This is a genomic window from Pseudomonas sp. FP2335 (assembly GCF_030687535.1).
Lineage (GTDB): Bacteria > Pseudomonadota > Gammaproteobacteria > Pseudomonadales > Pseudomonadaceae > Aquipseudomonas.
Genome location: NZ_CP117437.1, coordinates 5,918,121 through 5,975,791, shown reverse-complemented (window position 1 = coordinate 5,975,791; position 57,671 = coordinate 5,918,121). Strand labels below are relative to the sequence as shown.

46 protein-coding genes (2 of these 46 cut by a window edge) are annotated in these 57,671 nt (G+C 61.2%); 22 read left to right on the top strand and 24 right to left on the bottom strand.

Annotated features, from left to right (window positions below; genetic code table 11):
* Both PSH81_RS27020 and PSH81_RS27015 read right to left on the bottom strand, forming a co-directional pair.
* Window positions 1-664: the 5' portion of an amino acid ABC transporter permease gene (locus PSH81_RS27020; protein WP_305391765.1), read on the bottom strand. 167 nt of this gene lie to the left of the window's left edge; 664 of the gene's 831 nt are visible here — the first part of the coding sequence; the start codon lies at window positions 662-664; its stop codon lies off the left edge, out of view.
* Window positions 661-1,482 carry an ABC transporter substrate-binding protein gene (locus tag PSH81_RS27015; RefSeq protein ID WP_192298071.1) on the bottom strand — a complete coding sequence of 274 codons (822 nt, stop codon included), beginning with the start codon at window positions 1,480-1,482 and terminating at the stop codon, window positions 661-663. The genes PSH81_RS27020 and PSH81_RS27015 overlap by 4 nt, the downstream gene beginning before the upstream one ends.
* Window positions 1,483-1,594: 112 nt before the next feature.
* On the opposite strand from PSH81_RS27015, the gene PSH81_RS27010 reads away from it, so the two are divergent.
* A complete protein-coding gene (locus PSH81_RS27010) occupies window positions 1,595-2,491 on the top strand; it encodes a homocysteine S-methyltransferase family protein (RefSeq protein ID WP_305391764.1) in 897 nt (298 codons plus the stop codon).
* 826 nt (window positions 2,492-3,317) lie between these two features.
* Here the strand turns inward: PSH81_RS27010 and PSH81_RS27005 are convergent.
* Genes PSH81_RS27005 through PSH81_RS26995 form a run of 3 tightly spaced genes read right to left on the bottom strand, consistent with a single transcriptional unit; the run spans window position 3,318 to window position 5,093 of the window.
* Window positions 3,318-4,001, bottom strand: a complete 684-nt coding sequence (locus PSH81_RS27005) for a GNAT family N-acetyltransferase (RefSeq protein ID WP_226454718.1) — start codon at window positions 3,999-4,001, stop codon at window positions 3,318-3,320.
* Between the two features lie 10 nt (window positions 4,002-4,011).
* Window positions 4,012-4,458, bottom strand: coding sequence for a GNAT family N-acetyltransferase (locus PSH81_RS27000; RefSeq protein ID WP_226454717.1), 447 nt, complete (start codon window positions 4,456-4,458; stop codon window positions 4,012-4,014).
* Entirely contained in the window at window positions 4,455-5,093 is a 639-nt protein-coding gene (locus PSH81_RS26995) for an FMN-binding negative transcriptional regulator (protein WP_305391763.1), read from the bottom strand. The genes PSH81_RS27000 and PSH81_RS26995 overlap by 4 nt, the downstream gene beginning before the upstream one ends.
* Before the next feature lie 87 nt (window positions 5,094-5,180).
* Here PSH81_RS26995 and PSH81_RS26990 point away from each other — a divergent pair, with 87 nt between their 5' ends.
* Window positions 5,181-6,725 (top strand): PLP-dependent aminotransferase family protein, encoded by a 1,545-nt coding sequence (locus PSH81_RS26990; protein ID WP_226454715.1) that lies wholly within the window; start codon window positions 5,181-5,183, stop codon window positions 6,723-6,725.
* On the opposite strand, the gene PSH81_RS26985 is transcribed toward PSH81_RS26990, so the two are convergent.
* From PSH81_RS26985 to aspA, 8 genes are all read right to left on the bottom strand, one after another.
* A complete protein-coding gene (locus PSH81_RS26985) occupies window positions 6,705-11,339 on the bottom strand; it encodes a dermonecrotic toxin domain-containing protein (protein ID WP_305391762.1) in 4,635 nt (1,544 codons plus the stop codon). The genes PSH81_RS26990 and PSH81_RS26985 overlap by 21 nt on opposite strands.
* A gap of 123 nt (window positions 11,340-11,462) precedes the next feature.
* The gene (locus PSH81_RS26980) at window positions 11,463-12,554 is read right to left on the bottom strand and encodes a polyamine ABC transporter substrate-binding protein (protein WP_226454712.1); all 1,092 of its coding nucleotides are present in this window, start codon (window positions 12,552-12,554) and stop codon (window positions 11,463-11,465) included.
* Window positions 12,551-13,591: a histone deacetylase family protein gene (locus PSH81_RS26975; RefSeq protein WP_305391761.1), complete on the bottom strand. Its 1,041-nt coding sequence runs from the start codon at window positions 13,589-13,591 to the stop codon at window positions 12,551-12,553. The genes PSH81_RS26980 and PSH81_RS26975 overlap by 4 nt, the downstream gene beginning before the upstream one ends.
* Before the next feature lie 122 nt (window positions 13,592-13,713).
* Window positions 13,714-14,706 (bottom strand): AraC family transcriptional regulator, encoded by a 993-nt coding sequence (locus tag PSH81_RS26970; RefSeq protein WP_226454710.1) that lies wholly within the window; start codon window positions 14,704-14,706, stop codon window positions 13,714-13,716.
* Window positions 14,707-14,768: 62 nt separating this feature from the next.
* Complete coding sequence (locus PSH81_RS26965; protein WP_305391760.1) at window positions 14,769-19,391, bottom strand: dermonecrotic toxin domain-containing protein; 4,623 nt, start codon at window positions 19,389-19,391, stop codon at window positions 14,769-14,771.
* Window positions 19,392-19,500: 109 nt separating this feature from the next.
* Complete coding sequence (locus tag PSH81_RS26960; protein WP_305391759.1) at window positions 19,501-20,478, bottom strand: asparaginase; 978 nt, start codon at window positions 20,476-20,478, stop codon at window positions 19,501-19,503.
* Between the two features lie 77 nt (window positions 20,479-20,555).
* Window positions 20,556-22,001, bottom strand: a complete 1,446-nt coding sequence (locus PSH81_RS26955) for a sodium:alanine symporter family protein (protein ID WP_192298060.1) — start codon at window positions 21,999-22,001, stop codon at window positions 20,556-20,558.
* Window positions 22,002-22,393: 392 nt separating this feature from the next.
* Window positions 22,394-23,818 (bottom strand): aspartate ammonia-lyase, encoded by a 1,425-nt coding sequence (gene aspA / locus PSH81_RS26950; RefSeq protein ID WP_192298059.1) that lies wholly within the window; start codon window positions 23,816-23,818, stop codon window positions 22,394-22,396.
* A 182-nt stretch (window positions 23,819-24,000) separates the two neighbouring features.
* Here aspA and PSH81_RS26945 point away from each other — a divergent pair, with 182 nt between their 5' ends.
* The 5 genes from PSH81_RS26945 to PSH81_RS26925 all read left to right on the top strand — a co-directional run bounded on the left by PSH81_RS26945 (window position 24,001) and on the right by PSH81_RS26925 (window position 27,796).
* Window positions 24,001-24,909, top strand: a complete 909-nt coding sequence (locus PSH81_RS26945) for a LysR substrate-binding domain-containing protein (RefSeq protein WP_192298058.1) — start codon at window positions 24,001-24,003, stop codon at window positions 24,907-24,909.
* A 332-nt stretch (window positions 24,910-25,241) separates the two neighbouring features.
* Window positions 25,242-25,733 (top strand): 5-(carboxyamino)imidazole ribonucleotide mutase, encoded by a 492-nt coding sequence (gene purE / locus PSH81_RS26940; RefSeq protein ID WP_003176980.1) that lies wholly within the window; start codon window positions 25,242-25,244, stop codon window positions 25,731-25,733.
* An 11-nt stretch (window positions 25,734-25,744) separates the two neighbouring features.
* Window positions 25,745-26,830, top strand: coding sequence for a 5-(carboxyamino)imidazole ribonucleotide synthase (locus PSH81_RS26935; RefSeq protein ID WP_192298057.1), 1,086 nt, complete (start codon window positions 25,745-25,747; stop codon window positions 26,828-26,830).
* Window positions 26,831-26,935: 105 nt separating this feature from the next.
* The gene (locus PSH81_RS26930) at window positions 26,936-27,181 is read left to right on the top strand and encodes a GlsB/YeaQ/YmgE family stress response membrane protein (RefSeq protein ID WP_016978642.1); all 246 of its coding nucleotides are present in this window, start codon (window positions 26,936-26,938) and stop codon (window positions 27,179-27,181) included.
* A 78-nt stretch (window positions 27,182-27,259) separates the two neighbouring features.
* A complete protein-coding gene (locus PSH81_RS26925) occupies window positions 27,260-27,796 on the top strand; it encodes a DUF3299 domain-containing protein (RefSeq protein WP_050784921.1) in 537 nt (178 codons plus the stop codon).
* A 51-nt stretch (window positions 27,797-27,847) separates the two neighbouring features.
* On the opposite strand, the gene PSH81_RS26920 is transcribed toward PSH81_RS26925, so the two are convergent.
* Together PSH81_RS26920 and PSH81_RS26915 are read right to left on the bottom strand one after the other, a co-directional pair.
* Entirely contained in the window at window positions 27,848-28,747 is a 900-nt protein-coding gene (locus PSH81_RS26920; RefSeq protein ID WP_226454706.1) for a D-hexose-6-phosphate mutarotase, read from the bottom strand.
* Window positions 28,748-28,804: 57 nt separating this feature from the next.
* Entirely contained in the window at window positions 28,805-29,209 is a 405-nt protein-coding gene (locus PSH81_RS26915) for an acyl-CoA thioesterase (protein ID WP_003176975.1), read from the bottom strand.
* Between the two features lie 239 nt (window positions 29,210-29,448).
* Here PSH81_RS26915 and PSH81_RS26910 point away from each other — a divergent pair, with 239 nt between their 5' ends.
* From PSH81_RS26910 to PSH81_RS26875, 8 genes are all read left to right on the top strand, one after another.
* Complete coding sequence (locus tag PSH81_RS26910; RefSeq protein ID WP_192298055.1) at window positions 29,449-30,738, top strand: MFS transporter; 1,290 nt, start codon at window positions 29,449-29,451, stop codon at window positions 30,736-30,738.
* Between the two features lie 232 nt (window positions 30,739-30,970).
* On the top strand, window positions 30,971-31,957 hold the full coding sequence (locus PSH81_RS26905) for a phosphate ABC transporter substrate-binding protein PstS (RefSeq protein WP_192298054.1): 987 nt from the start codon (window positions 30,971-30,973) through the stop codon (window positions 31,955-31,957).
* A gap of 489 nt (window positions 31,958-32,446) precedes the next feature.
* Complete coding sequence (locus PSH81_RS26900) at window positions 32,447-34,480, top strand: ABC transporter permease subunit (RefSeq protein ID WP_192298247.1); 2,034 nt, start codon at window positions 32,447-32,449, stop codon at window positions 34,478-34,480.
* Window positions 34,481-34,495: 15 nt separating this feature from the next.
* A complete protein-coding gene (gene pstA / locus PSH81_RS26895; protein WP_192298053.1) occupies window positions 34,496-36,166 on the top strand; it encodes a phosphate ABC transporter permease PstA in 1,671 nt (556 codons plus the stop codon).
* 140 nt (window positions 36,167-36,306) lie between these two features.
* Window positions 36,307-37,140: a phosphate ABC transporter ATP-binding protein PstB gene (pstB, locus tag PSH81_RS26890; protein WP_192298052.1), complete on the top strand. Its 834-nt coding sequence runs from the start codon at window positions 36,307-36,309 to the stop codon at window positions 37,138-37,140.
* Between the two features lie 70 nt (window positions 37,141-37,210).
* Window positions 37,211-37,972, top strand: a complete 762-nt coding sequence (phoU, locus tag PSH81_RS26885; protein WP_192298051.1) for a phosphate signaling complex protein PhoU — start codon at window positions 37,211-37,213, stop codon at window positions 37,970-37,972.
* A gap of 168 nt (window positions 37,973-38,140) precedes the next feature.
* The gene (locus tag PSH81_RS26880; protein ID WP_226454704.1) at window positions 38,141-39,055 is read left to right on the top strand and encodes a response regulator; all 915 of its coding nucleotides are present in this window, start codon (window positions 38,141-38,143) and stop codon (window positions 39,053-39,055) included.
* 220 nt (window positions 39,056-39,275) lie between these two features.
* A complete protein-coding gene (locus PSH81_RS26875) occupies window positions 39,276-39,938 on the top strand; it encodes a M23 family metallopeptidase (protein WP_226454703.1) in 663 nt (220 codons plus the stop codon).
* 3 nt (window positions 39,939-39,941) lie between these two features.
* On the opposite strand, the gene PSH81_RS26870 is transcribed toward PSH81_RS26875, so the two are convergent.
* The 3 genes from PSH81_RS26870 to phoB all read right to left on the bottom strand — a co-directional run bounded on the left by PSH81_RS26870 (window position 39,942) and on the right by phoB (window position 43,609).
* A complete protein-coding gene (locus PSH81_RS26870) occupies window positions 39,942-41,282 on the bottom strand; it encodes a hemolysin family protein (RefSeq protein ID WP_305391758.1) in 1,341 nt (446 codons plus the stop codon).
* A gap of 268 nt (window positions 41,283-41,550) precedes the next feature.
* Window positions 41,551-42,837 carry a phosphate regulon sensor histidine kinase PhoR gene (gene phoR, locus PSH81_RS26865; RefSeq protein WP_230412680.1) on the bottom strand — a complete coding sequence of 429 codons (1,287 nt, stop codon included), beginning with the start codon at window positions 42,835-42,837 and terminating at the stop codon, window positions 41,551-41,553.
* 82 nt (window positions 42,838-42,919) lie between these two features.
* Window positions 42,920-43,609, bottom strand: a complete 690-nt coding sequence (phoB, locus tag PSH81_RS26860) for a phosphate regulon transcriptional regulator PhoB (RefSeq protein WP_003231714.1) — start codon at window positions 43,607-43,609, stop codon at window positions 42,920-42,922.
* Between the two features lie 153 nt (window positions 43,610-43,762).
* Here phoB and PSH81_RS26855 point away from each other — a divergent pair, with 153 nt between their 5' ends.
* Complete coding sequence (locus PSH81_RS26855) at window positions 43,763-44,140, top strand: hypothetical protein (RefSeq protein WP_192298046.1); 378 nt, start codon at window positions 43,763-43,765, stop codon at window positions 44,138-44,140.
* Window positions 44,141-44,266: 126 nt separating this feature from the next.
* On the opposite strand, the gene ubiA is transcribed toward PSH81_RS26855, so the two are convergent.
* Window positions 44,267-45,157, bottom strand: coding sequence for a 4-hydroxybenzoate octaprenyltransferase (gene ubiA, locus PSH81_RS26850; protein WP_305391757.1), 891 nt, complete (start codon window positions 45,155-45,157; stop codon window positions 44,267-44,269).
* Window positions 45,157-45,720, bottom strand: coding sequence for a chorismate lyase (locus tag PSH81_RS26845; RefSeq protein WP_305391756.1), 564 nt, complete (start codon window positions 45,718-45,720; stop codon window positions 45,157-45,159). The genes ubiA and PSH81_RS26845 overlap by 1 nt, the downstream gene beginning before the upstream one ends.
* A 196-nt stretch (window positions 45,721-45,916) precedes the next feature.
* Here PSH81_RS26845 and PSH81_RS26840 point away from each other — a divergent pair, with 196 nt between their 5' ends.
* From PSH81_RS26840 to PSH81_RS26815, 6 genes are all read left to right on the top strand, one after another.
* On the top strand, window positions 45,917-46,084 hold the full coding sequence (locus tag PSH81_RS26840) for a rubredoxin (RefSeq protein WP_003213373.1): 168 nt from the start codon (window positions 45,917-45,919) through the stop codon (window positions 46,082-46,084).
* 36 nt (window positions 46,085-46,120) lie between these two features.
* A complete protein-coding gene (locus PSH81_RS26835; protein WP_305391755.1) occupies window positions 46,121-47,269 on the top strand; it encodes an NAD(P)/FAD-dependent oxidoreductase in 1,149 nt (382 codons plus the stop codon).
* A 191-nt stretch (window positions 47,270-47,460) separates the two neighbouring features.
* On the top strand, window positions 47,461-47,736 hold the full coding sequence (locus PSH81_RS26830) for an HU family DNA-binding protein (protein ID WP_003213368.1): 276 nt from the start codon (window positions 47,461-47,463) through the stop codon (window positions 47,734-47,736).
* A 177-nt stretch (window positions 47,737-47,913) separates the two neighbouring features.
* Window positions 47,914-48,348, top strand: coding sequence for a DUF1795 domain-containing protein (locus PSH81_RS26825; RefSeq protein WP_192298042.1), 435 nt, complete (start codon window positions 47,914-47,916; stop codon window positions 48,346-48,348).
* Between the two features lie 43 nt (window positions 48,349-48,391).
* Complete coding sequence (locus PSH81_RS26820; protein ID WP_192298041.1) at window positions 48,392-49,678, top strand: PAAR domain-containing protein; 1,287 nt, start codon at window positions 48,392-48,394, stop codon at window positions 49,676-49,678.
* Window positions 49,675-50,208, top strand: a complete 534-nt coding sequence (locus tag PSH81_RS26815) for a hypothetical protein (RefSeq protein WP_305391754.1) — start codon at window positions 49,675-49,677, stop codon at window positions 50,206-50,208. The genes PSH81_RS26820 and PSH81_RS26815 overlap by 4 nt, the downstream gene beginning before the upstream one ends.
* A gap of 80 nt (window positions 50,209-50,288) precedes the next feature.
* Here PSH81_RS26815 and PSH81_RS26810 read toward each other — a convergent pair whose 3' ends face one another.
* The 4 genes in view from PSH81_RS26810 to PSH81_RS26795 are tightly spaced (at most 19 nt apart) and all read right to left on the bottom strand, a layout consistent with a single transcriptional unit that may run on beyond the window.
* Window positions 50,289-50,888, bottom strand: coding sequence for a hypothetical protein (locus tag PSH81_RS26810; RefSeq protein ID WP_226454699.1), 600 nt, complete (start codon window positions 50,886-50,888; stop codon window positions 50,289-50,291).
* Window positions 50,889-50,907: 19 nt separating this feature from the next.
* On the bottom strand, window positions 50,908-55,356 hold the full coding sequence (locus tag PSH81_RS26805) for an RHS repeat-associated core domain-containing protein (protein ID WP_305391753.1): 4,449 nt from the start codon (window positions 55,354-55,356) through the stop codon (window positions 50,908-50,910).
* A 12-nt stretch (window positions 55,357-55,368) separates the two neighbouring features.
* Entirely contained in the window at window positions 55,369-55,800 is a 432-nt protein-coding gene (locus PSH81_RS26800) for a DcrB-related protein (RefSeq protein WP_226454697.1), read from the bottom strand.
* 15 nt (window positions 55,801-55,815) lie between these two features.
* On the bottom strand, window positions 55,816-57,671 hold the 3' portion of the coding sequence (locus tag PSH81_RS26795) for a type VI secretion system Vgr family protein (protein WP_305391752.1). Its footprint extends 85 nt past the window's final position; only the last 1,856 of its 1,941 coding nucleotides appear in the window; its start codon lies off the right edge, out of view; it ends in the stop codon at window positions 55,816-55,818.

Here is a 57,671-nt window from a genome sequence, read left to right as displayed (position 1 = left end):
CGCCCATCACCGAGATCAGCGACGAGTCCTTGAGCATCGAGATGAACTGGTTGGTCGCCGGCGGGATGATGGTGCGCATGGCCTGGGGCAGGGTCACGTGCCAGAAGATCGCACTGTCGCGCATGCCCAGGGCCAGGGCGGCTTCGCGCTGGCCGTGGGCGACGCCGAGGATGCCGGCGCGGAAAATTTCGCTCAGGTAGGCGCCGTAGTTCAGCGACAACGCGATGATCCCGGCGACGATCGCGCCCGGCACCAAACCCAGCTGCGGCAGGCCGAGGTAGATCAGCAGGATCTGGATCAGCAGCGGCGTGCCGCGAAAAAACGAGGCGTAGAAGCTCGCGATACCGAAGGCCACGGCGCTTTTCGACAAGCGCCCCAGTGCGGTGACAAAGCCCAGCACCGACGAAATTGCGATCGAGCACAGGCATAAAAACAGCGTCAACGCCGCACCTTGCAGGAAGCCGTTGGGCGCCAGGTGCACACCGACAAGGTTGGGCAGCTTGTCGAGGATGATCGAGAACTTCAGGTCAAAGCTCAGGAAGAAGCTGGCAAACAGGCACAGCAGCGCAGCCCAGGTCAGGTACAGCCGCGTGCGAAAGCCAAACAGCCGCTGCACCCGCGATGCACTCACCGGTGGCTTGGGAGGTGTCGGGAACGCTGTCATTGGCTGATATCGGCGCCGATCCATTTTTGCGAGAGCTTGCTCAGGGTGCCGTCCTGTTTCAACTGGGCGAAGACCTCACGCACCTTGCTGTCCCACTGCGGGTCGCCTTTTTCGATGGCCACCGAGTTGGGCTCCGAATACAGCGGCTCGCCGGCCAGCTTGAAGCGCTTGTCTTCGGTCAGGCGCGGCTGGGCGGTGACCAGGTTGGTGAGGATCGCATCCAGGCGCTTGCCGGCACCCAGGCCGAGGTCCTGGAAGGCCACGTTGTCGGTGTCGTAGGGGGCGATTTCGACGTTGTCGAACGGGTACTGCAACTGGGTATCCTCGGCACCTTCGATCACCAGGTTCTTGTTCAGGTAGCTCTCGTAGCTGGAGGCGCTGGTGAGGCCGACTTTCTTGCCGCTCAAGTCCTTGGCGCTGTGGATGCGATTATCCGTGGCGTTGACCACGATCACCGCTGGCGACGCGTAGTACTCCACCGGGAAGTCGAACACTTCAGCGCGGGCCTTGCTCGGGGTCATGGAGCAGATGCAGATGTCGTAGCGCCCACTCCAGCGGCCGGCGGCGATCACGTCCCAGGACGGAGTTTCCAGGCGCAGCTTCACGCCGAGCTTTTGTGCCACGGCTTTGGCGACGTCGACGTCGAAGCCATCGAGCTGGTTTTGCTCGTTCAGAAACGAGAACGGCGGGTAGCTTTCCATCAGCACGCCGACCAGTTCTTTGTTTTTCTCGACCCGATCCAGCGTGACGCCGCCGAAGGCTTGAGTGGAAGCAGCCAGAATCGTCAGGCCCAAGGCCAGCAGCGGTTTTAGTTTCACGGAGGACACCTGAGTAAAAAAGAGTTGTTATGAGCGGAATTGAACGTATTAAATAGTTATAAGAACGACTCTCATAGTGAGTTATTTTCATAAGCTTATGAGTAAAAAGCATATGGCCACAACAACAGTAATACTCGATGGCGGCATGGGCCGTGAACTGCAACGCCGTGGCGCGCCGTTCCGGCAGCCGGAGTGGTCAGCCTTGGCCTTGAGCGAGGCGCCACAAGCGGTTGAGGCGGTGCATGCGGCTTATATCCAGAGCGGCGCCAACGTCATCACCAGCAACAGCTACGCGGTGGTGCCGTTCCATATCGGCGAGGCGCGCTTCGCCGCCGAGGGCCAGGCCCTGGCGGCGCTGGCGGGTGAATTGGCACGACGTGCCGTGGAGGCATCCGGCAAGGCTGTGCGTGTGGCCGGCTCGCTGCCGCCGCTGTTTGGTTCATATCGTCCCGACCTGTTCGAACCGCAGCGCGTGTCTGAATTGCTGACGCCACTGGTGCAGGGCCTCGCGCCCTTTGTCGACCTGTGGCTGGCGGAAACCCAAAGCTCGATCGCCGAAGCACGCGCCATCCGGGCCGGGCTGCCAAAGGACGGCAAACCGTTCTGGCTGTCGTTTACCTTGAAGGATGAAGACACCGACGACGTGCCGCGCCTGCGCTCCGGCGAGCCGGTGGCGCAAGCGGCAGAGGCCGCTGCGCAGTTGGGGGTTGAGGTGCTGCTGTTCAACTGCAGCCAGCCGGAAGTGATTGGCGACGCCATCGACGCCGCTCGCCAGACTTTCGCACGCCTGGGCGTGCAGATTCAGGTGGGGGCCTACGCCAACGCCTTTCCTCCGCAGCCGAAAGAAGCCACGGCCAACGATGGCCTGGACCCGCTGCGCGAAGACCTTGATCCACCGGGTTACTTGCACTGGGCGGCCGATTGGCAGGCCCGCGGTGCCAGCCACCTGGGTGGTTGCTGCGGGATTGGGCCGGAGCATATCGCGGTGTTGGCGCAGAAGCTGGGGTAATAGAACCCACACACGTCAACAGGTGGGAGCAGGCTTGTGTGGGAGCGATGTTGATGGGCAGTAGGCGCTCGGCTGGAGATCGCCCAGGCATTGCCAATCTCCTGTGGGAGCTGCCGAGCTTTAGCGAGGCTGCGAAGGCGGCGGCACTGCTGGCATAGAGGTTGCCTTAACCACCGCTTTCGCGGGCAAGCCCGCTCCCACAGTTGATTGGGGTTGCTGGGCGGTCAGCGTTCGACTGGAGATCGCCCAGGCACTGCCAGTTCCCTGTGGGAGCTGCCGAGCTTTAGCGAGGCTGCGAAGGCGGCGGTGCTGCTGGCATAGAGGTTGCCTTAACCACCGCTTTCGCGGGCAAGCCCGCCCCCGCTTCAGATTGTTTGGGCTGGAGATTGCCCAGGCACTGCCAATCCCTTGTGGGAGTTGTCGAGCTTTAGCGAGGCTGCGAAGGCGGTGGAACTGCTGGCAGAGAGGTTGCCTGAACCACCGCTTTCGCGGGCAAGCCCGCTCCCACAGTTGATTGGGGTTGCTGGGCGGTCAGTGTTTGGCTGGAGATTGCCCAGGCACTGCCAATCCCTTGTGGGAGTTGTCGAGCTTTAGCGAGGCTGCGAAGGCGGCGGTACTGCTGGCAGAGAGGTTGCCTGAACCACCGCTTTCGCGGGCAAGCCCGCTCCCACAGTTGATTGGGGTTGCCGGGCTGTCAGTGTTTGGCTGGAGATCGCCCAGGCACTGCCAATCCCTTGTGGGAGCTGTCGAGCTTTAGCGAGGCTGCGAAGGCGGTGGCACTGCTGGCGGATATGCTGCCCCTCAACCATAGATCCTCCCACAGGGGTTATGCGCTGCCTGGGCTTCGGCATTCAGCCAGGGACTTCAGTTGGCCCGAGCCTGACTGGTTTTCTTCCGACAACCACTGCTCGAACCCCGCCCCGATCTGCGGCCATTGCGAGTCAATGATCGAATACCACGCCGTATCCCGGTTCTGCCCCTTGACCACCATATGCTGGCGGAACACCCCCTCAAAGCTGAAGCCCAAGCGCTCAGCCGCATATTTGGAGCGGGCATTGCCGTTGTTGCACTTCCACTCCAAGCGACGATAACCCTGCTCGAACGCATATTTGGCCAGCAAATACACCGCCTCGGTGCTTTTTGGCGAGCGCTGCATCGGCGCGCCAAAGGTGACGTGGCCGATCTCGATGCGGCCCTGGGCCGGCACGATGGACATCAGGCTGAGAATGCCTTGCACCTGGCCGGTCGCGCGGTCGACCACGCTGAAAAAGTACGGGTCGCTGTGGGTCGCGTGGTTGTTGAGCCAGTCGTTGAACGCGCTGCGCTCCGGGAAAGGGCCGTAAGGCAGGTAGTCCCACAGCTTGGGATCGGCGCCGGGGCCTTCGAGGGCTTGCCACAACTGCTCGGCATGGCGCGCCGGGTCGAGTTTTTCCAGGCGGATAAAGCGCCCTTCAAGCAGTTGCACGGTGGGGGCGGGTGCGCCTTTCCAGTCGGCGAGGGAAGTGGACATGCTGCGCTCCTTAAAGACCTTTGCGAAATTGGATGAAACCGGGGCGTTCGGCGATGCGTTCGTACAACTGGATCGCCGTGGCGTTGGTCTCGTGAGTCAGCCAGTGCACCTTGCAACAGCCATCGGCCCTGGCGGTGGTGTAGACGAATTCGATCAGCTTGCGGCCGACACCGGTGCCGCGTTGGGCCGGGTCCACCAGCAGGTCTTGCAGGTAGCAGGCATTCTCGATGCTCCAGTTGGAACGGTGGTAGATGAAATTGACCATGCCCACCGCCTTGCCATCCTGCCAGGCCAGCGCCGAATGGGTCGGCTCGCTTGGGTCGATCAGGCGTTGCCAGGTACTTTGGCTGACGGCGTCCGGCAGTTCGGTGTTGTAGAACTTCAGGTACGTCTGCCACAGCGGCAGCCAGGCGGTGTGGTCGGCGGCGGTCACCTGGCGGATCTCGATCGAACTCATTCTGCAACTCCTTGGGGAATATAGCGGGCGAGGCTCTGGTCGCGCACATCGGTGCTGGCAGCCAGGCCTTCGCGGACCCCGGCGACGTCGGCCGGGCTGCGGTTCTGGCTGAGTTTGCGCTTGCCGATCAGGCGCTCGATGGGCAGGGCGAAGCCGACGATAGCCTTGAGCATGCCGTCAATGTAGTCGGCCGGGGCATCGCTGACTTTCCACGGCTGGGTGCGACCGGTTTCATGGCGATCGGTCAGCGCACTGACCACCCCAAGCAGCCGCTCGGCATCGCTGAACACGTCGGCAGTACCGTAGGCGTGCACGGCGATGTAGTTCCAGGTGGGCACGACTTTGCCGTGCTCAGCCTTGGACGGGTAAAACGCCGGGCTGACATAGGCCTCGGCGCCGGCAAAGATCAGCAAAGCTTCGCGGCCGTTCTGCAAGTCCCGCCACTGTGGATTGGCCTTGGCCAAGTGCCCGTAGAGCGTGCCGTTCGGGCCTTCATCGGGGTTGAGCAGCAGCGGTAAATGGCTGGCCAGCAGGCCTTGTTCGCCAAACGTCACCAACTGCGCCAGGCGTGTGTGCTGGATCAACTGATGCAGTTCGGGCAAATCGTCGAGGGCAAAGGCGCGGGGTGTGTACATGGAAAATTTCCTTGGCGAATGCGCCCATCCTAGGCAGGCTAATGGTTCGTTGTAAGAGCCATCTAAGGCCAATTTCATAGGTCCAATATGCCGCCAATGTCGTTCAATCCCGCCGGTATCGAACTGGATCGTCGCCAGGGGCTGGCCCGCCAACTCTACGAAGCCCTGCGCCAACGGGTGTTGGACGGGCGTCTGGTCAGTGGCACGCGCTTGCCCGCCAGTCGTGATTTGGCGGCGGCGCTGTCGATCTCGCGCAACAGCGTGGTGCGTGCCTACGATCAGCTGTACGCCGAAGGGTTTATCGAAAGCCGGGTCGGTGATGGCACTTATGTGGCGCAACTGCCAGGCGCGGGAAAATTATCCACAAAAGTATCCACAGGGTTACGCACAGGCTTATCCCCAGCCTTATCCACAAATTGGCTGGATCTGCCGGTCAATTCCTCCACGGAAGTTATCCACAGAGCTGCATTGGGGCGCGTGGAAAACAACCATTTGCCGCAACCACCGGTGGGTCCGCCACGGGCTTTTCGCGTGGGTGTACCGGCGTTCGATCTGTTTCCGTTTGACGTATGGGCCAAGCTGAATGGGGCTTTCTGGCGCAAACCGGACCTGGAGCAACTGTGCTACGGCGACCCGGCGGGTGATGCACGCCTGCGTGGTTTGATCGCCGCTTACCTGCTCAGCTCCCGGGGTATGCAGTGCAGTGCTGAACAAATTGTGATCACCAGTGGTGCGCAGCAGGCGATTAGCCTTTGTGCACAGTTGCTGGTGGAGCCCGGCGACGGGGTTGCGGTGGAAAACCCTGGTTACCGCGCCGCAGGCCATGCGTTCGCGCTGGCGGGCGGGCGCTTGCACGGCGTGCAGGTCGACGCTGAGGGGATCGACTGCCAGGTACTCAATAGCCTGGATGACTGCCGTGTGGCGTATGTCACGCCGTCCCACCAATACCCGCTGGGCGTGGTCATGAGCCTGGCGCGACGCCTGGAGTTGCTGGCCTGGGCCGAGCGCGCGGGTGGCTGGATCATCGAAGACGACTACGACGGTGAGTACCGCTACAGCGGTGCGCCCCTGTCACCCTTGGCGGCCCTGGATCGCAGCGGCCGCGTGCTTTATGTCGGCACCTTCGGCAAAGTCGCGTTCCCCGCGTTGCGCCTGGGCTATCTGGTATTGCCGCCGGGGCTGGTGGATGCCTTCTCCCGCCGCCGTGCGGTGGATATGCGTCACTCAGAGGTGAGTACCCAGGCAGTGATGGCCGAATTCATGGCCGCCGGGCATTTCCAGCGGCATATCCGGCGCATGCGGCGTGCGGCCTTGAGCCGACGCAACGCCTTGCTCGCCGGTTGGCCGAGCGGCCTGGCGGGTGTCGGTCAGTTACCGGGTGTCGCGGCCGGGCTGCACCTGACGGTGCGGGTGGACAGCCTGGCGCGCGAGCAGCAATTGCTTGAGCAGGCCAGGGCCGCAGAGGTCGAAGTCAACGGCTTGAGCACTTACTGGCTGGCGCAATCCACAACCCCCGTGGACCAGCGCGCAGGCCTGGTGTTGGGGTTTGCCGCCGTGCCCGAGCCAGCCATCGCCCAGGCGTTGGCGCGTCTGACGGTGGCGTGGCAGGCTTCAACCTCGGAAAAACAGTGACCTGGCCAATGCCGGGCTGATCTCACTGCGATAAATCGCAATCTGGTCACGGTCACTGGCCCCCTTGCGCTCAAAGGCGCCGCCGAGTTTCTGTTGGTCCCGGGTCTTGAGGTGTGCGGCGCTGAACGCTTCAACAGCCGCCTGGGGCGAAGGGTAATGAAAGTGTGCGTACCACAGCACTGTATTGTCCTGGGCATCGCGTATTTCGTATTCGTCGAGGTAGTCCTTGCCCGGGCCCTTGAGGCGGCGACGGGCGCCGACTTGTTTGATGGCCACCTGCCCGTCGTTGTGCAGCCACTCCAGGCGTGTAGCGGTAGGGGGTTGCTGCTTGATCATGCTGATGCGGGTGTTTTTGCCCAGTTCAAACAGCCGTGTGGAGGCGTCGGCGAGGTTTTTGCTGAGGGTGGCGACAAGGGGGCGGTCGATTCCGGTCAGGTTGAGTTGGGTCAGTGCCGTTTCTACTTCGCTGGCGGCGTGTGCCAGGCGCGTGGCGTATTGGCTGAACATTTCTTCAATCTCCACCGGCAGCCGTCCGGCTTTGCGGGAGTGCCCAAGGATGCGCCGGGTCGTCGCCGCCTCTTCCTCCAGCAGGCTCTGGCCGGCGTTGACGCTTGTGTCCAGGTCGACCTTTTTCGGCGTTGACGGGAGCACTACCGGGGCTACGCGTTCAACCCACACCCCTGGCGTTTTCTCGTGGAAGGTGGCGATGATCTTACCGGTCATCGGCGCCTTGACGTCCACCAGGCTACTGTCGGATTCGCGGGGTTCGCCCACCACGACACCCTGGAAGCGGGTCTTGATGATTTTGCGCTGTGGCGTGGTTGGCGGCTTGGATGGCCCGGGCTTGGGTTCCTGGGACCTTCTTTCGCGCAGCAGTTTTACCAGGTCTTGGATGGCCCGCTGATTGAAGTCGTCGATATACTGGCGCAGGGTTTCCAGTGGCTCGCGCAGCAGGTGTTCCGGGTAATCGGCATGCAGATCGAGCAGGCGCTGGTCGCCGAGCGTGAACTGCTCGACCAGGCTGTTCAAGACTTCAATGCGCTGCTCCAGCGGGCTACCGTTGATCTTGTCGAGCACCTCGATGAAGCTCTGCACGCTGAGGTCCACGGCGTCGACGATGACATTGAGCCGGCCACGGGCAACGTCCTGCCCATCACCCGCTGTAATAGCGCTGCACAAGTAGCGGCCTATGGTGATTTGCAGGGCCTTGAGGTCGGTGACTCGAATGTTCGGCAACGCCCGCATGGTGCTCTGGATGACCCGGGCGCCCGCCGCCCCGAGGCCGTCCAGTTCCCGAAAGCGCGTCTCGATGTACTGCATGCGTCGAATCATCTCTACGGTCATGTCCGACATGGTCTGCGCGTACGCGGCTTGGGTCTGCGGGTCGGCAGGCAGGTTGGATTCCAATGCCTCCACGGTGGTTTCCAGCAGGTCGCGGAACGGTCCCAGGCGCTCCTCTACGGCGGTGCGTGTCAGTATCAACTGCTTGTTCAGGTAGTCCACCATCGCACTCTGATAGTTGGGCACGCTGTCGATGATGCCCAGGCTCCGAAGCTGGCGGATCGGCACATCGTAGGCCTCCAGGCGTTCATTCACCTGGCTGATAAAGGCTTCGCGGCGCAGGTCGGTGGAAGGGCCCGGCTCAGTGCCTATCGCCAACAGTGCGGCGGACAATTGAGCCTGAACGCGATCTTCATCGGCGTTGAACGCGCTGAGTTCTCTGCGCAGGGTCTGGATCCGCGAGGGCTTCTGCTCCTGGGCGGCCCGCCGCCGGTTTCTGAACCCGCCGCCGCGCAGGCGCAGGCGCGTGTCGACAAACCACTGCCCGGCCAGGTTGCAAATCAGCAGGGGGCCGGTACGAGTGTTTTTTTGCGGATCAATGATCATCACGTTGTCGTTGGCGTCCAGCGTGACTTCGAACCAACGCTGTGCAACGGGTGCGTACCATTTATCGCCGTGGGGATAGAGGTGCATATGTGCCCCGGCGGTTTTACTGGGCGCACCCAACCCTTCGGGTTGGGGGGTGGCAAAGCTGTCCAGCGTCGCGCCAAGGCTAGAGGGGGTGCGCAGCAAGGCGCCACTGGCGTTCAGCGGGCCTTGGTGCAAGGGGGGCAGTTCGCGTTCGGAAACGTCGGGTTGACGAGTCACCGAAACCTGTTCGATCGCTGGGGCGGGTTCTTCTTTGGTGATTTCACCCAGGTCGAGCTCGAGCTTGGGTTCTGCCAGCGGCTCAAGGGACTCGGGAATGACTTCGCGAGTGGGATGGCGCAACGCGACATGCAGGGCCAGGGCCATGCCCAGGTTGAGGAACATATCCACCAGTGCTGTCCAGGGGGCATGGGCTTCGGGGGTGTCGACCAACTGCTCGGCTTCCTGGAGGTCGTCCATGATCTGCCAGATCCACACGGCGATACCGACAGTGCGTCCAAGGAATGGCAGGGCGCCGTTAAAAATCTGCCAGCCTGCGTGGCGAAGGGTGGCCCAGCGTTTTTGCGCGTTGGAAACCGATTGCCGGGTCGCCAGTTCGATCAGCGCGTTGGCATTGCTGGTGAACAATGTCGCCAGTGGATCGCCGAGCAGGACTTCGTCACCGAGGCCAATCGGCCCGCTCATGTACACCAGGGTCGCCGGCTCGACCAGTGCGCGCACAGCGATCCATGGCGATGGCAGGGTGCCGGGGAATACGTACTGGCCATAATTGAAACGTTCTGCTTCGGGGAGCCAGGCCAGCACGGACTCACGCAATGCACAATCATGCTTGATGGCATAGAGCAGGTTTTGTCGAGAGGGAAACTGCAGCAGCATCGGCTGCAGCAAGGGCCGATAGAGCACGCAGGGGCCTGCGGTGTGGTCCTGGGGGCCGATGACGAACATATTGGCAACCACGTCCTCGCGGTGGCCGGGCCGCAGGGCGGGGGAGAAGGCGAGGGGGCGGATCACGGCGGGTTGCCCGTCGACGTGGCGCTCATACGCTTCGGCCTGCACTGCCGCAGCGACATACAAAAAACCGCGCTCATCCAGCCCGTTGCGCCGCTGCATTTTCAATTGCAGCGCCAACAAGGGTAGCTGCAGGCGCAGGTGCGAGGTGTACAGCGCCTGGCGGCGGTTGGACTCCAGGGGGGCATCCAGCAACTTCTGGCGGATCAGGGCTGGGTAGTTTGCCCCGATATCCAGGCTTTCGATCACTCCCTTCAAGTAGTCAAAAGTCAGCCAGTCGGGAGCGTCGTTACCGTTGTAGATCACACTCGATACGCCGGTGGGTAGGCCTGTGAGGTTGTCCAGGGCCAGGTCAATCAGGCTGCGGCGAGTGATTTCCTCACCCCCTGGGACCACGAAGGTGCCCCAGATCACCGGGCTCTGAATCACGATCTGGATCTTGTCCACATTCAGCATCGCGCCCTTAGGATGCGTCTTGATCCGGTCTTGCAGTTGCTCACGAGCGTAATCGCGGATCGGTGCAATGTCGTCGTTGAAGGTGCGCCCGCGATAATGGGTATGCAATTGGGCCAGGTCGATCATGAGGCGGCTGTAGGCGGCCATATCCAGGTCCGAGGCCGCGATCATCCAGGCAGGCAAGCGTTGGTGGATCTCCCGGATATTCGACAACCGGTGGTCGCTCAGGTCTTCGATGCTGGGCATGATCCGGGCGACAGCCGGGCGATGTCGAGACAGTTCGGCCCGGTTGTCGGCGGCGTCCTTGTCCAGCGTGCCGATGGCGTCGATTTGCAGGGCGATCAGGGCGCACGCCTGGCTGTCGAAGAAGTTGCCGCGGGGCTCGTACAGCCGCCATTTCACCTCGGCATCCGGGCGCACGTTGCTCAGCTTGTAGAGCAGGCTGTCCGACAGTTGCTCCATGGAGTCGAAGCGCTCGTATCCGGCGATCAGCGAGTAGGTGAGGATGATCGTGCGTTGCTGATGGGTGCCCACCAATATGGCCATATCCAACAGGCCTACGTGTTGTTGGTGGGTGGGCCCTTGCAGGTCTACATCCATCAGGTAGGCGTGGCTCTGATAGGGGTCCTTGTCCGCCCGCATGGCCAGGTCGGGGGAGTGGTACAGCGTGCGGGCCATGGCGCAGTCTTCTTCATCCCAGCCTTGCACCTGGGTCACATTCCATATTTTGCGCAAGGCACTGGAAAACACTTGCCAGCGAATGCCGGTGCTGTTGTAGGACGCGTTCCAGTAATCCAGTTGTTGCTCCTGGAACGCGCTGTACAGCAGTAAGGCGAGTTCGTTGATCAGGCGGCCTATGGCGTCGATCTGTACGGGTAGGTGTACGGAGGGTGTGGTGTTGGGTTGTAGGGTCAGGAAGTGTTCGCCTTCCAGGTAGGTGACCGGTTCACGTCCCAGCGCCTGGCGGGCCAGGATGCTGGTGAGGGATTCGCTCAGTGGTTCAAGTGGCTCGACCACCTCCTTGTTGGCTCGCCAGCGTGGCGTTACGAGCATCGCCAGGTCCGGGTTGAGGTTGAGCGTAGGGTATTGCTCGCTGAGCGCCGTCTTCAGCAGGGTGCTGGCGACCTCTCGAGTGGTCGGGCCAGTGGTCAACTGGGTCAGCAGGCCATAGCTGGTAGAGGGGCGGTTGTTATTGCTGTGGTTGGGGGCGTCGTTGGGCACATTCAGCTCCTTGTCGGTCACCAGCCCGTTCGGGCTGTGGAGCCGCAAAGTAATCACTGAGGGTGCTGCGTAGACGGTAGATAAGTACCGGGGCCCGCTCCCTGGCGGGAGCGGGCGTTGCGATCAGGTGCCGGACTTGATCCTGGTCCAGGCCCGCGTTCTGGCGCGCTCGGCTTTGCTGTCCAGTGGCTTCAAGGTATAGAGCGTGGCCATGGCCGCGTCGGTGGGGTACAGGTTGGGATTGTTGCGGATCGCCGGGTCGACTTGCAGGGTGGCGTCCTTGTTGGGGTTGGGGTAGCCGACAAAATCACTGATGGGCGCAATGACCTGGGGCTGCAACAGGTAGTTGATGAAGGTGTAGGCGTCCTGCGGGTTCTGAGCGCCTTTGGGGATGGCGAGCATGTCGAACCAGATCGGCGCGCCTTCTTTAGGCAGGCGCATGTCCACGGTCACGCCGTTCTTGGCTTCCTTGGCACGGTTGGCGGCTTGGGAGAAGCTGCCCGAGTAACCCACGGCCACGCAGATGTCGCCGTTGGCAATATCGGCCATGTACTTGGAGGAATGGAAGTAGGTGATGTAGGGGCGGATCTTCAGCAACAGCGCCTCGGCTTTTTCATAGTCCTTGGGGTTGTTGCTGTTGGGGTCCAGGCCCAGGTGTTGCAGGGCCAGGGGCAGGATCTCCGACGGCGAGTCCAGCAGGGCCACGCCGCACTGCTTGAGCTTGCTGATGTTCTCTTGCTTGAAGATCAGGTCCCAGCTGTCCACCGGCGCGTTATCCCCCAGGGCGGCCTTGACCTTGGCCGGGTTGAAGCCGATCAGGATGGTGCCGTACATGTAGGGCACGGCGAACTTGTTGCCGGGGTCGTTGGCCTCGATCAACTTCATCAGTTTGGGGTCCAGGTGGTTCCAGTTGGGCAATTGGCTGCGGTCCAGGGGCTGGAACACGCCGGCCTCGATCTGCTTGGCCAGGAACACGTTGGACGGCACCACCACGTCATAGCCGGAGTTGCCGGTGAGCAGCTTGGCCTCCAGGGCTTCGTTGGTGTCGAAGATGTCATACACCAGCTTGACGCTGGTGTTCTGCGCCTTGAAGTCTTCCAGCGCCTTGGGGGTGATGTAGTCGAACCAGTTGTAGACCTTGAGGGTTTTTTCTTCGCCATGCACCGTGCCGCTCAACACGGCGATGCACAGGGCCAGGGAGGTGAGCATCTTCATCGGGTAGCTCCTTGTTGTTCGAAACCTTCGAGGACGTTGACGGCGTTGATGCCGATTTCTGCCACCGCGTAGCCACCTTCCATCACGAACAGCGTGGGCTTGCCCAGGCGTGCGATGCGGCGGCCCATGGCCAGGTAGTCCGGGCTGTCGAGCTTGAATTGGGAGATGGGGTCGTGCTTGAACGTGTCGACGCCCAGGGATACCACGATGATGTCGGCGCTGTAGTCCTCGATCTCATCGCAGGCCGCGTCCAGTGCCGCGCTCCAGATGTCCCAGCCCGAGCCGGCCGGCAACGGGTAGTTGAAGTTGAAGCCTTCACCGGCACCCTCTCCCCGCTCATCGGCATACCCCAGGAAAAACGGAAACTCCGCCTCGGGGTGGCCATGGATCGAGGTAAAGAGCACATCGCTGCGCTCATAGAAAATCGACTGGGTACCGTTGCCGTGGTGGTAATCCACATCCAGGATCGCGACCTTCTGCCGGCCCTGGTCGAGAAATGCCTGGGCGGCAATCGCGGCATTGTTCAGGTAGCAATAACCCCCCATCAAGTCACTGGCGGCGTGGTGCCCCGGTGGTCGGCAAAGGGCGAAGGCGCTGTGGGCGCCTTGCTGGATCGCCTGTTGCGCGGTCAACGCGACCTGGGCCGCGCTATAGGCCGCTTGCCAGGTGCCGACGGTGATGGGGGCGCCACCGTCGAAGCTGTAATACCCCAGTTGCCCATGCAGGCTGGTGGGCAACACCCGGCGCAGGGTGCGGGCGGGCCAGGTGTAGGGCAGCAGGTCGCCGTCCTGGCCAAATTCGCTCCAGCGTGCCCAGGCACCTTTGAAAAAATCCAGGTAGTCGCGGCTGTGTATGCGTTGCAGGGGCGCCAGGCCAAAGTCCTGCGGCGCCAGTACCGGGCCCAGCTCGCGGTCCTTGACCCGATGCAGCACGTGGTCGGCGCGCGAGGGCATTTCGAAACAGGGCATCAGTTGCCCGTCCATCAGTTCGCAGCGTCCGTGGTGCAGGTGGTGGTCGTCGGAGTAGATCGTCAGCATGGGTACTCCCCGCAGGCTCGTTGTTGTGCCTTGCAGTGTTGCGTCACGCAGCAATCATGAGAACGGCAGGAGCGGCCAGAAGGGGATAAATGTGGCCAAAAACGCTGACCATAATTCGCCCATTAATGGCGCATCAGGCTGGGCGCTACACCACTCCAGCGCACAAACGCATGGCGAAAGCTCGCGGTTTCGCTAAAGCCCAGTTGCTCGGCAATCTGATGGATCGGCATCTGATCTTGCGCCAGCCATTGCTTGGCTTGCTCAAAGCGCAGCTCGTCGAGCAATTGCTGGTAGCTGCATCCCAGGGCCTGCAAGTGCCGCCGCAGGGTACGCGCCGAGCAGTTCATCTGTGCCGCCAAGCCATCAAGGCCGGGCGCGGCGTGCAGTTGATCGGCCAACAATTGGCGCACGCGGTTGAGCCAGGCCTGGCGCCCGGTGAATTCGGAGTTCTGTTTACGGCAGCGCTCGGCCATGGCGCGGTGGGTGATGGCGTCTGCCAGCGGCAGCGGTTGCTTAAGCCATGCCTGGTCGAAGGCAAACCCGTTGGCCTGGGCGGCAAAGTGCAATGGGCAGCCGAAACGCTCGGCATAACGAGCGTGGTAATCCGGCGCTGGGTAGTCGAAGCGCGCCTCACGCAACGGCAAGGCGCGACCCAGCAAGTCATCGCAGATGACCTTAAGCGACACCAGGCAGAACTCCACGTTGAACGCTGCCAATGCCGGGTTCTCCCGATAGTCGCCAGCGGTCAGCCAGATCTGTTCGCCATCGTCTACCAGGCTCAGCTCGAAGAGTGTTCCCAACAGCGCCGGGTAGCGTAGTGCCAGGCGCAAAGCGTCACCTAAGGTGGCACTGGTGAGTAGGGCATAGCCGAGCAAACCGTAGCCGGACACATGCATGCGCTGGCCCAGTTCCAGGCCGATGTCTTGCCGCAGGGCCACGGCATTGGCGCATACGCGCATTTCCTGGCAGGTGGTGATGCGCGTGTCTGCGTGGCGCAGATCGGCGGTTCCGATACCGCTGCCGGCCAGTAATACATCGCTTGCCGTGCCCTGGTCCTGGAACGTGGCCAGGACCAGGGACACCGCATTGAGGGTGGTCAGGTGTGAATGCAGCATGGGAAGCCGGTGCCAGAGTGTGCCTGAGGGGCAGCAAGTTGCATGCCGTCCCCTGGTATTGATCAACTGACGGATTTGGGCGTCGATTTCTGGAAAAACAGCATGTGGGCCTGCGCCACACTGATCTCACTGCGATAGAACGCCACCGTTTCCGCCCGGGTCAAGTTTGGCGGCATAAAGCTGGTGTTACCCGCACGTTGCTCTGTCGGGGTTACCAAGCGGGCAGACTGATAAGCGTTGTCCGATGTCCAGTCGGCGCTGTAGTGAAAGTGTGCGTACCACAGCACTGTCCCGTTGGAGCGGTCAGTGATGCTGTACTCATCCAGGAAGTCTTTCGGGTTGCCTGGGATCATGCGGCGTTTCACGGTTTCTTTTTTGATGGTGATTGCCTTGTGCCGTTCCAGCCATTGGACGCCGGTCACAGTCGGCGGATGCAGTTTGAGCCTGCGCTGTACCAGCTGATTGCTCTGTTGGTAGAGATCCTTCAGCGCGGTATCGAGGGCCGCGTTCACCTTACTGGCGGAGGCGTAGTGCCCAGAGCTTTCGGTGATGTTTTGTTGCGTCAGAGCGTGTTCGATTGTATTGCTGGCGTGTTCCAGTTTCAGAGCATGCTGGTGATACAGGTATTCGATGCCGAAGGGCGCTCGGTCTGAGAACAGAGCTTGAGCGCGAGCCCTTGCGAGAAACACCGGCAATTCATCGAGCAAGGCCTGGCCCTGATCGATACTGGTTTGTACGTCCACGGCAATGGATTCAGCCGAGGGCGGCGGGGTCTTTATGCGTAAAACCCACACACCCTCAGTTTTCTCATGGTAGGTCGCGAGGATTTGATTGGTCGTTGGTGAGCGAATATCCACAATGCCAGTGTCCAGACCGACATCCGACAAGCGCGGCTCGCCAATCAACAGGCCGTTGAAACGGGTGTAAATAAACCTCTTTTGAGGGCGAAGCGGGGATGAAGGCGGAGTGGGGCGGCTTCTGACAGCCGTTCTTTCCATACTGAGCTCACCGAGGTTACGGGTGGCGAGCCGCTGGAAGTCGGTGAGCTCCCTGCGTAACTCAAGCAGCGGATTGGTGAGGGCTTGTTCGGAGAACTCCACGTGGAAATCCTGCAAGCGTTCATCCAGCATCTGAAACTGCTCGATCAAGCTGCTCAGGCTATCAATCCGCTCATCCAGACGCCGTTCGCTTATCTCTGCCAGGGTGTCGTGCAGGCACTGGATTGCGATATCGGCCGTGTTGATGATTTGGTCAATCTGCGCCCAGGCGTCCTGAGCAGTGTCGAGGGTCTCTGCACGCAGGCACAGGTTGCGGCTGAGTGTTACGCGAAAAGCCTTGAGGCTATTGGAGGTGTAGACGGGCATCTTTGCCCGCTGATCCACCAAGTGCAACGAACCGACTTTACCCAAACGTTTGAGCTCCATGAACCGGCCATCCATATATTGGATCTGGGCAAGCAACTCGTTGGTCAGCGTGTGCGTCTCACGAAACACTTCAATATCACGCGTTTGCGGTAATTCGGCCTGGCTTTGCAGTAGTTCCTGCACGGTTCTCCACTTGGGGGTGAAGCGGGAGGTAATGTCTCGTATTGCCTCTTGGGTCAGTTTGGTCTGCGCCTTAATGTAATTGAGGGCATTTGGCGCGTAGGTGGCCCTGGGGTCAAGAACGTTTAGCTCTTTGAGTTTTTGAAGTGCCGACTCGTAGTCCGTGCGCTGGTTCTCCAGGGCCTGGATGTAGGCTTTGCGCAAGGTCTCGATCGATTGTGCAGGGGCTTCGTCGTATTCACGGCGAGCACGTTCCAATCCCTCTTGTGCAGTGGCTTTGCGACGCTCAAATTCATCCAGTTCGTTGCGCAGTTCGCTGGCCCTTTTTTTGGCGAGCGCTAGCGCCCTTCTGTTGATGACCTTGGGGCCACCCCCTCGCAGGCGCAGACGCGTATCGACAAACCACTGGCCCTTGCTGTTGTGGACCAACGGCGGACCGGTGCGCTCGGGACGGGCGGGGTCGACGATCAAGACGGTATCGTTTTCATCCACCAGTACCTGGAACCAGCGCTCGCCCACCGGGGCATACCAGTGCGCACCACTGCGATACAGATGCTGGTGAGGCCCTGCCTCGTCGTTGATCTCGTCGAGGGTGCCGGGTTTGGTCACTTTGAAACTGTCCAGCACGGTGGCCAATCGCACCGGCGTGCGGTTGACTGCGCCACTGATATGCAGAGGGCGGTCGTGTGGGCCCAGGTTATCGGAGCTGATGGTTGCGAGTTTGCTGACTATCTCCGGTTTTAGCTGGGCGGGTGGCCGAGGGCGCACCGGCGCAAACGCATTGTTTCTCGATGCGATGCCTGGCGAGCGGTGGGTGACGCAGTGCAAGGTGATGGCCATGCCAATATTCAGCAGCAGGTCGGCGAGGGCAACCCAGGGCGACTCTTGCTCGGGGTGGGACAGGGTGTCTTCGACGTGTTGCACTTGGTCCATGATCTGCCAGATCCAGACCGCCGTGCCCACGGTGCGCCCGAGAAACGGCAGGACTGCGTTGAAGAGCGCCCAACCGATGTGCTTGAACGTCGCCCAGCGGGCTTCGGCGTTGGACACCGATTGCCGGTCGGCCAGGCTCACCAGTGCGTTGGCGTTGGCGTTGTACAGCGTGGTGAACAGATCGCCGTCTATGGTGTTCTGGCTCAATTTTATCGGCCCGCTCATTGCCCACCCCTTGACCGGGTCCACCACGAACGTGATCGCCACCCAAGGTGAAGGTAGATCACCGGGAAACACGAACTGGGCGTAGTCATCCCGAGCGTTATCGGGCAGCCAGGCCAAGACCGATTCGCGCAGGCTCGTCGACTGTTGCAAGGCGTAGATCAAATTGTTCGGCGACGGGAATTGCGACAGTGGGTTATCGAGCAGCGGCCGGTAGAGCAAGCAAGGGCCGGCGCTCATGTTCTGGGGGCCGATCACGAACATGTTAGCGACCACATCCGGCGTGGTGTCCAGCCGTCGGGTCGGCACAAAGGCCAGCGGGCGAATGACGATCATCTGGCCATCCACCTGGCGGTCGGCGGGGACAGCCTGCATCAATGCGTTGATGTATCGATAACCCAGTTCATTGATCCCGCCCTCACCACGGATCTTGCATTGCAGTGCCAGCATCGGCAGTTGGATGCGCAAGTGCTGGGTGTAGAGCAACTGGCGGCGAGCGGTCTCCAGCGGGTCGTCCAGCAGTGTTGCCTTGATCAGGGCCGGGTAAGTGTTGCCGATGTCCACGCGGCTGATCAGGCTTTCCAGGTAGTCGACGGTCAACCAGTCAGGCAGTTTTTCCCGACTACGCTGGCGCAGTGTCTTGACCCCCATAGGCAGGGCGATGAGGTTTTGCAGCGCCAGTTCGGTCACGCTGAATATCGATGTGTCGATCTGCCCGGGCACCGGGAACAAGCCCCAGAACACTGGGCTGCGCACGACGATGTCGAGGCTGCCCAGCCACCGCGTTGAGGCCTCGGGATGGTCCTTGAGCATCTCGGCGTTAAGCTGGTCCAGGGTGTATTGCTGGAGGGGGCTTATACCCTCTTGATAGGTCTTGCCGCGACTCAAACTGTGCAGGGTCGCGAGGTCTTTGAGGTGGCGCGAGAAGGCGTCCTGGTCTGAGGCCGACGCCTCGGTCAACCAGTCGGGAAGGGCGTTTACATACTGCTGCATGTCGGACTCACTGGGCGTGACATCAGGCGCTGGCGGTTGGGCCAGGCGTTGCTGGGAGGCGCCCGGCTCACGCAGGCCGGAAAAGTCGATGCCCCCAATGGCAGTGATCTGGAGGCTGATAAAGGTGCAGGCCAGGTAGTCGAAAAAATCGCCATCGGGTTCTATCAGGCGCCACTGCACTTTGATGCGCCCCAGTGCGGTACTCAACAGGTGCGGCAGGTCTTCGCCCAGGTTTTCCTGGCTGGTGTATTTCTTGAAGCCGCCAAGCAGGGAATGGGTGAGGATCACCTCTTGGCCATTTCTCCGGCCGATCAACACGCTGATCAAGTGATCTTCCAGATGAGTGGCCTTGCCTGCGTCGTCGACTTTGTCGATATCAATCACGTAGGCCCTGACGGCCTGGGAGTCATTGAGGCCGCGCTGGGCGAAGTCCGGCGTGCGATACAGCTCGCGTGCCATCTGGCAATCGTCGTCGCTCAAGCCGGGCGCCTGCGTTATGTTCCAGAAATCGCGCAGCGTCGCGGCCAGCGCGTGCCAGCGCGGGCCGCTGTCAGCCTCGGACGCGTTCCAGTACTCCGTCTGAGCCTGTTGATAACCACGCAACATCACGGGTGCCAGCGTATTGATCAGGCGGGCGATGTCGAGGATCCGCACCGGCAAATGCACTGCCGGTTCAACGATCGGCAGTTGGGTCAGAAAGTGCTCGCCTTCGATATACAGCGCAGGCACGGCCAGCACCGCCTGGACGGCGAGGACATCGGTGAGCGCTTTGTAATGGCGGTCGATGGGTACGACATGACCCTCTTCAATACCCCAGATTGGGGTACCCACCATGGTCACGTTCGGGTCGAGGTCTAGGTCCGGATACAGCTCTTGCAGTTGCTCACGCAGCAATGTGGCGGCGACTTCACGAAACGCCGGGCCGGTGGACATTTGCGTGACCAGCGTGTCGGTGAGGTTTTGATGGGAGTACGTTGAAAGAGGTGTGGTCATGGTGCGTCCTGGCAGGCAAAAGAATGGCAACGACCCCAGAAGAAAGCCGGGGTGTTGCCATGCTAGGAAGCGTGCAGCCAGGAACGGTGGTGCTTACTTAGACTGTGGCTCAGCGCAGCTCGCCGCACAGGTCCAGTTCCACCAGGCGGCGGATTTGCGGGATGTCGATCCCGGCGCCGAGCAGCGCGTTGAGCTTGCCGAATGCGGCTTCGCGGGTCATGCCACCGCCCGACAGCACGCCGACGCCGCGCAGGCGGCTACCGGCCTCGTACACATCCAGCTCCACGCCGCCTTCATGGCATTGGGTGATGGCGACCACCACAATGGCCTGTTCTTGCGCGCGCTGGAGGCTGGCCAGAAACGCTGGGTTGTCACTGGGGCCGGTGCCGCTGCCGAAGCATTCCAGGATCAGCGCCTGGATGCCGCTGGCAATGATCGCGTCCAACTGGGCTGCACCGATACCCGGTACCAACGGCAGCACGCCGACGTTGGCCAGGGCTTTGGGCTGGCGATAGCCAAGGGCTTGGGGAATGGACTCGGCATGCGCCACGCCGCCTTGACGGTTCAACGCCGCGAAAGGGTTGCGGCCGAAGCTGCGGATTTTCGCACAGCGGGTCGGCGCCATCATCGCGCCGTGAAAGTGCAGGTGCACGCCCGGCACCACGCCCGCGCCCAGCGCTTGCAGCGCGCCGCTGACGTTTTCCCAGGCATCACTGTCGGGTACGCCGGCGGGCAACATGGAACCGGTGAACACCACCGGCACCGGCAGGCCCAGCAGTTGGAAAGCCATGGCCGCTGCGCTGTAGGCCAGGGTGTCGGTGCCATGCAGGATCAGCACGCCGTCGCAGCCCTGGTCCACGGCATCGATCACCGCGGTGCGCAGGCGCTGCCAGTAGGCGGGGGTCATATTGGCGCTGTCGATCAGCGGGGCCATTTCCTCGAAGCGCCAGGCGGGCACAGGCTGGTTGGCGAGCTGTTCGCGCATGCGCGCTTCGAAGCCGGAAGCGGGGGCCAGGCCGTTGGCACTGGCCTGCATGCCGATGGTGCCGCCGGTATAGAGCACCATGACGTTGTTAGCTGGTTGCATCGAAAAATCTCCTGAACGAAAAACGCCGCACGGCCCCGAGCATGCCCAAGGTCGTACGGCGTGTCATCTCTCTACGCTCAGCGCTGGGCTTGGGCGTTCAGTTCAGCCGATGGAGCGGCCTCGGGTTTTACCGGGTTGGCCGGCCAGGCGCTGCGGTCCAGGTCCAGGTCAGGGAACTGGCTGGAGTCGAACACCGGGGTCTTGATGCCTGCCGCGCGCTGGTTGTCGTAGTCGTTCAGGATACGCATGGCGATCTTGAACAGGAACGCCAGCGCGAACAGGTTGACGAAGGCGAGCATGGTCATGGTGATGTCGGCAAACGCGAACACGGTGCTCAGGTTCTCGATGGAGCCCCAGAAGATCAGCACCAGCACCAGAGCGCGATAGCCCATCAGTACCTTGCGGTTGTTGCCCACCAAAAAGCGCAGGTTGCTCTCGCCCAGATAGTAGTTGTACATGATCGAGGTGAACACGAACAACGCCAGGGCCACGGAGATGAACATGCGGCCCCAGTCACCGACCACGGCAGCCAGGGAGTTCTGGGTCAGGGCAATGCCGTCGCCTTCAAAGCCCGGGGTGTAGAAACCGGAGAGCAGGATCAGCAAGGCGGTGCAGGTGCAGATCACGAAGGTATCGAGGAACACACTGAATGCCTGGACCACGCCCTGGGCAATCGGGTGCTCTACAGAGGCCACGGCTGCCACGTTCGGCGCACTGCCCAGACCGGCTTCGTTGGCGAACACGCCGCGCTTCACACCCATGATGATCGCGCTGCCGACCAGGCCACCGAAGGCTTGGTCCAGACCGAAGGCGCTCTTGACGATGGTCATCAGCATGGCCGGTACGTGGTCGAACTGCAGCACGATCACGTACAGGGTCACGGCGATGTAGACCAGGGTCTTGACCGGCACCAGCAGGTCGGCGATCGAGGCGATGCGCTTGATCCCGCCGATGAACACCAGGCCCAACAAGGCCGCCAGGGCCAGGCCGGTGTAGGTGGTGTCGAGGCCGAAGGCGTTGTTCAGCGAGTGGGTCACGGCGTGGGCTTGCAGGCCGTTGAAGGCAAAGCCGAAGGTCACCAGCAGCAGGAACGCCATGACCATGCCCAACCAGCGCTTCTGCAGGCCGTGCTGGATGTAATACGCCGGGCCGCCACGGTAGGTGCCTTCTGCGTCGGTGCGCTTGTACAACTGGCCGAGGGAACATTCGATAAAGCTCGAAGACATGCCCACCAATGCGGTGACCCACATCCAGAACACCGCCCCCGGGCCACCCAGGGTCACCGCAATGCCGACACCGGCAATGTTGCCGGCACCCACGCGGCCGGCCAGGCTGAGCATCAGCGCCTGGAACGAGCTGAGTTGGTCGGAGCTGTTCTTCAGGCTGTCTTTAAACACCGAGAACATGTGGAAAAAGTGACGCAGTTGTACGAAACGCGAGCGGATCGTGAAATAACCGCCGAGCCCGACAATGAGCACGATCAGTACTTTCCCTGAGAGGAAGTCGTTGATGACTTCGAGCATGGAGTGTTCCTCGCTGATTTTTCTAATGGCAAACGCAGGACGGTTCGACGCCGTCGCTTGGCACCAGGCAGTGCGCGACAGTTCGACCCCAATCCTTTTGCGGGTTGTTATTCATGCGGTTTCGCGCTGTGTTCAGGGCCTCGTTACCGACGGCCGCAGACGCGAGAGGGGCGGCACTATACCTAGGCGAACGTGATCCGTCTGCCTGGGCTGATTAAAGGTTTCAGCCAAGCTGTTGCAGGGGCGGTGGGCTTACAGGGCGATATTGGAGTTTTTATGGGCGTCATTTCACAACCTTGAGGCAAAAAAAAGGGCCTGAAGAACGAGCCTTCAGGCCCTCAAAAGGTGAGAGGTGTCTAGTCCCTCAACCTGGTGAGCGGTGCAACAAACGCTTAGGCCTTCAGCGGGACCAAGCGTGGGGCAATCATGTTTTCGGGGCGCAGGATGTCGTCGAGCATGGCGTCGTCGAGCAAGCCTTCTTCGCGCACCAGTTCCAGCACGCCACGGCCGCTTTCGAGAGCGATACGGGCGATGCGGGTGGCGTTTTCATAGCCGATGTACGGGTTCAGCGCGGTAACCAGGCCGATGGAGTGCTCCACCAGTTCGCGGCAGCGGGCTTCGTTGGCAGTGATGCCGGTGATGCAGTGCTCGCGCAGCATGTCCATGGCGCGTTGCAGCAGGCGGATCGAGTCGAAGATCTTGAAGGCGATCAGCGGCTCCATCACGTTCAGCTGCAGTTGGCCGCCTTCGGCTGCCATGGTCAGCGCCAGGTCGTTGCCGATCACTTGGAACGCCACCTGGTTGACGGCTTCCGGAATTACCGGGTTGACCTTGCCGGGCATGATCGAGCTGCCTGGCTGGCGCGCTGGCAGGTTGATCTCGTTGATCCCGGTGCGTGGGCCGCTGGACAGCAGGCGCAGGTCGTTGCAGATCTTCGACAGTTTCACCGCGGTACGCTTGAGCATGCCGGAGAACAGCACGAAAGCGCCCATGTCGGAGGTGGCTTCGATCAGGTCGGCGGCCGGTACCACCGGCTGGCCGCTGATCACGGCCAGGCGTTGTACGGCCAGGGCCTGGTAGCGCGGGTCGGCGTTGATGCCGGTACCGATGGCGGTGCCGCCCAGGTTCACTTCGGTCAACAGCTCTGGCGCCAGGGTTTTCAGGCGGGCCAGGTCTTCACCGAGGGTGGTGGCGAAGGCGCGGAATTCCTGGCCGAGGGTCATCGGCACGGCGTCTTGCAATTGGGTGCGGCCCATTTTCAGCACGTGGCTGAATTCGACGCCCTTGGCTGCGAACGCCTGGATCAGACTGTCGAGGCTGGCCAGCAGCGCGTCATGGCCCAGCAGCAGACCCAGGCGGATCGCGGTCGGGTAGGCGTCGTTGGTCGACTGCGCCATGTTCACGTCGTTGTTGGGGTGCAGGTATTGATATTCGCCCTTCTGGTGGCCCATGGCCTCCAGCGCGATGTTGGCGATGACTTCGTTGGCATTCATGTTGGTTGAAGTGCCAGCGCCGCCTTGAATCATGTCCACCACGAACTCTTCGTGGAAATCGCCGCGGATCAGACGGGCACAGGCTTCGCTGATGGCAGCGTGCTTGGCTTCACTGAGCTGACCCAGCTCGCGGTTGGCGTCTGCCGCCGCTTGCTTGACCATTGCCAGACCGACCACCAATTTCGGGTAATGCGAAATCGGAACGCCCGAGAGGCGGAAGTTGTTCACCGCTCGCAGGGTCTGGATGCCGTAATACGCTTGAGCCGGTACTTCAAGTACGCCAAGCAGGTCTTTTTCGGTACGGAAAGATGCAGCGGAGGACATGACGGAAATCATCTCGATATGGACCCGGAACTGGCCGGAACGCTGTGAATGCTAGGCTTGTGTGTGTTTTTGGGCCAATGCTGTTCAGCACTGGGCTATGCATAAACGGCATAATGCAGGTGTGACCCGGCTATCATGGCGGGCGTGTGTACCAAAATGGTGCGTACCCGTGGGAGTAAGTGATGAACCTTGAGAGCAAATGGCTGGAAGACTTCAGCGCCCTGGCGGCCACTCGCAGCTTTTCCCAGGCGGCGGAGCGGCGCTTTGTCACCCAGCCGGCGTTCAGTCGTCGCATCCGCAGCCTGGAGGCGGCGCTGGGCCTGACTCTGGTCAATCGCTCGCGCACGCCGGTGGAGCTGACGGCGGCGGGGCAGTTGTTCCTGGTGACTGCGCGCACCGTGGTCGAACAGCTCGGTGAAGTGCTGCGCCACTTGCACCATCTTGAGGGCGGGCAGGGCGAAGTCATGCAAGTGGCGGCGGCCCACTCCCTGGCGCTGGGGTTCTTCCCGCGCTGGATCGCGCAATTGCGCAACGAAGGCCTGAACATCGCCACGCGGTTGGTGGCTACCAACGTCGGCGATGCCGTGCACGCCCTGCGCGAGGGTGGCTGCGACCTGATGCTGGCGTTCTACGACCCGGACGCGGCGATGCAAATGGACGCCGAAATTTTCCCCTCGCTGCACCTGGGCAACACCGAAATGCTCCCGGTGTGCGCGGCCGATGCCGATGGCAAGCCGTTGTTCGACCTGGAAGGTGAGGGCAGCGTGCCGCTCCTGGCCTACAGCGCCGGTGCGTTTCTTGGCCGATCCGTTCACTTGCTATTGCGCCAACGTGCGCTGCGCTTTACCACCGTGTATGAAACCGCCATGGCCGACAGTCTTAAAAGCATGGCCCTGGAAGGCTTGGGTATCGCCTGGGTGCCGCAGTTGAGCGTGCGGGCGGAATTGGCGCGTGGTGAATTGGTGGTGTGCGGCGGCCCGCAATGGCATGTGCCGTTGGAGATTCGCCTGTATCGCTGCGCGTTGGTGCGCAAGGCCAACGTGCGGTTGTTGTGGCGCAAGTTGGAAGGTGGGGCGGCGCAGGGCGCTTGAGTGCGCTGAAGATCAATGTGGGAGCTGGCTTGCCTGCGATAGCTGTAGTGAATTCACCATTGCTATCGCAGGCAAGCCAGCTCCCACATTGACCCAGTTCCCATGGGGAATGTGTGTTGTTTTCGCTGACCTGAAAGTCAATAAAACCGCCGCTTTGCCCCGCTAGACAGATGGTCATCCAAGGGGCTGTTTATCTGGATTATTACGGTATACTGCGCGGCCTTCGGCCGGTCCAACCGGCCTTAATTCGCACACCAAGCCACGCCGGATTTCCCGCGTGGCTTGTTGTTTTTTGACGCGCCTGCGGGCGCCCAGAGAGAAGAGGCACGACGATGAGTGCATTGGTTGGCGTGATCATGGGCTCCAAGTCCGATTGGTCCACCCTTAGCCACACCGCCGATATGCTGGAAAAACTCGGCATTCCGTATGAGGTGAAAGTGGTCTCTGCCCACCGCACCCCGGATTTGCTGTTCCAGTATGCCGATGAAGCAGAATCCCGTGGCATCGAGGTGATCATCGCCGGTGCCGGCGGTGCAGCGCACCTGCCAGGCATGTGTGCGGCCAAGACCCACCTGCCGGTCCTTGGCGTGCCGGTGCAGTCGGCGATGCTCTCGGGCGTGGATTCGCTGTTGTCCATCGTGCAGATGCCGGCCGGCATCCCGGTGGCGACCCTGGCGATCGGCAAGGCCGGCGCGATCAACGCCGCGTTGCTGTCCGCCAGCATCCTGGGCGCCAAGCACCCGCAGTTCCACGCGGTGCTGAAAAAATTCCGTGCTGAGCAGACAGACAGCGTGCTGGACAATCCAGACCCACGCATCGCCTGAGGTTGTTGACGATGAAAATCGGTGTAATCGGTGGCGGCCAACTGGGTCGCATGCTGGCCCTGGCGGGAACCCCGCTGGGGATGAACTTCGCTTTCCTGGACCCGGCGCCGGACGCTTGTGCGGCGGCCCTGGGTGAACACCTGCGCGCTGACTACAGCGACCCGGACCACCTGCGTCAACTGGCCGACGAAGTCGACCTGGTGACCTTCGAGTTCGAAAGCGTCCCGGCCGAGACCGTGGCCTTCCTGTCGCAGTTCGTGCCGGTGTACCCGAGCGCCGAAGCCTTGCGCATCGCTCGCGACCGCTGGTTCGAGAAAAGCATGTTCAAGGACCTGGGCATTCCGACCCCGGCCTTCGCCGACATCCAGTCCCAGGCGGACCTGGACGCCGCCGTCGCCAGCATCGGCCTGCCGGCCGTGCTGAAAACCCGCACCCTGGGTTACGACGGCAAGGGCCAGAAAGTCCTGCGCACCGCCGCTGATGTGGTCGACACCTTCGCCGAACTGGGCAGCGTCGCCTGCCTGCTGGAAGGCTTCGTGCCGTTCACCGGCGAAGTCTCGCTGATCGCCGTGCGTGCCCGTGATGGCGAAACCCGCTTCTACCCGTTGGTGCACAACACCCACGACAGCGGCATCCTCAAGCTGTCCGTGGCCAGCACTGATCACCCGTTGCAGGCCCTGGCCGAAGACTATTCCAGCCGCGTGCTCAAGCAGCTGGATTACGTTGGGGTGATGGCGTTCGAGTTCTTTGAAGTCGACGGTGGCCTCAAGGCCAACGAAATCGCGCCGCGGGTGCACAACTCCGGGCACTGGACCACCGAAGGCGCCGAGTGCAGCCAGTTCGAAAACCACCTGCGGGCGGTGGCGGGCTTGCCGTTGGGCTCCACGGCCAAGGTTGGCGAGAGCGCAATGCTCAACTTCATCGGCGTGGTACCGCCGGTTGAAAAAGTCATCGCCATCGACGACTGCCACTTGCATCACTACGGCAAGGCCTTCAAGGCCGGGCGCAAGGTCGGCCATGCCAACCTGCGCTGCAAGGACCGCGCGACGCTGGAAGCGCAGATCCTCAAGGTTGAAGCGCTGATCGCCGAGCAATAAGCCAAGTCCGACGGGAACCATTGGTGACCGTCGTCTCTCTGATTGCAGGATGCCAAAGCCTGTCTAGGCTTTGGCATAGCTCACCTACATTCAGAGGGAAATGCCATGGGTATCATCGGAACCATCTTTATCGGCTTGATCGTCGGTCTGCTCGCGCGTTTCCTCAAGCCAGGCGACGACAGCATGGGCTGGATCATGACCATCCTGCTGGGTATCGCCGGCTCCCTTGCCGCGACCTATGGTGGCCAGGCGCTGGGTATCTACCAGGCAGGCCAGGGCGCGGGCTTCATTGGTGCGCTGGTCGGCGCGATCATCCTGCTGGTGATCTACGGTCTGATCAAAAAGAAATGATCTAAGCGACAAAGCCCTCTGCGCTGCGCAGGCGCAGAGGGCTAGAATGCTCGCCACCTGTACTTGTCGAGCCTCTCCATGCGCCGTCTTTTGTTGACTCTCCTCTTGCTCGGCTCCGGCCTGGCCCACGCCGGTGAACTGCCGGAAACCGATTGGCTCGACCTGATGCCGCTGTCGGACCAGAAAGCCCTCGAAGCGATGCCCGAGATCGACCACAACTCCCCCGAAGCCCAGGGCACCTTTACCGACAAAGGTGGCTTGAAGCAGAGCAAAGGCTTGCCGGCGGTGATGTATTCGACCAAGACCGTGGCCGCCATGAACGGCAAGAATATCCGCATCGGCGGCTACCCGGTGCCGCTGGAAACCGACGCCAAGGGCCGCAGCACGCTGTTCTTCCTGGTGCCGTACCCGGGCGCCTGCATCCACGTGCCGCCACCGCCGCCGAACCAACTGGTGCTGGTGCGTTATCCCAAGGGGCTGAAGCTGGATGACATCTACACGCCGCTGTGGGTCACGGGCACGTTGAAGGTGGAGAAGGTCAACAATGACCTGGCGGATGCAGCGTATGCGCTGGATGCTGGCAAGGTGAGGGTGGTAAAGGAGTCGGATCTCTAACGCCTGGCGAAGATCTAATGTGGGAGCGGGCTCCCACATTTTGATCAGCGCTTACAGGCCGAGACCTGTGATGCTCACGCCCAGGGTGTGGCTCCGGCCGGGTGCCAACTCAACAACATCATCCAGCACATTCGCCGTCTCGATGCACAACATGCCCGTCCAGCCGTCATCGGCCATGTCATCAAACGCCTTGGCGCGTTCGGTCCACGGGTTCCAGATCACGGTGGATTTCGAGCCCTGGCTGGTGAGCTGGATGCGGCGCTGCCAATCCTGGTCGACAATGTTCAACTGCGCCGGGGTATCCAGATAGATGCGATCGGTCTCGGCGTTGAAGTGCAGCAGCCCGCTCTGTCGTTTGGTCGTCCAGCCGTCGGCGGTGTCGATATAGGCCGTTGCGTCCAACCCTTCGACGTGCACGTTACGCACATCGCTCACGGCGAAATAGGTGTGCAGCGCCTGGCTCAGGGTCACGGTGTCGGTACCACGGTTGTGGCTGGTCAGGCGGATATGCAGTTGTTCGTCCAGCAGCAGGCTCAAGATCAGCTCGACCTGGTGGGGCCAGCCGGGGAAGCCGCCCGCCGGCACAGGCAAGACCAGGTCGATACGCAGGGCGTCGCCTTCAAGCTCGGTCGTGGCCAATTCCCACAACGCAGTGCGCGCAAAACCATGGGCACCGGCCGGCTGCTCGCTCTGGCGCATCGCCTTGACGCTCTGTGGGTTGCGCTCAAACACACCAAACCACGGCCAGCACACCGGCACGCCGGTGCGGATGCCTTTGCCTTGCTTGAACACCGCTTGCGGGTTCGGCCAGATCAGCGGCTGCTCGCCATCACGCTTGTAACTGAAGATATGCGCGCCCTGTTGGGCCACCATCAATTCAGCGCCGTTGTGGCGGATGCGCCAGCAGTCCAGCTCATCCAGTTTCACGGTTTCAACGTGGGGCGTAGGCATAACAGCGCTCTCAAATGGCAGGCAATGGGGCAATTGACCGTCAAAACCCCGCGAGGTTTAACGGGCGCGCGATGGAACCGAGCGCGTGCGGCCACTGCCGTCGATGGCGACGAACACGAACACCGCCTCGGTGACCTTGCGCCATTCGCTGGACAGCGGGTCGTCGCTCCACACTTCGACCATCATCTGGATCGAGCTGCGACCGATTTCCAGGGCCTGGGTATAAAAGGACAGTTGTGCGCCCACGGCGACCGGCACCAGGAACGCCATGCGGTCGATGGCCACGGTGGCGACACGGCCACCTGCGACCTTGCTGGCCATGGCGGTGCCGGCGAGGTCCATCTGCGCGACCAGCCAGCCGCCGAAAATATCGCCAAAGCCGTTGGTTTCACGGGGAAGCGCGGTGATTTGCAGGGCGAGATCGCCTTGCGGGATGGGGTCTTCTTGTTCGAGTTCGATCATGCCGAGGATGCCTCTCAAGACTGCGGGTCTGGCGCGTGCAAGGGCCGAGTATATCGGGAGCCTCGCGCCGCGACGACCGTCTATGGCTGATTTGGTTGGCAATTCGCCGCTGTATTGCGGCTTTTTCCGACAACTGTGCTTCTGGTGTGCTTTTGCAAGCGATTTGCTATCGTGCCCAACCGTCCTGGCTCAGCCAGCACCTCGGATCTGCCGTTCTGACTAATAAGAGAAGCCTTGCCATGTCCTCCGTGCCCGCAAGCAGTGCGCAACCTTCGCGCCCGCTGACCCGCAACGACTATAAAACCCTGTCGCTGTCTGCCTTGGGCGGGGCGCTGGAATTTTATGATTTCATTATTTTCGTGTTTTTCGCCACCGTGGTCGGAAAACTCTTTTTCCCCGTCGATATGCCTGAATGGCTGCGCATGATGCAGACCTTCGGCATCTTTGCCGCCGGCTACCTGGCACGCCCGCTGGGCGGCATCATCATGGCGCACTTCGGCGACCTGCTGGGTCGCAAGAAGATGTTCACCCTGAGTATCTTCATGATGGCCGTGCCGACCCTGATCATGGGCCTGCTGCCGACCTACGCGCAGATCGGCCTGTGGGCACCGATCCTGTTGCTGCTAATGCGCGTGATCCAGGGCGCGGCGATTGGCGGCGAAGTACCGGGCGCCTGGGTGTTTGTCTCCGAACATGTACCGCCGCGCCACGTCGGTTATGCCTGCGGCACCCTGACCAGCGGCCTCACCGCCGGCATTCTGCTGGGTTCGCTGGTGGCGACGGCCATCAACACCCTGTACACCCCGGTAGAGGTTTCGGATTTCGCCTGGCGCATCCCGTTCCTGCTTGGCGGTGTGTTCGGCCTGTTGTCGGTGTACCTGCGTCGCTGGCTGCATGAAACGCCGATCTTCGCCGAGATGCAGCAACGCAAGACCCTGGCCGCCGAACTGCCGCTGCGTGCGGTTTTGCGTGACCATCGTGGTGCCATCGTGCTGTCGATGCTGCTGACCTGGCTGCTGTCGGCCGGTATCGTCGTGGTCATCCTGATGACCCCGACCGTGCTGCAGACCGTCTACCACTTCGCGCCGACCGTCGCCCTGCAAGCCAACAGCCTGGCCATCGTCACCTTGAGCCTGGGCTGCATCCTCTCCGGTGCCCTGGCCGACCGTTTCGGCGCTGGCCGTGTGCTGGTCGCCGGTTGCCTGTTGCTGCTCGGCAGCTCGTGGACCCTGTACCACAGCCTCTTCCAGCATCCGGACTGGCTGTTCCCGCTGTACGCCCTGACCGGTTTGTTCGTCGGCACCATCGGCGTGGTGCCTTACGTGATGGTGAAAGCCTTCCCACCCGTGGTGCGCTTCAGCGGCTTGTCGTTTTCCTACAACGTCGCCTACGCCATCTTTGGCGGCCTGACGCCGCTGGCGGTGTCGTTGCTGATGAAGGAAAGCCCGATGGGCCCTGCCTACTATGTCGCCGTGCTGTGTGTGATGGGGATGTTGGTGGGTGGGTATCTGTGGAAGCGTTCCCGCTAAGCGCTTGAGAGTGATCGTTCCTATGCAATGTAGGAACGATCACATTACAGAGTATTTCTGAGCCACCCCCGTTGTTGCCAAACCCCCTGTATTCTCGGCCTTTCCCCGTTTAGCTGCGTTTAAAGCCAATACTGGCCTTTCATCTAATTGTCATATTCCAGACATAGAGTGTTCACACGGCCTACCGATACTTGGCCCCGATCCAACTATCCCTATCTGCTAGGAGTAAGGCATGAAACTGAAGCGTTTGATGGCGGCTATGACATTTGTCGCTGCTGGCGTTGCGACTGCTAACGCATTCGCCGCTGTTGACCCAGCTATCCCGAGCTACACCAAGACCACCGGTGTGTCGGGCAACTTGTCCAGCGTTGGTTCTGACACCCTGGCCAACCTGATGACCCTGTGGGCTGAGTCCTACAAAAAAGAATACCCGAACGTAAACATCCAGATTCAGGCCGCTGGCTCCGCCACCGCGCCACCTGCGTTGACTGAAGGCACCTCCAACCTGGGCCCGATGAGCCGCAAGATGAAGGACACCGAACTGGCTGCCTTCGAGCAGAAGTACGGCTACAAGCCAACCGCTATCCCGGTTGCCGTGGACGCCCTGGCTGTATTCGTACACAAGGACAACCCGATTCAGCACCTGACCATGGAACAAGTCGACGCGATCTTCTCCTCGACTCGTCTGTGCGGCGGCAAAGCTGACGTAAAAACCTGGGGCGACCTGGGTGTGACTGGCGACCTGGCCAACAAGCCAGTGCAACTGTTCGGTCGTAACTCGGTATCCGGCACTTACGGCTACTTCAAAGAAGAAGCCCTGTGCAAAGGCGACTACAAGCCAAACGTGAACGAACAACCAGGCTCGGCTTCGGTCGTGCAGTCGATCAGCTCCTCGCTGAACGGCATCGGTTACTCGGGCATCGGCTACAAGACTGCAAGCGTGAAGACCGTTGCCCTGGCTAAAAAAGGCAGCACTGACTTCATCGAAGACAGCGAAGAAAACGCCCTGAACGGCAAATACCCGCTGTCGCGTTTCCTCTACGTTTACGTCAACAAAGCCCCGAACAAGCCTCTGGCTCCGCTGGAAGCTGAGTTCGTGAAACTGGTGCTGTCCAAACAGGGCCAGGAAGTTGTCGTGAAAGACGGCTACATCCCACTGCCAGCCAAAGTTGCCGCCAAGGCCCTGGCTGACCTGGGTTTGAAAGAAGGCGCCAAGTAAGCCTGCAATACCTGGTGTAGCAGCGGGCCCTGTGGGAGCGGGCTTGCTCGCGAAGGCGGTGTATCAGTCGCCACTGTGTTGAATGACACGCCGCCTTCGCGAGCAAGCCCGCTCCCACACAAGCAAACCGGTCTACACCTCCTAATTTTCAGTCCGCTGCCAGCTCTGCTACGCGGCGGATTTCTTGCGTCACTGCATTGTCATCTTTCTGTCATACAGGATCGCTAGGGTGTGCGCATGAATGATCTGGCCAATTCCACCATGACGACGACTTCTCCTCCCAAGCGCATTGATTTCAATACGCCTGAGCTGCAACGCAAGCGCCGCATTCGCGCGCTCAAAGATCGCCTGACCCGTTGGTACGTGTTGATCGGCGGCCTCGCCGTCCTCGGCGCTATCACCCTGATCTTCTTCTTCCTCGCCTACGTGGTCGCGCCGTTGTTCCAGGGCGCCTCGCTGACCAAGGAAGACGCCTTGACGCCCGCCTGGATGCAGGACGCCGGCAAACCGTTGATGATCTCCCTCGAAGAGCAGAACCAGGTCGCCATGCGGGTTTCCGACAAGGGCCAGGCACTGTTCTTCAATGTCGAAAACGGCGCCGAACTCAAGCGTGTCGACCTGCCGCTGCCAGCCGGTACAAGCGTTGCTTCCATTGGTGAAGACCAACCGGGCAGCCCACTGGTGATCCTTGGTTTATCCAATGGCCAGTCCCTGGTATTCCGCCACACCTATAAGGTGTCCTACCCGGACGGCAAGAAGACGATTACGCCTGCGATTGAATACCCCTACGGTGAAACGCCGATCGTCCTGGATGACGCCGGTCGCCCACTGGAGCACGTTGCGCTCAACGCTACGGATTCGTCCCTGGTGGTCGCCGGTTCCGCCGGTTCGCACCTGAACGTGCTGTCCCTGAGCCGCGAAGAAAACATGATGACCGGCGAAGTCACCAGCGAGCAGAAGCGTATCGAGCTGCCGCAAATGACCGAGCCGGTGAAGGCGATCTTCATCGATCCGCGCCAACAGTGGCTGTACGTAATCAACGGTCGCGCCCTGGCCGATGTGTTCAGCCTGCGCGACAAGAGCCTCAACGGTCGCTACAAATTGTTGGAAGATGGCACCGCCGAAATCACCGCCAGCACCCAGCTGGTTGGCGGTATCTCGCTGATCGTCGGTAACTCCAAGGGCGGCCTGGCCCAGTGGTTCATGGCCCGCGACCCGGATGGCGAGCAGCGTCTGAAGCAGATCCGCACCTTCCAGATGGGCACTGCGCCGGTTGTTGAAATCACCGCCGAAGAACGTCGCAAAGGCTTCACCGCCCTGGATGCTTCCGGCAAGTTCGGTGTGTTTCACAGCACCGCTCATCGCACCTTGCTGGTGGATCAAGTGGTCGACGCCCAGGGCGTGTTCGGCTTGTCGCCACGGGCCAACCGCGTGATCGTGGAAGCCGGTGGCAAGCTGCAACCGCTGGCGCTGGACAACCCGCACCCGGAAGTTTCGTGGAGCGCGTTGTGGAGCAAAGTCTGGTACGAGAACTACGACGAGCCTAAATACGTCTGGCAATCGACCGCCGCCAACACCGACTTCGAACCCAAGATGAGCCTGGCGCCACTGACCTTCGGTACGCTGAAGGCGGCGTTCTACGCCATGTTGCTGGCCGCGCCACTGGCTGTCGCCGCGGCGATCTACACCGCTTACTTCATGGCCCCGAGCCTGCGCCGCAAGGTCAAGCCGGTGATCGAACTGATGGAAGCGATGCCGACGGTGATCCTCGGCTTCTTCGCCGGCCTGTTCCTGGCGCCGTATGTCGAAGGGCATTTGCCGGGGATTTTCAGCCTGTTGATGCTGCTGCCGATTGGCATCCTGGTGGCCGGCTTCATCTTCAGCCGCTTGCCTGAGTCGATCCGCCTGCGTGTTCCCGATGGCTGGGAAAGCGCGATCCTGATCCCGGTGATCCTGTTTGTGGGCTGGCTCTCGCTGTACATGAGCCCGTACCTGGAAACCTGGTTCTTCGGCGGCGACATGCGCATGTGGATCTCCCACGACCTGGGCATCACCTACGACCAGCGCAACGCCCTGGTCGTCGGCCTGGCCATGGGTTTTGCGGTTATCCCGAACATCTATTCCATCGCCGAAGACGCCGTGTTCAGCGTACCGCGTGGCCTGACCCTGGGCTCGCTGGCCCTGGGTGCCACGCCGTGGCAGACCATGACCCGCGTAGTGATCCTGACCGCCAGCCCGGGCATCTTCTCGGCCCTGATGATCGGCATGGGCCGCGCCGTCGGCGAGACCATGATCGTGCTGATGGCCACCGGGAACACCCCGGTGATGGAGATGAACCTGTTCGAAGGCCTGCGCACGCTGGCGGCGAACGTCGCGGTGGAAATGCCCGAGTCGGAAGTGGGCGGCAGTCACTACCGCGTGCTGTTCCTCTCGGCGCTGGTGCTGCTGCTGTTCACCTTCATCATGAACACCCTCGCCGAGCTGATCCGTCAGCGTCTGCGCAAGAAATACTCGTCGCTTTAAGAAAGGTAGAAGTCTGTGAAACAGAACTCCCTGAATGGATGGTTCAAGAGCGGCGCCCCAGGCGTCTGGATCAGCGGTGGCGCGGTGTCCATCGCGGTCATCATGACCATTGGTTTGCTGGCTGTGATTGCGGTGCGTGGTTTGGGCCACTTCTGGCCGGCTGACCTGATCCAGGCCAACTACAGCGTACCGGGCCAGGCAAACCACATCGTCATCGGCGAAGTGGTGCAGAAAGAAGAAGTGCCGCGCGAGCGCCTCAAAAGCGCTGGCCTGCCCGTGCCGGAACAAGGCCCGGAATTCATGACCCGCGAGCTGATCAAGGTCGGCAACCGGGACTTGAACGGCAACGACTTCACCTGGATCGTCGGCGAGTGGCTCAAGGACCAGACCAAGCCGGTCGAGCTGATGGCCATCGAGCGCCGTGAGTGGGGTAACTTCTACGGCACCCTGGTCAACGTCAAGCAAGATGGCAAGATCATCGCCGAAGGCGAGGCTGCGTGGCCGGAGTTGCAAGCCCGCGTTGACCGCGTGAACAAGTTGGCTGCCCAGCTCAAGAGCCTGGAAAAAACCGACATCGGCGCGATCAACGCCGGTTTGGAACGCATCCGCCTGCACGGTCGCAAGCTGGAACTGGAAGGCAAGCTTGATGCTGCCGCCCAGGCCGACATGGCTGCCGACCGCGCCGAGCTGAATGCCCGCTACCAAGACATCGAAGCGCGCCTGGCCGATCTGCACACCCAGTTCAACCGTGACGCACTGACCGCCCGTGACGGCAACGGCAAGGAAGTCGAGATCGGCATCGGCAAAGTGGTGCACGCCTACCAGCCGAACGCCATGGGCACCTTTACCAAGATCGGCTTCTACTTCAGCAAGGTCTGGGAATTCCTCAGCGATGACCCGCGGGAAGCCAACACCGAAGGCGGGATCTTCCCGGCGATCTTCGGCACCGTGATGATGACCCTGATCATGGCGATGATCGTGACGCCGTTCGGCGTACTGGCGGCGGTTTACCTGCGTGAATACGCCAAGCAGAACGCGCTGACCCGCATCATCCGCATCGCCGTGAACAACCTGGCGGGCGTACCGGCCATCGTCTACGGCGTGTTCGGCCTGGGCTTCTTCGTGTATGTACTGGGTGGTTCGGTAGACCGCCTGTTCTTCGCCGAAGCCCTGCCGGCCCCGACCTTTGGTACGCCGGGCCTGTTGTGGGCCTCGCTGACCCTGGCACTGCTGGCGGTGCCGGTGGTGATCGTGGCCACCGAAGAAGGCCTGGCGCGGATTCCCCGCACCGTGCGTGAAGGTTCCCTGGCACTCGGCGCGACCAAGGCGGAAACGCTGTGGAAGATCGTGCTGCCGATGGCCAGCCCGGCGATGATGACCGGCATGATCCTCGCCGTGGCCCGCGCCGCCGGTGAAGTGGCGCCGCTGATGCTGGTAGGGGTAGTGAAACTGGCGCCGTCGCTGCCGCTGGATGGCAACTACCCGTACCTGCACCTGGACCAGAAGATCATGCACCTGGGCTTCCATATCTACGACGTCGGCTTCCAGAGCCCCAACGTCGAAGCGGCACGGCCACTGGTGTACGCCACCGCCTTGCTGCTGGTGCTGGTGATCGCCACGCTGAACTTGTCGGCGGTGTGGATTCGTAACCACCTGCGCGAAAAATACAAAGCGTTGGATAGCTGATCTGAATTGAACGCGGACTAAATGTGGGAGCGGGCTTGCTCGCGAATGCGGTGTCTCAGTAACACATAGGTCGACTGACCGGACGCCTTCGCGAGCAAGCCCGCTCCCACACAACGAATTGGTAGCACAGGGAGCATCCCATGCAACACGAAACCCATTCCCACGGCATCAACATGTCTGCCCTGGGTCGCGACAAGCAGAGCCTGAGCCTGGCCCAGGAAACCGTGGCCATCGAAGTACCGGGCCTGAGCCTGTACTACGGTGAGAAGCAGGCGCTGTTCGACGTCAGCATGAACATCCCCAAGCAGCGCGTGACCGCCTTCATCGGCCCGTCGGGCTGCGGCAAGTCCACGCTGCTGCGCACCTTCAACCGCATGAACGACCTGGTGGACGGTTGCCGCGTCGACGGCGCCATCAACCTCTACGGCAGCAACATCTATCGCAAGGGCGAGGATGTGGCCGAGCTGCGTCGTCGCGTGGGCATGGTGTTCCAGAAGCCCAACCCGTTCCCCAAGACCATCTACGAAAACGTGGTCTACGGCCTGCGCATCCAGGGCATCAACAAAAAACGCATCCTCGACGAAGCGGTTGAGTGGGCCTTGAAAGGCGCGGCGCTGTGGGACGAAGTGAAGGACCGCCTGCACGATTCGGCACTCGGCCTGTCCGGCGGCCAGCAGCAACGTCTGGTGATCGCACGGACCATCGCCGTGGAGCCGGAGGTACTGCTGCTCGACGAACCGTGCTCGGCACTCGACCCGATCTCGACGCTGAAAGTCGAAGAGCTGATCTACGAGCTCAAATCCAAGTTCACCATCGTCATCGTGACCCACAACATGCAACAGGCGGCGCGGGTTTCCGACTACACCGCATTCATGTACATGGGCAAGTTGGTGGAATTCGGCGATACCGATACCCTGTTCACCAATCCGGCGAAGAAGCAGACCGAAGACTACATCACCGGTCGCTACGGCTAGTCAGCCGTGGTTCTGATTGCACTGACGCTGCGGTTCTCCGCACCTTACCGGACGCTCCAAGGACGCCAACATGATTAGCAAAGAAGGCCTTACCCACCACATCTCCGCGCAGTTCAACGCCGAGCTTGAGGAAGTGCGCAGCCACCTCCTGGCGATGGGCGGTCTGGTGGAGAAGCAAGTCAACGACGCCGTGACCGCGCTGATCGAGGCCGACTCGGGCCTGGCCCAGCAAGTGCGTGAGATCGACGACCAGATCAACCAGATGGAACGCAATATCGACGAAGAATGCCTGCGCATTCTGGCCCGTCGCCAGCCGGCGGCGTCCGACCTGCGTTTGATCATCAGCATCTCCAAGTCGGTGATCGACCTGGAGCGCATCGGCGACGAAGCCACCAAGATCGCTCGTCGTGCCATCCAGCTGTGCGAAGAGGGCGAAGCGCCGCGTGGTTATGTGGAAGTGCGCCACATTGGCGACCAAGTACGCAATATGGTGCGTGATGCACTGGACGCGTTCGCCCGTTTCGACGCCGAGCTGGCGCTGTCCGTCGCCCAGTACGACAAGATCATCGACCGCGAATACAAGACCGCGTTGCGTGAACTGGCGACCTACATGATGGAAGACCCGCGCTCTATCTCGCGGGTCTTGAGCATTATCTGGGTACTGCGTTCGCTGGAGCGGATCGGCGACCACGCACGCAACATTTCGGAGCTGGTGATCTACTTGGTGCGCGGCACCGACGTACGGCACATGGGGCTCAAGCGCATGAAGGCCGAAGTTGAAGGCTCGACCGATCAAATCCCTAATGTTCCCGGCGAATCTGACGATAAGTAAGGTTGCCCGAGAAATTAACGCCCGGCCATTGGCCGGGCGTTTTCGTTTGTGGCTTCTGAATTTTTTGCGCGGCAGGCGTAATAAAGTCCTGCTGTGACTAACGAGTTTTGGCAAAATGCCACCAGTCAGGCGTCTTGCGTGCCGAAGTTTTTATAGGATGAAGGGTCGATGAGTAAAGTCAGTGTATTGGTGGTGGATGACGCCTCGTTTATCCGCGATCTGGTGAAGAAGTGCCTGCGCAACTACTTCCCTGGGATCAAGCTTGAAGATGCGGTGAACGGCAAGAAGGCCCAGACCATCCTGATGCGCGAGACGTTCGACCTGGTGCTGTGCGACTGGGAAATGCCCGAGATGTCCGGCCTTGAGCTGTTGACCTGGTGCCGCGAACAGCCTCATCTCAAAGCCATGCCGTTCGTGATGGTGACCAGCCGTGGCGACAAGGAAAACGTGGTCCAGGCGATCCAGGCCGGGGTTTCCGGCTATGTCAGCAAGCCATTCACCAACGAGCAGTTGCTGAACAAGGTCAAGCAGGCCCTGCACAAGGTCGGCCGCCTCGACGCCCTGGTTGCCAGCGCACCGACCAAGATGAACTCGGCTTTCGGCAACGACTCCCTGAGCGCCCTGACCGGCGGCAAACCCGAAGCCGCTCGCACGGCGCCGGCCGCCGCCCCCGCGCCTGCGCCGAACCGAGGCCTGCTCAACAGCCAGCCGGTGCAGGCACCTGCCGCGGCGGCCGCGCCGGCGGCTGGGCGCGGCCAGGGCCAGTTGCGCCTGTCCAGTGGCACCCAGCAATGTGTGATCAAGGGCCTGAGCATCAAGGAGGCGCTGTTGGTGGTGCGTCGCGGTGAGGTCCTGCCCCAGGTATTGGAAAGCGCCGTGCTCGACCTTGAGCAAGGCGACAACGCCGAAGTCGCACGCCTCAACGGCTACCTGCACGCCATCGTCGCCCACGAGCCCAAGCCCGACAGCGACTGGCTGCAACTGACCTTCCGGTTTATCGACCAGGACGCGCAGAAGCTCGATTACATCTCCCGCCTGATCGCCCGCGGCACCGCGCAGAAGCATTTTGTGCCGGGTGCGTAACCTTAGGAGCGACACCTGAACATTGTGGGAGCGGGCTTGTGTGGGAGCGGGCTTGCTCGCGAATGCGGTGTACCAGTTGATGCATGTGCCGACTGACCCACCGCATTCGCGAGCAAGCCCGCTCCCACCAAGCCCGCACCCACGGTTGATCTGCTTTGCCGCATACAGAGTTGTCATGATTCCTTGCTAGCCTGCCGTTTCATCTCGGCAGGTTCACACCATGCTCATGCGCTGCTTGCTGTGCTGCGGGCTGGCCACGGTTGCCATGTCGGCCCAGGCCATGACCGTCTACAAATCAGTCGATGCCAACGGCAACGTGGTTTACAGCGACCGGCAAACCCCCGGGGCGCAGGCGTTCGTGATCCAGGAGCGCAAGCCCGAGCGGCCCGTGCTTGATAGACCCAAGCCCACTTACTCGTCGCAAGCCTACCGCTACCCGCTGCCCTGGCGCGGTGGGCCGTTCCGTCTGAGCCAAGGGCCCAACGGCAGCTTCAGCCATACCGACGCCAAAAGCCGCTACGCCATGGACATCGCCATGCCCGAAGGCACGCCGATCATCGCGGCGCGCAGCGGCGTGGTGGTGAAAACCGAGAACCAGCAGGCCGGACGTGGCAACGATGCGTCGGGAAATTTTGTGCGGGTGCGCCATGATGACGGCACCGAGGGCGTGTACCTGCACCTCAAGCAAGGTTCGGTCAGCGTTCGGGTGGGGCAACGGGTCGCGGTGGGCAGCCCGCTGGCGCTGTCGGGCAATACCGGCAACAGCAGCGGGCCGCATCTGCATTTTGTGGTGCAGCGCGCCAGTGAGGCGGGGCTGGTGTCGATCCCGTATGAGTTCAACCAGCCGGTGGGCGCATTGCCCAACTTTGCGTTGGGCAACTGAGGCTCAATCCAGTAGCAGGACCTTGGCCAATACGATCTTTGGCCCTTTCATCTTCTTGATGATGATCCGCAAGCCTTCGACTTCCAGCACTTCTTCTTCTTCCGGCACCCGTTTCAGGGTTTCGTAGATCAGGCCGGCCAGGGTTTCGGCTTCGATGTGGTCCAGATCGATGCCCAGCAGGCGCTCAATCTTGAACAGCGGCGTGTCGCCACGCACCAACAGCTTGCCCGGCTGATAGGCCAGGATGCCGCGCTCGGCCTTGCGGTGTTCATCCTGGATGTCGCCCACCAGCACTTCCAGCACGTCTTCCATGGTCAGGTAGCCGATGATCTTGCCGTCGGCTTCTTCCACCAGGGCGAAGTGTGCGCCGCCCTTGCGGAACTGCTCCAGCAGCTGCGACAACGGCATATGCCGCGACACGCGCTCCAGCGGGCGGGTCAGCTCGGCCAGGTTGAACGACTCGGGGATGTGGTCCAAAGCCGCCAGTTCCAGCAGCAAATCCTTGATGTGCAGCAGGCCCACGAATTCGTTGCGCACCGCGTCATACACCGGGTAGCGGCTGAATTTGTGGCGGCGGAACAGCGCGAGGATTTCCTTGAGCGGGGCATTGAAATCCAGGGTCACCAGGTCTTCCCGGGAGTTGGCCCAGTCGACCACTTCCAGTTCGCCCATTTCCACGGCCGAGGCCAGTACGCGCATGCCTTGGTCGCTGGGGTCCTGGCCACGGCTGGAGTGCAGGATCAGCTTGAGTTCTTCGCGGCTGTAATGGTGTTCATGGTGCGGGCCGGGCTCGCCTTGGCCGGCGATACGCAGGATCGCGTTGGCACTGGCGTTGAGCAGGTAGATCGCCGGGTACATCGCCCAATAGAACAGGTACAGCGGCACCGCCGTCCACAGCGACAACAACTCCGGTTTGCGGATCGCCCAGGACTTGGGCGCCAGTTCGCCGACCACGATGTGCAGGTAGGAAATCACAAAGAATGCAGCGAAGAACGATACGCCCTTGATCACTTCCGGCGACTCGACGCCCGCGGCGCCCAGCAGCGGCTCGAGGATATGCGCAAACGCCGGTTCGCCGACCCAGCCCAGGCCCAGGGAGGCGAGGGTGATACCCAACTGGCAGGCCGACAGGTAGGCGTCGAGCTGGCTGTGCACGGTGCGCAGGATCTGCCCGCGCCAGCCGTTGGTGTGGGCGATGGCCTCGACCCGGGTGGAGCGCAGTTTGACCATGGCAAATTCCGCCGCAACGAAAAAACCGTTGAGCAGTACCAGGATCAGTGCAAAAAGAATCATGCCGAAGTCGGCGAAGAGTGTAGCGAGGGTGATACCAGGGGAAGGGTCCATGATGGGGTTTTGCAGGTTCCGTGTGTTCAATAAGGGTTAACAGGTGGCCCGCAAACGCGGACGCAAGTCGGCCAATGTAGCGGCTGATGGGGCGCTTGCCTAGTCCGATACGTCGCAAATCCACTGTGGGAGCGGGCTTGTGTGGGAGCGGGCTTGCTCGCGAAGGCGGTTTGTCAGAAAAGGATGTGTTGACTGATACACCGCCTTCGCGAGCAAGCCCGCACCCACAAAAGCCAGCTCCCACATTTAATCCAGTGGTGTATTCGGGTTATTCGTCGGTGCCGAGGACGCGCGAGCGGGTCACCTGCGCCGGCGCAAAGTGGCAGGTAAACGTGCTGCCATGGCCCAGTACACTGCTGATTTCCAGGCGCGCACGGTGGCGCAGTAGCACATGCTTGACGATTGCCAGGCCAAGCCCGGTGCCGCCGGTGTTGGAGTTGCGGCTGGAGTCGACGCGGTAGAAACGCTCGGTCAGGCGCGGCAGGTGCTTGGCGTCGATGCCGATGCCGGAATCCTGCACGCTCAAGTGGGCGCCTTGTTCATCGGCCCACCAGCGGATGCGGATGGTGCCCTTGTCCTGGGTGTACTTGACGGCGTTGAACACCAGGTTGGAAAACGCGCTGCGCAACTCACCTTCGCTGCCTTTGAGCAGCACCGACGGGTCGGCTTCCAGGGTGATCTGCTGGCCGCGTTGGCCGGAGAGGGCCTGGGCGTCGTGCTTGATGGTCTGCAACAGGGTTTGTACGGCCACCGGCTGGTTGTCCGACGGGTAGTCGGTCGCCTCCAGCTTGGCCAACAGCAACAGGTCATTGAGCAGGGTCTGCATACGTGAGCCTTGCTGCTGCATCTGTTGCAGCGCCCGGCTCCAGCGCGGGTTGATCTCGTCGACATTGTCCAGCAGCGTCTCCAGGTAGCCACAGATCACCGTCAACGGTGTACGCAGCTCGTGGGAGACGTTGGCGACGAAGTCCTTGCGCATCTGTTCGAGCTGGTGGATGCGGGTCACGTCGCGGACCAGCATCAGGTGTTCGTTGTTGCCATAGCGCGTCAGGTACAGCTGGATGCGCACGCGGTCATTGGTGGGCGAGGGGATTTCCAGGGCTTCTTCGTAGTTGTCCTGCTCGAAGTATTCCTTGAAGCGCGGATGGCGTACCAGGTTGGTCACCGGCTGGCCGCTGTCCTGGGGCGTCTTGAGGCCCAGCAGGGTTTCGGCGGCGCGGTTCCACCATTCCAGGTTGCCGTCGCTGTCGAGCATGATCACCGCGTCTTTCAGCGCTGCGGTGGACTCCTGCACCCGGTCGATCACCGCTTGCAGGCGCCCGCGCACCCGTTGGTCGCGGCGTTGCAGGTGGTAGATGCTGTCGAACACCTCGCCCCACAGGCCGTAGCCGTCGGGCGGTGCTTCGTCGGGTTTGTGCTGGCGCAGCCATTCATGCAAGCGCAGCAATTGCTTGAGAGTCCAGCCCAGGTACAGGCCGATGCCGATGGCCAGGCTCCAGCCGTAATAACCGCTGATCAGGCCGACCAGCAGGCAGCCGGTGACCAGCAGGAGCATGTGGCGGATCAGGGTGCCGTGCCAGTTTTGGTTCACTTAAACATGCGTCCTTGTCAGCTGTTTAGGAGGGTAAGGGGCTGGCTCAGCCTTTGGTGGAGAAGCGGTAGCCCGTGCCGCGCACGGTTTGTACCAGATTCTCGTAGGCATCGCCCAAGGCTTTGCGCAGGCGACGGATATGCACGTCCACGGTGCGCTCCTCCACGTACACGTTGCCGCCCCAGACCTGATCGAGCAGCTGGCCGCGGGTGTAGGCGCGTTCCTGGTGGGTCATGAAAAATTGCAGCAGGCGGTATTCGGTGGGGCCCATCTCGGCCGGCGTGCCATCGATGGTCACGCGGTGGCTGATGGGGTCGAGGATCAGGCCGCCGACTTCAATCGGCGCTTCGCCATCGGTAGGCCCGGCGCGACGCAGGACGGCTTTCAGGCGCGCTACCAGCTCGCGTGGGGAAAACGGCTTGGTGATGTAGTCATCGGCGCCGACTTCCAGGCCCTGGATCTTGTTGTCCTCTTCGCCCTTGGCGGTGAGCATGATGATCGGGATGTCCCCGGTCAGTTCGTCACGCTTGAGACGGCGGGCCAATTCGATGCCGGAGGTGCCGGGCAGCATCCAGTCGAGCAGGATCAGGTCGGGCTTGCGGTCGACGATAATGGCATGGGCCTGCTGGGAGTTTTCCGCCTCCAGGCAGTCGTAGCCGGCCATTTCCAACGCAACGGCGATCATCTCGCGGATGGGCGCTTCGTCGTCAACGATCAGAATGCTCCTGCCAACCATGCCTAAATCCTCTTGTCATTTAACTGTCTTGCGCCGCATTAGATAACGGAATTATTGCAGTCGTGTGACAGTAATTTAGTCGCTTGGGCAATCTGCGTCTCTGTGGGCTACGCTTTGAGTCCGAATCCTGACAACCACAAAAGGAAGGTTCCGATGACTTACAGTACTGTTTCCTGGAAGGCCCTGTTGGTAACGGCGGCGTTGGCGCTGCCGAGCCTGGCCTTCGCGATGGACCCGGCGATGACTAAAGACGGGATGCTGGTGGATCACAAAGGGATGACGCTCTACACCTTCGACAAGGATGCCGACGGCAAGTCAGTGTGCAAGGACCAGTGCGCGATGAACTGGCCGCCACTGATGGCTGAATCCACTGACAAGTCGATGGGCGACTGGACGGTGATCACCCGTGATGACCAGACCAGTCAGTGGGCTTACAAAGGCAAGCCGGTGTACACCTACAAGGATGACAAGAAGGCCGGGGACAAGACCGGTGATGGCAAGGGTGGGGCGTGGCATGTGATCAAGCCTTGAGCCAGCGGAGCCACTAAAAGCATCGCGGGCAAGCCCGCTCCCACACTTTGAGTGTATTCACCGATCAAAATGTGGGAGCGGGCTTGCCCGCGAAGGCGATCGTTCAGTCACTACAAAAAATGGCACTTAGCGAAACCCGTAATCCAACACAATCCCGACAAAAATCGCCAACCCCGCCCAGTGGTTGTGCAAAAACGCCTTGAAGCACTTCATCCGATCCCTGTCCCGCGTGTACCAGAACTCCCACGCAAAACAGCCCGCCGCGGCCAGCAGCCCCAGGTGGAACCAGCCCCCCAGCTCAAACCGCGCCCCGGCCAGCAACAGGCACGCCAGCGCCAGCCCTTGCAGGGTCAGGATAATCACGCGATCGGCATCGCCGAACAGGATGGCGGTGGATTTCACGCCGATCTTCAAGTCGTCATCGCGGTCGGTCATCGCGTAATACGTGTCGTAACCTACCGTCCACAGCAGGTTCGCGATGTAGAGCAGCCAGGCAGTGGCAGGCAGGCTGCCGGTCTCGGCGGTGAACGCCATCGGCATGCCCCAGGAAAACGCCGCGCCCAGCACCACCTGCGGGTAATAGGTATAGCGCTTCATGAACGGGTAGCTCGCCGCCAGGGCCAGGCCGCCCAGGGACAGCAGGATGGTGGTGGCGTTGGTCAGCAACACCAGCAGGAAACTGATGCCCATCAGCACCGCGAAAAACACCAGCGGCTCTTTCGAACTGATCTTGCCGCTCACCAGCGGGCGTTGCTCGGTGCGTTTCACATGGCCGTCGACCTTGCGGTCGGCCCAGTCATTGATCACGCAACCGCCGGCGCGGGTCAGCACCACGCCGAGTACGAAAATCACGATATTGATGAAGGACGGCGAACCCTTGCCGGCAATCCACAACGCCCACAGCGTCGGCCACAGCAGCAGGTAGATGCCGATGGGCTTGTCCATGCGGGTCAGTTGAATGAAATCCCAGGCCCTGGGGTTCAAGCGGTTCAGGGACTTGAGCAGGCGTTGATACATCAGCAGTTCTCCGGATGGGCGTGCAACGCGTGCCAGAAGTTCGGCAGGAAGATTTCCGCGACCAGAATGCTCAGCGCGCCGCGATCGAAGCGCGAGCGACGGCCCCACAGCCCGTCGGCCTGATCCGCGGTGGGCAGCCATTGGCGCGGGTAGTGGCACACCTCGATGGCTTGGCGGGTGAATGCCTGGTCGCAAAACAGCAATTCGCCCAGCGAGCGGCTGCCCAGTTGATCCATGTGCAAGCCATCGCCCTGCAATGCGCTGCGCGACGCCACGCTGCGGGCAAACACCCACGGCTGGCCGTGCCCGCGTAAATACACTTCGCGCACCCAACCGACGCTGGCAGGGGCCAGTTCCAGCGCGGCGCATTCGTCGTCACGCAGCGGCTGCCAGCCCTCGAACAGCGGTGTCACGCTGAAACCGTCGTTGGACAGCCACGTCAGCCGGCGCGTCAGCGAGTCTTCGTTGAACAGCCAGTTGACGGTCAGGGGCGCAGGCATTGGGGACAGAAGGCTCTGGGTCAGCCATTGGCAAGCATCGGGCAGGGCGATTGAGTGCGGCACGGTGAGTCAGTATTGGCAGCAAAAGAGGCGGCGAGCTTACCATGGCGTCCCGGGATTTTGCCGGGCCGGCCCTGCCGTTTGCGTCGATCATGCTTGCATCTGCACGCCCCGATCAGTACAAAACGCCCTGAGCCGTGCGGCAATGCTGGATCTATCGACCGTCGGCCAAGATGCCTGGACCCTGAGGAAACAAGTAATGAAGAAGTGGCAATGTGTAGTCTGCGGCCTGATCTACGACGAAAAAGACGGCTGGCCGGATGACGGCATCGCGCCGGGCACCCTGTGGCAAGACGTCCCGGAAGACTGGCTGTGCCCTGACTGCGGCGTGGGCAAGATGGATTTCGAAATGATCGAAATCGGTTAATTTTCAAGCAAAGAAACGTACTACAAGGAGAAAGGAATGAACGCACCTGTCGTGATCATCGGCACAGGGTTGGCCGGTTACAACCTGGCCCGGGAGTTTCGCAAGCTCGACAGCGAGACCCCATTGCTGCTGATCACCGCCGATGACGGGCGTTCCTACTCCAAGCCCATGCTCTCCACCGGCTTTGGCAAGAACAAGGAAGCCGATGGCCTGAGTATGGCCGAACCCGGCGCCATGGCCGAGCAACTCAAGGCTGAAGTGCGCACCCACACCCGCGTCAGCGGCATCGACCCGGGCCACAAGCGCCTGTGGATCGGCGAGGAAGCGGTGGCCTATCGCGACCTGATCCTGGCCTGGGGCGCCGAGACCGTGCGTGTGCCGGTGGAAGGCGATGCCGCCGAGCTGATATTCCCGATCAACGACCTTGAAGACTACGCACGCTTTCGTGCCGCCGCTGCCGGCAAGCGCCGGGTGTTGCTGCTTGGCGCAGGTCTGATTGGCTGTGAGTTTGCCAACGACCTGATCCTTGGCGGCTACGAAGTCGAACTGGTGGCCCCGTGCGAGCAAGTCATGCCGACCCTGCTGCACCCGGCTGCGGCCGCTGCGGTGCAGGCCGGGCTGGAAGGGCTTGGTGCGCGTTTCCACCTGGGCCCGGTGCTCAACCGCCTGCAGCGCGGTGCTGACGGGCTGGAAGCGCACTTGTCGGACGGTGAAGTGATCCACTGCGACCTGGTGGTCTCTGCCATCGGCCTGCGCCCACGGGTAGACCTGGCTGCTGCCGCCGGTTTGCAGACCAATCGTGGCGTCACGGTGGACCGCCACCTCAAGACCTCCCACGCCAATATCTATGCCCTGGGTGACTGCGCCGAGGTCGATGGCCTGAACCTGCTGTACGTGATGCCACTGATGAGCTGCGCCCGCGCCCTGGCCCAGACCCTGGTCGGCAATGCCACGGCGGTCAGCTACGGACCGATGCCGATTACCGTGAAAACCCCGATCTGCCCGCTGGTGGTCTCGCCGCCGCCACGGGGCAGCGAAGGCGTATGGAGTGTCGAAGGCCAGGGCGCCGACATCAAGGCGCTGTGTCGCGACGCCAGCGGTCGCCTGCTGGGTTACGCGCTGACCGGTAGCGCCGTGATGGAAAAACTGGCGCTCAACAAAGAACTCCCACCATTGTTGGCGTAAATACCAGTCGTTCTGTCGGAATCAGCACGTTCCTATCCCCAGAAAGGTCGCCGCGAGACTGGCGCGGCGTCCTAGGGCATGCCATCCTCACTCCCGTCTGCCGCAGAGTAGAGCCTGCGGCGCTTTGGGCGCTGCTCCATTAGAGAGCAGCACGGACATAACAACAAAAAACCGTCAAAGAGGCTTCATTTATGCGTAAACCAGAACTCGCAGCCGCCATCGCTGAAAAAGCGGATCTCACCAAAGAACAGGCCAACCGCGTCCTCAACGCCGTTCTCGAAGAAATCACCGGCGCCCTGCACCGCAAGGACAGCGTCACCCTGGTTGGCTTCGGCACCTTCTTGCAACGCCACCGCGGCGCCCGCACCGGCAAGAACCCACAGACCGGCGAGCCAGTGAAGATCAAGGCGAGCAACACCGTTGCGTTCAAGCCGGGCAAGTCGCTCAAAGACAGCGTCAACCCGTAACGGCGGTAGCGCCTCGAAGGGAGGTGGGGTGGTAGAAAAGATGGGCACGCCGACTGGGTTGGGTGCCCATTTTTTGTGGGACCGGGTCAGGGTATCGCCCTCGGCTTGATTGTTGTGAAGCATTACTCGACTATTTGCGCCTTCCCGAGTCACTCATGTCCATGGAAAGCGATCACCGTGACCCTCTACAGAATTCAAGAAGCAGACCTCGAAATCCCTGATACCTGGCAGGACCAGAGTATCAATATCTTCAAGCTGCCAGCTGTTGGCAGCGCCAAGGAAGCCAGCTTTGTCATCAGTCGTGATGCCTCCCAAGGTGATGCGACCTTCGCGGATTACATCGACAAGCAAGTGCAAAGCGCCGAGCAGCAATTGCCGGAGTTCAAGTTGATCCAACGCTGGGACACGGTGCTGCATGGACATGCCGCCACACTGGTGGATTACACCTGGAAGCGGGAAGGGCGCGAGCTGATGTTGCGCCAGATGTTTATTGAGCGAAAACCGGCCGTGCTGATTACCACACTGACGACCACGCCGGGTGACCTGGCGTCTCACGAGACGGCCTGGAAAATCGCCATGAGCAGCCTGAAGCCCCTTGTGTCTGGCGCCTGATTCGCACACGGCAGCGGTTTAACCCATACGGTAGATACACGCAATGGATGCGCAAGCAGCAGCCCGCTTGGGTGATGAAATAGCCCACGGATTCGGCGTCGCTGCAATGCTGGCGGGCGCAGTCGCAGGTGCATTGATCGGTGCCGCGGTGATCGCAGCGACAGTTGCCACGGGTGGACTGGCAGTGGCAATCATGGCCGGCTCAGTCGCGGCGGGTGGGCTGTCGATGTTCCAGGTGGTCAAGGGCTTGAGTACCATTTTCAACCTGCCCGAGCCCACGACAGGGGCACTGGTGGCGGGCAGTTTCAACGTCTATATCAACGGCCTCAATGCGATGCGCGCCGGTGAGGATATTGCCTCCTCCTGCACTGGGCTGCCGATGAATCACCCGGTTTGGCCCTTCCCGGTTTTGATCGCCGAAGGCAGTGCCACCGTGTTTATCAACGGCAAGCCGGCAGCACGCCTGCACAGCAAAATGGTGTGCGGTGCCCATATCAAGAGTGGCAGCCCCAATACCTTTATCGGTGGGCCAACCGTCTCGGTCGCCTTTGTGCTGGATATCGAGGGCTGGATGCATACCGGGTTTGAAGCCTTGGGCATCCTGGCCATGGGTGGCGCTGCGATCCTGGCGGCGATGGCCGGGCTGGCTGCCCTGGCCGGGTTCGTGGTAATCGGCGGCGCGGTGATGGGCGGTATGGCGTTGCTGGGCGACCTGGGGGATCGTTTGGGCCCAGGCTATCGGGATTTGCTGCAAGGGGTTGCCGGCATGGCGCTTCTGGGGCTTGGGCCGAAAATGGCAAAAATCGGCACGACCCCCAAGGTGCGGTTCAAGCCGGGTTATACCCAAGACGACATCATGGCGATTCCCCAGTACAGTCGACCGAATCCTGCCGACTATCTTGAGGGTTCTTATATCTCCAAGCACCTCAAGGTGTTTCAGGATGAAGGGGGGGCGTTCCTCTTCACGCCGGATGATATCGCCAACCCGATGTACACAACATTCAGTCCTTCCAAGTACGTCATGGCGAAGTCGGACCTGCACGGCGTTGTCGGCGAATTCAAAAAGACCGGCGACCTTGCGGTCCTGGAAAAGGCCCTGGGTTATGACCCTGGCACCTTTACCGGCAAAGAAATTTATATGATGGACCTGAACAATCCCAAGGTCGTCATGCCAACCGGTAATGAACGCGGAGCCAACTCACTCTGGCGCCCCGGTGGCGTGACCCATCCTGGCGGGATGCGTGAGGCGGTGCTGGACAATGTGGGCATTCCACACGGCAACGACATCAATTTCCTGCTCGCGAACCCAGACGTAGTGAGAATCCAATGAGTGCCAATTTAGATAATGTGCTGCTGCTTGCCCTGGCGAATAACGACCTGGATAAGTTCCTGGTGGGCGAACCGTTCTACTTTCAAGAAGCCAAGAGCGACAACGACGAGCCACAGAATGTGGTCGCAGCGTTCGATCTGTTGGTGGTGCGCTATTGGCAAGAGACCCGCGACCCGCAATTCCCAGGTTGTTTCGTCGCGGCCTTGCTTAAAATCCTCGCGACTTACCCTGATCGTAATCGGGCGATTTACGCCGCGGCAGTGTGGGTGTGGTACTACCGTTTTTGCCTGAGCAAAAAGCGCACGAACCCCGATGGTCTGTATGCCGACCTGTTCGAGATCGACATGGGGGCTGTGGCAGTGGCCCTGCAGAAGCAGCTGGAACGCAACAAGGCTGCCCTTGTCGGCGATACCCGCTGGGCGGGCGCTGGCTGGAATAGCCAGAACGGCCTGTGGGGGCCGTTGATGCGTACTGCGCTGGTGGTTCGGGACAAACTGGGTGGGCCCGACTTCGTCCCCGCCAACATCTGATGTCGCGAATGACCATGGACGGTCAGGACGCTTGTCCCACGCCGACTGGGCTGTGCCTTTTTTGTGGGGTCTGACCTGACTCAGCCGTAGAAGTAGTCAAAAAAGCGTTGGTAATTTTCCTCGCCCAGTAACGGGCCGACTTCCTTGTTGAGTAGCTTGACGAATTTGCTGGAGAGCTCATCGTCGTCGTTGTAGATATCAAAAATGTCGAATTTTCCATGGACGATCTCGACAGTCTTGGCGAAGGCCAGCAGAAAATCCGCAAGAGAGTCGGCAATCTTGAAAGGCGCTATGGCATCGTAGCTCGCCAATACGGGTGTGCCTGGAATATCGGTAACTGCGATAACCGGCTTGCCACCACCGATGTCATCCATGAAAACCAGATGTTGTGCCGGCCAATTTCCATTCAACTCAGTCTTGTTGGATTCGCCTGCCCACTTGTAACCGACCTGACCATCTTCCAATGCGTCCAAGCTGAAAAAGCGGATGGGGGTCAAACCTGTTTCGATTTCTACATCGACAGGCTCGCAAAAGTCGTAAAAGTAGTCCGTCTCAGAGGAGCGAGGCAGGGTTTGTGGCCATTTGGCGTTTGCCTGGCCGTTTTTTTCGAAGCTCCCTTCGATGTCAAATTTCTTGTGGATGCGGCGCAATTCTTTAAAGGCGTTATCGAGGGCGCTCATGTTCTTCTCCAATGGAAACCTATTTACCGCAGCCGGGTTTTGTAGCGGGTGTTCTGGCTCGGTCGATCAATCGGCCTTTGCCTGCGTTGGCGTAATTCTTCCTGTGCCCTTGCGGGCTGTTCAAGTGTTCGTCAATGCCACTTGGATGGTTCGCGTTTTGCAAGAACACAATGTTCCTTGGGTCACCTTTCCAGGCTTTGCCCAATGCACCGTTACCTTCGACGCTGTTGATGTGGTGGCCGGTGTAGCCTGCTTTGGACATCAAAGAATTCAAGCGTGCGTTGCTCTTGGTATTTTTGATCAACTCACGCTCATGGTCCGCCCAGTCTCTTGAGCCGCCACCGCGGGTCACAAGCTCCCGCTCTTCTCCCCAAGCCCGATTGATGGCTGTGCCACGACCACCAGCCTTGGGTGTCACGGAATCTTTGGGCTTGTACCGTACCAAATCCTTCGGGTTCAGGCCGTAGGGGTCGATCCACGTCAGCGGATTCGTTGAATACAGATAAAGATTCAGCCCCCCGGCGAGGCCAATGGGGTCAGGCGTAGTGAAGCGGCCGATATCCGGATCGTAGAAGCGGAAAATGTTGTGATGCAGGCCAGTCTCCCGATCCAGATACTGCCCCTGGAACCGCAGGTTCTGCTCTTCAATGTAGTAAGGCTCACGCGTTTCTCGAACGGTGTTTCCCCAGACCTGATAGCTGGCTTGCCAGACTGTCTGGCCTTCTGCTTCCGAAAGCAACTCGGGCAGCCCGTTCATGTCATTGTGGTAATAGCGCACTTTTTGCTGGGCGCCTGTCCCGTCAACCCTGGCCAGGGGTTCGTGACCTTCGTCACCGTAGATATAAAGACTGGTCTGCGCATGTTTGTGCTCTTGCACCAACCGCAGCCCATCCCATGTGAAGCGAGTTTCACTCAGTAAATGGCCATTTGCGTCGTGGGTTGTTTTGGATGTTCGTCGGCCAAGAGGGTCGTAGGACATGCGGACGACTGATCGCTGCGTGCCCTGTTCATTTCGTACCTCAATCAAGCGATGTTCAGCGTCATAGGCGAATCGCTGGACGCCGCGTTGGGCACTTCGCTTCTCGACCATGCGGCCGAAACCGTCGTAGCGATAGCGTTTGTCTTGGTATGTCAGGAGCTTGTTGTGTACAACCAGTCCGGCGCCAGCCTGTGGGCCATCGAGCAGGTTGGCAGCGGCGTCATAGGAATAGGTTTCGTGTCGTGCTGCAAAATTGTCCTGGCTGGCGATTATTCGGTCGGTTGCATCGTAATGCAGCAACTGGCTGTGCTGACCGCCGGGCCGTTGCTCAAGCTTGCCCACCAAGTTATCGGCGGGGTCATACTCGAACTGTTTTAGTACTGCGCCAGGGAGTACCGATGCCCGGCTGATATGGCCGCGTTCGCGCGAGCGCAATCGGCCGCAGCGATCATAACGCTGGCGTGTACTCAGGTGTCCCTGAGTACGCAGGACTTCGCGGTGTAAGCGGTCGCGCTCAAAGTCGCTGATAACCCGTCCATCGAGGTTTATCTGATGGAGGTGACCGCTGCCGTAGTACAACCGATTGAGCCAGCGCCCGTCGGGTAAGCGAGTCTGGTTGAGGTTTCCCAACTCGTCGTAGCAATGTTGTAAAACACCTGCCCTGGTTTTTTCTTCGACGGTCTGCCCAAGGGCGTCATAAGTGAAGCTGACGGTGTGTTGTTGGCCTGTCTTATGGGTAAACGTGACAGCTTTGAGCTGGTCCAGTAAGTCGTAACTGTATTCCGTACGCCCGTCATCGGTGACTTTGACCACCATTCGTCCCGCCGCGTCGCGCTCAAAGTCATGCACGATGGATGGTTCGGGCACCGCCGTTACTACTGCCAGGCCAATGCCGACTGGTGCTGCAACCGCCTCCATGCGTGAAATGTTGTTCAGTGCGTCGTAGTCATAGCGGCGGAGACTGCCATCCAGATCCTGTTGCTCGGAGACACGATCATTGGCGTCCCATTCGAAACGGTATTGTTCACCGTTTTCGTTGGTCAACGTACGCAGGCGGCCATAGCTGTCATAGGCAAAACTGACCTGTCGGCCGTGCGCATCGACGCGCTCGCGGACCTGCCCCTTACGGTTGCGCTGATAGTGTGTGGAGTGGCCGGCAAAGTCGGTATGTGCAACCAGTTGGCCGCTGCCGTCGCGTTGGAAATATTCAGTACGCCCATCTGGAAGTTGAGTACTCAGCACTCGGCCTTGGGCGTCGTGTACAAACGACGTGCGCTCACCCAGTGCATCAATGATGACCTGTAAATAACCTCTCTCGTCGTAGCTGAAGCGCGTCGGGTAACCGGAGCAGTCAATGTGTTCAATGAGCTGGCCGAACGGATTCCAGCGTAGCCGTTTGCTTTTGCCGGTGGCGTCGATGATCTCTACCGGTTGGCCGTGACTATCGTAGCGATACCTCGTGACATGCCCTAGCGGGTCGGTCTCGACGGTACAGTTACCCCGTGCGTCGTAACGTGAACGCCAGGTGTTGCCCTCGCAGTCAGTCACCGATACCGGCAAGGCCCAATGCTCCAGCCACACCGTCGAATCACTGCGCCCCAACGGGTCACTCTCGCCGATCAGGTTTCCGGCCTCGTCATAGCTGTACTCATAACGCCCACCCTGCGGATCGGTGGCGCTGAGCAATTGGCGTTCGTCGTTCCACTCGAACAGCCAGGTCTGGCCGAGGTTGTCACTGTACTGGATGATCTGGTGCTGCGTGTTCCACAGGCGGGTGCTGACGCGCTGCAAGCCATCGGTGATACGCGTGAGGCCGGCCTGCAAGTCATAGTCGAACTGGTAAGCGTCGCCTTCATCGGTCCAATGCCGGACCACGCGCCATTCCAGGTTTTCCACCAACGCCCATTCGTAAAAACACCGTAACCCGGTCGGCAGTTGATGCTCGACCATCCGGCGGCCGTTGTCGTAGGCAAAACGCCGTTGCACCTGGCCGGTCGCGTCGCTTACTTGCGCCAGGCTCCCGGCCATGTCATAGCCGTAGCTGACCAGCACTTCACGACGCTGATCGGGATACACACGCTCGATGAGCGCCAATTGGCCTTGCTCACGAATCAGCTCAACTTGCACCAGATCGTGCGTATCGCGCAGCCTTACCAGATGCCCGGCTTCGTCATAGTCGATGTAGATACGGTTGTCGTTACGATCACCCAACTGGCTCAGACGCAGCCGCGACGGGTTGGCCGTAGGCTCGAACAACCGGTACAGGCCATCGTCGCTTTCGATCAGCAGCTGCCCATTGAGGTGGCGGCGCACCGCGAGTCCTTCACCGGCGCTGAATACCGCGCCGCCCAAAGGAATCGAGCCCATGTCGATCGGCCGACCCTGCTCGTCGGTGTAGATCAGCGTTTCACCCCCCTCAGGATGGGGGCGAATGTCGACGCACACTTCATAAGCCACGCTCCAGCCAGCACCCAACAAGCTGCCCGAGCGTTCATCGCGGCTGTTGTAGACCCGTTGCCAGGCAATCGGCAGGATGCCGGGCAGCACAAAATCCAGCTCCTCGACATCGCCCAACACTTTCGCGCCGGTCGCCGCATGCACCGGGTTCGACGAGCCCATCGCCGCATTCGCCATCGCCCCCATCGCGCTGCTGACGGCCATCGACGTCGCGCCGCTGATCAGCATGCACGGCAGCTTGCTGAAGAACTTGCCCTTGCCACCTTTGAGCATCAACAACGCCGTCACCGCCAGCCCGACGCCCGGCGTCTTGCCGCTGCGAATCTCGCGCACCACCACCGAACCGCCGCCGATGGTCACATTGGAGGAAATCAGCCCCGAACCCACCACCGTCGCATCGCACGTACTGCGATCACCGCTGCGCACCGCCGGCTGGCCGTTGACCGTGACCTTGTCCGAGCCCTCGGCCAGGAACTGCGGCGGCATGGGCGGGTGCTTCATGCACACCACCAGGTCCAGCGGCTTGGGCACCGCGCCTGGCGCCGGCGTAGCGACCGTCGGGCGCCACATCTGTGAGAAGAAACTCTCGGCCATGTCCAGGTAACCGGGCTCTGGTGCGGGTTCTTCCAGCTCGGTGCCGGCCGGCGCGACGTGGGAGCTGATCGCCCCGGCAGCGCGGGCGGCGGGGATGTTATTGGTCAGGGTGTTGGTGGAACCGGTGAGAATGTTTGCCTGTACCGTGGGCGGAAACAGGGCGTTGCTAAAGCTCTCGCATAAATTCGACAGGCCTTTGTCCGCCCCCGTCTTGCTCATGGCCAGCCCGACAATCGTGCCCACCACCGCGCCCAGCAGGAAGCAACCGAGCCCGCCAGTGGCGACGGTTATGCCGGTGGCGGCCACCACCGCTGCGGTTGCCACGGCGGTGATCGCAATATTGGCCGCCACCTCCAGCACACCGCCGAGGATGTCGGCCATCATCGACGTGTGGGCAAGCGCGTCGCCCATGCGGGCCGCCCATAGCGCGTCAGCCATGCAGGCGGCTCATCAAGGGGCGTCGAACGACAGCGAGTGCTTGATCAAGGCCCAATGCGCGGCCTCGGCATCGCCGAGCTTTTCGGCTTTCACATAGCTCAACGCGAGCATCTTGCGCGTGCCCGGCAACACCAACGCCAATTGGTACTGGAACACCTTGTCATTGCCCTTGTTGAACTGGCTGCGCAACTCGATGCCTTCGATCTCTTGAGCCGCGCCCAAACGCACGACTGTGCTCGGCTGGCAGCGCAAATCCTGCACCTGTTGTTCCAGGCGCTTGAGCTGGTCGGCGAAGTTGCTGTGCAGGGTTTCGTCCTCGGCCAAGAGGCTGCGACTGATGATCAGGGAAGTGCCCAGTTCAGGGAACTTGAGGATATTGATCGTGGCGTCCTGCAACTCGGCGGCCGGCAGTTGGAACTGGAATTCGTTGATTCGGTACGTCATCGCAAACAGGCCTCGTCAGGAGCTTTTGGGCGTTGGGAACGCGGCTTTGATATTGGCGTCGATGCTGGCTTTCACGCCCTGGCCATCGGGTGTTGCGCCGGGGCCGCCGCCGTTGTTCAGGTGCAGCACGCCGCCGGTGTTGAACTCGGCATCGCCGCTGGCGTAGAAGCTGATCTGCACGCCTGTCAGGTTGATCTGCCCGCTGGCGTTCAACTCCAGGATGCTTTCACCGCAGACCAGGCGCAGGTTCTCGCCCACTTCAATGACGTAGCTCTGGCTGATGCTGTCGGTCTTGCGCTGGCCCACCGAGAGGATGTCTTCCTGTTTGACGATGCGCAGGCGGTTGTTGCCGATGCTCACCGTCTCGTTGTGGCCGATGCTCTTGTTGCGGTCATGCCCCACCGAATGGCTCTCATCCACCTCCACCACGATGTCCTGGTTGCGCTCGGCATGGATGTACAACTGCTCCAAGCCCTTCTTGTCCTCCATGCGGATTTCATTGAAGTTGGCCGGCGTGCCGCCCTTGCTGGAGCGGCTTTTCATGCCGCTTTGCGTGGCGTTCTGCGGCAAGTCGTAAGGCACCGTCTGCTCAGCGTTGTACACCCGCCCGGTGATGATCGGCCGGTCGGGATCGCCTTCCAGAAAACTCACAATTACTTCCTGGCCGATCCGCGGGATCTGCATCGAACCCCAGTTCTTGCCGGCCCAGGATTGCGACACGCGAATCCAGCACGAGCTGTTCTCGTTGGATTGGTCGTGACGGTCCCAGTAGAAGTGCACCTTCACCCGGCCGTACTGGTCGGTCCAGATTTCCTCGCCCTTGGGCCCGACCACCAACGCGGTCTGCGGGCCTTTGACGATGGGCCGGTAGGTGCTCGCCAGTGGGCGGAAGCTTTGCTGGGCATCGATGCAGGTCAGGCTGCTGCTGAACTGCGCCTCGCCCGAGCCGCCGCCACTTTCCAGGCTCTCCTGGGTGATGTGGTAGCGGACGCCGACGATCAGGTATTCGCGGTTCTGGTCCTGGCGGCTGAAGCCGGTGAGGCTGAACAAATGCCCGGAGCCCAGGCCCCGCGCATTGCCGCTGAACTCGATCTGCTCGTGCAGGGTTTGCAGGGCTTCGATGCGGGTGCGCGCATAGTGTTCACCGTCCTGGCTTTGCACATAGGTGCCGGGGTAGTCGTACAGCGGGTAATCACCGGCAGTGTGCGGACGCGGCATCGCCGAGCGCACCTCGATGCTCGCGCTGGGGCGCTGGAAGTCGTAGTCGTTGAGCTCCAGCGAACCGGGCTGCACCTCCTGCGCCAGGTGCCAGTTGTACATATGATCGCGTTCGCGCTGCTGCTCGTCCTTGGGGTAGTACGGAATCGACGCGTAGCCCGGCACCGTGGTGTGCGCGCCATAGGCGTCGGCCAGCACGAGCACGTGGCGGTCCTGCTCGTGGCGGAAGAAGTAGTAGATGCCTTCCTGTTCCATCAGGCGGCTGACGAAATCGAAGCTGGTCTCGCGGTACTGCACGCAGTATTCCCACTCGCGATACGGCCGGCTCAGGGCGTCTTCGAAATCCGAAAAACCCAGGTCGCGAAACACCTGCTTGATGATCTGCGGGATGCTCAGGTTCTGGAAAATCCGGCAGTCCGAGGTGCGGGTCAGCAGCCAGAACCATGGGCGCAACACCACTTGGTAACTGGCGAACTGGCCCTGGTCGATGTCCTGGCTGCACCGCGCAACGATGCCGTGGAAATGCCGCTCACCGCCATCCGCCAATTGCACGCCCACGCTCATGGGCTTGCCGAGCAACTGGTTGAGGTCGATGTTGGCGTCCAGGGACGTCAGTTGCAGCTCATAGTTGAACAGCCGGCCCAACTCCTCAC

Bases quoted from the DNA above. Each gene is read 5' to 3' on its own strand.
- PSH81_RS27010 (WP_305391764.1), top strand. From the start codon at position 1,595: ATGGCCACAACAACAGTAATACTCGATGGCGGCATGGGCCGTGAACTG.
- PSH81_RS27005 (WP_226454718.1), bottom strand. From the start codon at position 4,001: ATGTCCACTTCCCTCGCCGACTGGAAAGGCGCACCCGCCCCCACCGTG.
- PSH81_RS27000 (WP_226454717.1), bottom strand. From the start codon at position 4,458: ATGAGTTCGATCGAGATCCGCCAGGTGACCGCCGCCGACCACACCGCC.
- PSH81_RS26995 (WP_305391763.1), bottom strand. From the start codon at position 5,093: ATGTACACACCCCGCGCCTTTGCCCTCGACGATTTGCCCGAACTGCAT.
- PSH81_RS26990 (WP_226454715.1), top strand. From the start codon at position 5,181: ATGCCGCCAATGTCGTTCAATCCCGCCGGTATCGAACTGGATCGTCGC.
- PSH81_RS26980 (WP_226454712.1), bottom strand. From the start codon at position 12,554: ATGAAGATGCTCACCTCCCTGGCCCTGTGCATCGCCGTGTTGAGCGGC.
- PSH81_RS26975 (WP_305391761.1), bottom strand. From the start codon at position 13,591: ATGCTGACGATCTACTCCGACGACCACCACCTGCACCACGGACGCTGC.
- PSH81_RS26970 (WP_226454710.1), bottom strand. From the start codon at position 14,706: ATGCTGCATTCACACCTGACCACCCTCAATGCGGTGTCCCTGGTCCTG.
- PSH81_RS26965 (WP_305391760.1), bottom strand. From the start codon at position 19,391: ATGACCACACCTCTTTCAACGTACTCCCATCAAAACCTCACCGACACG.
- PSH81_RS26960 (WP_305391759.1), bottom strand. From the start codon at position 20,478: ATGCAACCAGCTAACAACGTCATGGTGCTCTATACCGGCGGCACCATC.
- PSH81_RS26955 (WP_192298060.1), bottom strand. From the start codon at position 22,001: ATGCTCGAAGTCATCAACGACTTCCTCTCAGGGAAAGTACTGATCGTG.
- aspA (WP_192298059.1), bottom strand. From the start codon at position 23,818: ATGTCCTCCGCTGCATCTTTCCGTACCGAAAAAGACCTGCTTGGCGTA.
- PSH81_RS26945 (WP_192298058.1), top strand. From the start codon at position 24,001: ATGAACCTTGAGAGCAAATGGCTGGAAGACTTCAGCGCCCTGGCGGCC.
- purE (WP_003176980.1), top strand. From the start codon at position 25,242: ATGAGTGCATTGGTTGGCGTGATCATGGGCTCCAAGTCCGATTGGTCC.
- PSH81_RS26935 (WP_192298057.1), top strand. From the start codon at position 25,745: ATGAAAATCGGTGTAATCGGTGGCGGCCAACTGGGTCGCATGCTGGCC.
- PSH81_RS26930 (WP_016978642.1), top strand. From the start codon at position 26,936: ATGGGTATCATCGGAACCATCTTTATCGGCTTGATCGTCGGTCTGCTC.
- PSH81_RS26925 (WP_050784921.1), top strand. From the start codon at position 27,260: ATGCGCCGTCTTTTGTTGACTCTCCTCTTGCTCGGCTCCGGCCTGGCC.
- PSH81_RS26920 (WP_226454706.1), bottom strand. From the start codon at position 28,747: ATGCCTACGCCCCACGTTGAAACCGTGAAACTGGATGAGCTGGACTGC.
- PSH81_RS26915 (WP_003176975.1), bottom strand. From the start codon at position 29,209: ATGATCGAACTCGAACAAGAAGACCCCATCCCGCAAGGCGATCTCGCC.
- PSH81_RS26910 (WP_192298055.1), top strand. From the start codon at position 29,449: ATGTCCTCCGTGCCCGCAAGCAGTGCGCAACCTTCGCGCCCGCTGACC.
- PSH81_RS26905 (WP_192298054.1), top strand. From the start codon at position 30,971: ATGAAACTGAAGCGTTTGATGGCGGCTATGACATTTGTCGCTGCTGGC.
- PSH81_RS26900 (WP_192298247.1), top strand. From the start codon at position 32,447: ATGCAGGACGCCGGCAAACCGTTGATGATCTCCCTCGAAGAGCAGAAC.
- pstB (WP_192298052.1), top strand. From the start codon at position 36,307: ATGCAACACGAAACCCATTCCCACGGCATCAACATGTCTGCCCTGGGT.
- phoU (WP_192298051.1), top strand. From the start codon at position 37,211: ATGATTAGCAAAGAAGGCCTTACCCACCACATCTCCGCGCAGTTCAAC.
- PSH81_RS26880 (WP_226454704.1), top strand. From the start codon at position 38,141: ATGAGTAAAGTCAGTGTATTGGTGGTGGATGACGCCTCGTTTATCCGC.
- PSH81_RS26875 (WP_226454703.1), top strand. From the start codon at position 39,276: ATGCTCATGCGCTGCTTGCTGTGCTGCGGGCTGGCCACGGTTGCCATG.
- PSH81_RS26870 (WP_305391758.1), bottom strand. From the start codon at position 41,282: ATGGACCCTTCCCCTGGTATCACCCTCGCTACACTCTTCGCCGACTTC.
- phoR (WP_230412680.1), bottom strand. From the start codon at position 42,837: ATGCTCCTGCTGGTCACCGGCTGCCTGCTGGTCGGCCTGATCAGCGGT.
- phoB (WP_003231714.1), bottom strand. From the start codon at position 43,609: ATGGTTGGCAGGAGCATTCTGATCGTTGACGACGAAGCGCCCATCCGC.
- PSH81_RS26855 (WP_192298046.1), top strand. From the start codon at position 43,763: ATGACTTACAGTACTGTTTCCTGGAAGGCCCTGTTGGTAACGGCGGCG.
- ubiA (WP_305391757.1), bottom strand. From the start codon at position 45,157: ATGTATCAACGCCTGCTCAAGTCCCTGAACCGCTTGAACCCCAGGGCC.
- PSH81_RS26840 (WP_003213373.1), top strand. From the start codon at position 45,917: ATGAAGAAGTGGCAATGTGTAGTCTGCGGCCTGATCTACGACGAAAAA.
- PSH81_RS26835 (WP_305391755.1), top strand. From the start codon at position 46,121: ATGAACGCACCTGTCGTGATCATCGGCACAGGGTTGGCCGGTTACAAC.
- PSH81_RS26830 (WP_003213368.1), top strand. From the start codon at position 47,461: ATGCGTAAACCAGAACTCGCAGCCGCCATCGCTGAAAAAGCGGATCTC.
- PSH81_RS26820 (WP_192298041.1), top strand. From the start codon at position 48,392: ATGGATGCGCAAGCAGCAGCCCGCTTGGGTGATGAAATAGCCCACGGA.
- PSH81_RS26815 (WP_305391754.1), top strand. From the start codon at position 49,675: ATGAGTGCCAATTTAGATAATGTGCTGCTGCTTGCCCTGGCGAATAAC.
- PSH81_RS26810 (WP_226454699.1), bottom strand. From the start codon at position 50,888: ATGAGCGCCCTCGATAACGCCTTTAAAGAATTGCGCCGCATCCACAAG.
- PSH81_RS26805 (WP_305391753.1), bottom strand. From the start codon at position 55,356: ATGGCTGACGCGCTATGGGCGGCCCGCATGGGCGACGCGCTTGCCCAC.
- PSH81_RS26800 (WP_226454697.1), bottom strand. From the start codon at position 55,800: ATGACGTACCGAATCAACGAATTCCAGTTCCAACTGCCGGCCGCCGAG.